We start from the raw sequence: 55,381 nt of genomic DNA, 5'->3' as shown, positions 1-55,381 counted from the left end.
GCCGGGTGCCGCGCTGACGGCTGCGTCGTCGGGGCCGGGTGCCACCGAGCGCGCTTAACCTGCATCCCAGATCCTAGCGCGCCACTGGTTTCGCCAAGGCCCGGCGCTCGATCTGGATTGACGCCTCGATGCGGGCCATCTCCAGAAAATACGACAGCGCTTCCAGGTCCGCCGCCTTCGCCATCAGTCGCAATTCGGAGCTGATGTTCTCGATGTAAAGCGCTACCTCCAGTTGTAGCTCCGAGAGCATCGTTGGGTCAGGTGGGACGGTTTCTATAGCGCCAGGGCCGTCATCGTCGTGGCGCGCGTCGTCGTTCGGAATGGTCCAGGACCCGTGGCTACGCCCTAAAATTCGTGGTCCTCGCGATGCCATGAGCGCCGAACTCCCGGAGCCGTGCGCGAAAGTCGCGCTTCAATCGATCCGTGTTCATAATCTCGCAATCCAGATAAAATGCAACCAGTGCGAGCATAACTTTCGTCGAGTATGATCGTTGACGTAGCGGAATTCCGTCGCAAACCTTCAGGTCAGCAGCAACACGGCGACCGGTAGGGTGCCGAGTGCCAGCAAGGTCTGCATCGTGGTGATCTCTGCCATCAGTGGCGCGTCACCGCCGAGGTCCCTTGCGAGGAAATACGCAGCCGTGGCGGTGGGCACGGCGGCTGCGACGACGGTCATGGTCATTGCCGAACCGGAGATGCCGAACTGCCTCGCGATCGTCCAGGCGAGCAGCGGCATGACAACGAGCTTCAACCCGATGGCGAGCGCGTGAGGGAGCCTCGGCCTCGCGAGGCGATGCAGGTCGAGCCCGGCTCCGACCACGAGCAGCCCGGTCCCGAGCGCGGCCCGGCTCAGAATGTCGGCATAGGAGATCAACGCGCCGGGCAAGATCCACTGCACCTGGTTGAGGACCAGGCCCAGGGCCGACGACCAGATGAAGGGGTTGAACGCGATCGAGCGGATGGTAGCGGCCGCACTCATCGGCTTGCCCGTCGCATAGCGGGCGAGCACGAGGACGCACAGCACGTTCAGCAGCGGGATCATCGAGGCGATCGCGATCGCCATCATCGTCGCGCCGTTGCGGCCCAGCAGGCCCGATGCGAGCGCCAATGCGACGAAGGTGTTCCAGCGCACCGCGCCCTGGAAGATCGAGGTGAAGGCGGGACCGGCGATGCCAAGACGCAGCAGCAGCGGCCGTGACAGCAGAAGCAAGGCTGCGACGATCAGGATCGTCAGCACCAGGCTCAGCCCCATCGCAAGGACGGGCAGGCTGCCGAGATCTGCGGTCGCCAGCGTGTGGACCACCACCGCGGGAAACAGGACCTGATAGGTCAGCCGCTCGACGCCCTGCCACTGGGCTGGCGAGACCAGCCCGCGAGCTTTCAATCCCCAGCCCGTCGCGAGCACGAGGAAAACGGCAATCAGGCTGTTGATCATCGCTGCTGACTTAATCCTTGGGGCCGAGCCCCGAGCTCTCCGCCGGAACTGTGGCGGAACAAGCCGTTCCGGCTGCGGTTGATAAGGTGGAGAACGAGGGGATCTGCGAGCCAGGCAAGTCCGCTCTCACGACACAAGTCCGCTCTCACGACGCAAGTCCTCTCTCACGACGCAAGTCCTCTCTCACGACGGTTCGGACTCGACAAGAGGTGTTGCCACGAACCCGCCTGCATCCGCCGCAATGCCGACATGATCGGTTCAGGCCCCATTCAAGCGCCTCGCATCAATGTTGAGGCCAAGGGGTGCACAGACCTCAGGAGATATCATCATGACGACCAAGAGGACCTTTGTTGCTGCAAGCATCCTGGCGGTTGGCCTTGCCGGGGCCGGGATGTCGCCTGCGTTTGCTGGCGACCGCACCGTCAAGCTCGACAGCCAGCGACTGGACCGCAGCGCGGCCGAGTTCACCCAGTATCGCGGCTATGGCCGAGGCTGGCATGGCGGCCGCGGCTGGAATGGCGGTCGCAATGCGGCAATCGCGGGAGCCGTCGGACTCGGCGTTCTCGGTGCCGCCGCGATCGCTGCCAACGGCGCTTACGCCGCGCCCGGATATTACGAGTCCCCGGCCTATGGCTACGGCTACGAGGCCTACCCGGTCTATGACGAGCCCGTCCAGGTCTACCGTCCGCAGCGCTACTACCGCAGCGATTACTATTATGGCCGCGGGCCCTATGCCGGCACTTATCGCGGCGCGCCGGATCCGGCGCGTGGCGGCCGCTGACCGCTGAGGTCAGGCAAGGGCACAGGAGCGCGAGCGCAGGAGAATGACGATGAGGATCCTCAGCAAGTCCATGCTGGTCGGCGTCGGCATCGCAGCGTCTGCGCTCGTGTTGCTCGCCCCGGCTTCGGCGCAGTATAACGGCCGTGGCTATGAGCGTGACGATCGTTATCGGCCCGGCAATATCGAGGCGCAGAAGCGCGCCATCCGGGCACAGCGCGAGCAGCAGCGCCATGCGATGCGGGGCGGGTATTACGGGCCCCGTCCCGGCTACTATCCGGGTACGCGGGCCATTCCGAGCGGCAACGCTGCAACGGGTGGCAATGGCGGCCCCGGCGGAAACATCATCCAGCAAGGGCCGTACGGGAATTTTGCCGTTCCGGTCCAGCCGGGCAACAATAACGGCAACAACTGACGCTCCACTGGGAGGTCAGCGAAAGTCTCGGAAATGGCCCCCGCTACGAAGCGGCGAGCCATTTTTGATTCAGGCCTCGGCTGAAGGTTCGTTGGTCCGCTCCATCCGCATCAGGCGATCGAGGGCGCCCTGCAGGATGTAGGCTGCGGCCATCTTGTCGACCACGGCGGCTCGCTTGGCGCGCGAGGCATCTGCGTCCAGCAATGTGCGCGTGACCGCCATCGTCGACATGCGCTCGTCCCAGAATACGATCGGCAGCGTCGTCAACGGCACCAGGTTGCGTACAAAGGCGCGGGTCGACTGCACGCGCGGACCCTCGGTGCCGTCCATGTTCAGTGGAAGGCCGACGACAAGGCCTGCGACCTGATGCTTGTCGGCCACTTTCAGCAGCGCGACGACGTCTAGGCCGAACTTGACCCGGCGGATGGTCTCGAGCGGCGATGCGATCTGCCGTTCGAGATCCGACAGTGCCAGCCCGATCGTCTTGGTGCCGAGATCGAGCCCCAGCAACCTCGCGTGATCGGGGAGGTCCAGGAAGCTTTCCAGGGGCACGACATTGCTTGACATGACGCGCCCGGTAGCACGCGCCGCCGCTTCATGCGAGCGGCGCGTGCGGTCGCCCAGCTCGCGGTCGGGGTCAGTTCGCGGTCTGCGGGGTGATGCCGGCGGCTTTCATCGAGGCCGCCCATTTCTCGATCTCGGCGCTGAACCTCTTGGCATGTGCCTCGCGGGTCCATTCGGATTCCGGGAAGGCGCTGGTCCCGACCGACTTGAACCGGTCGAGAACGGTCGCGTCCTTGAGCGCTGCGCGCAGGGCGGCGTTCAGCTTGTCGAGCGCCGCCGCCGGCGTACCCTTCGGCGCGTAGAACCCGTGCCAGATCGTCATTTCGAGGTTGGAGCCAACCTCCTTGGCCGTCGGTGTGTTGGGGAGCACGCCCAGCCGCTCGGGCGAGGTCACCGCATAGGCGCGGATCTTATCACCCTGGATCTGCGGGACTGCGGTGGTCGACTGGTCGCAAAGCATGTCGACCTGGCCGGAGACGAGATCGTTCATCGCCGGCCCGGTGCCACGATAGGCCACCTGCGTAAACTTGACCGCCAGCGATTGGGACAGCAGCACGGCGCAGAGATGCGCGTTGGAACCGACACCGGCGTGGGCGATGGTCAGCTTCTCGGCCTGCGCCTTCGCATAGGGGAAGAAGGCCTTGGCGTCGGTCGGCGGCAGGGCGAGCTTGCCGGCGATCACCATTGGCCCCGTATTGACGAGCCCGATGGGCGCAAAGGCCGTCTGGGAGTCGTAGCCGAGATTGGAATAGAGCGAAGGCGCGGCGGCCAGAGCGAGGTGATGGATCAGGATGGTGTGCCCGTCGGCTTCGCTTGCGACCAGCCGCTTGGCTCCTGCCGTGCCACCGGCGCCGGCGATGTTCTCGATGATGACCTGCTGGCCGAGCGTGCGGCCCATGTGGTCGCCGAGCAGTCGGGCGATGACGTCGCTAGGTCCCCCGGCGGCGAAGGGCACAATCAGAGTGATCGGTTTCGACGGGAAGGTCTGGGCCGAGGCGGCAGGCGCCAGCCCCAGCGCCAGGAGAGCAGCAATCGCAATACGTCGTGTAATCCCAGGCATGCGTATCCTCCGCTTGTGATGAACCGCTCTGCGGCGGCTTGGTGGGGAAACTGGGCCGACAGGACCCGCGCTTCAGCGCAGGTCGGACAGGTAGTGAGCCTCCTCTGTCAGGCAGAGGCTGACGCGCAGCTCGACAGGCGAGCCGTCCAGCGACAGCGCGACACGGTCGATCCTCAGGGCGGGGGTGCCCGCTGCCGCGCCGAGCAGGGCGGCCTCGTCGTCGCGCAGCGCCACGGCCTTCAGCCGCTCGCGCGCATGGGCGATGGTCACGCCATAGCGGGCGGCATAGAGGCTGTAGAGGTTGTTGGGGACGGGGTGGTCCGCCAGGCCCGGAAAGAGCTGATGCGGCAGGCTCAGTGTCTCCAGGATGATGGGTTTGGTCTCGAAGGCGCGCAGCCGCCGGATGCGGATCACAGTAGCGCCATCTGCCAGGTCCAGCGCCGTGCGCTCGGCCTCGGCGGCCGTCCCGGTCTCGACGCCCAGAACCGTGCTTTCGGGGAAGCGCCGCTCGCCATCGTCGTGAACGAGCTTGAAGAACTGGAACAGGATGCGCCGTTCGTCATGCTCCGCGACGAAAGTGCCGCGCCCCTGGCGACGCACCAGCAGATTCTCGGCAGCGAGTTCGTCCAGCGCCTTGCGCACGGTGCCCTGGCTGACGCCGATCTCGGCCGCGAGTTGGCCCTCGCTGGGCAGGCTCGCCCCGGGCGCCCAGACGCCATCGACCAGCCGACGAATGAAGATGGCCTTCACCTGGCGATAGAGCGGCCGGAAACCCAGCGGCTCGGCGGCGCCATGCGTCGAAAGTCGATCGGAAATTTCGAGCTTGTGCACACTCATATGTCTTATATAAGACTTGTCTTCAGCTAGGTCGAGCCCCGATCTTGATGGGGTGGCGGATCGGTCATCACGCTTGCGAGGAGGCTGACTATGAGCAAACCCCATCTCCTGGTTCACGAGAAGAAGGACACCGTCGGCGTCGTCGTCGTCGAAGGCCTGAAGGCTGGCACGGACATGCTCGGCGTTGTCACGCACGACAATTCGGATTTCCGCCTGACCGCCAAGATGGACATCCCGATCGGCCACAAGGTCGCGCTCAAGGACATCAAGAAGGGCGAGACGCTTTGGAAGTACGGCCAGGACATCGGCATCGCGAAGGCGGATGTGAAGCAGGGCGAGCACCTGCATGTCCACAACGCCAAGACGAAGCGCTGGTGACCGCCGCGATCCGCGCCTGATCCGATCTCAAGACAGAAACAGGGTTCCCCTCGAGGTCGAGCCCGCCAAGTGGAGAGGACATCCCATGTCGATCGTTGCCAATTTCGATCTCGTGAAGGGCAAGCTCGCCCGCATCAAGGGCCGCAAGATCGAGGCGCCCGAGTTCAAGGCGCCCATGGTCAAGCGCCCCACCGGCCGCAGCCTTGACGCCTTCCATGGGTGGCGGCGCGAGAACGGTCGTGTCGGCGTGCGCAACCATGTCCTGCTGCTGCCGCTGGATGATCTTTCCAACGCCGCCTGCGAGGCCGTCGCCAACAACATCAAGGGCACGCTGGCGATCCCGCATGCCTATGGCCGGCTCCAGTTCGGCGAGGATCTCGACATCCATTTCCGTACGCTGATCGGCACCGGCGCCAACCCCAACGTCGCCGCCGTCGTCGTCATCGGCATCGAGGATGGCTGGACCAAGCGCGTCGTCGACGGCATTGCCGCGACCGGCAAGCCGGTGGTCGGCTTCGGCATCGAGGGCCATGGCGACATCGCCACCATCGCCAAGGCCTCCTATGTCGCGAAGGAATTCGTGCAGTGGGCAAGCGAGTTGCAACGCGAGAAATGCGGCATCGAGGAGCTCTGGGTCTCGACCAAATGCGGCGAGTCCGACACCACCACGGGCCTGTCCTCCTGCCCGACGGTGGGCAACATGTACGACAAGTGGATCCCGCGCGGCGTCTATGGCGTCTTCGGCGAGACCTCCGAGATCACCGGTGCTGAGCATCTCTGCAAGGCGCGCGCTGCGACACCTGAGGTTGGCGAGCGCTGGTACAAGATGTGGAAGGCCTATCAGGACGACGTCATCGAGGCCCACAAGACCGACGATCTCTCGGACTCGCAGCCGACCAAGGGCAACATCGCAGGTGGCCTGACGACCATCGAGGAGAAGGCGCTCGGCAACCTCGAGAAGATTGGCCGCGAGTGCAAGTTCATCGACATCCTGCAGCCGGCCGAAGCGCCGACCAAGGGGCCAGGGCTCTACTACATGGACACCTCCTCGGCAGCGGCCGAATGCGTGACGCTGATGGCGGCGGGCGGTTATGTCGTGCACACCTTCCCGACCGGGCAGGGCAACGTCATCGGCAACCCGATCGTCCCCGTGATCAAGATCACCGGCAATCCCAAGACGATGCGCACGATGCCCGAGCATATCGACGTCGACGTATCCGGCATCCTACGCCGCGACCTGACGATTCCGGAGGCCGGCGACGCGCTGATCCAGAACATCGTGCGCACCGCCAATGGCCGCCTGACCGCGTCCGAGGCGCTCGGCCACCGCGAGTTCTCTATGACAAAACTCTATCGCTCGGCCTGATCTCACGCCATCACCGGAGCCGCGACAGATGCGCGGCTCCGGTCCTATGAATCGGCTGAGAGCCCAACCAAGCCGGCAGGACTGACATGACCGATATCGTCATCACCGAATTCATGGACGAGGCGGCGGTCGCCTCGCTCAAGGCCCGATATACCGTCCATCACGACCCCGAGCTTTTCGGCAAGCCCAATGAGCTTGCCGAGCTGCTCGCCGATTGCCCGGCGCTGATCGTGCGAAACCAAACGCAGGTGAGGGGGCCAGTGCTCGACGCCGCCAAGACGCTCAGGGTGGTGGGCCGGCTCGGCGTCGGCCTCGACAATATCGACATGGAGACGTGCGAGGCGCGCGGCATCAAGGTCTTCCCGGCGACGGGCGCCAACAGTCTCTCGGTGGTGGAATACGTCATCGGCACCGCCATGACCCTGCTGCGCGGCGCCTATTTCGCCAATGCCGCGATGCTGGCCGGCGAATTCCCGAAGACAAAGCTGATCGGCCGCGAGATCGCCGGCAAGCGCATGGGCCTTGTCGGCTTCGGCGCAATCGCGCGCGATGTCGCCGGCCATGCCCGCGCACTCGGCATGGAGGTGGTCGCCTACGACCCCTATGTCGCAGCCGACCATCCTGCGTGGCAGTCGACCCAGCGTCTTGATCTCGACGCGGTGCTGTCGAGCGCCGACGTGATCAGCATTCACCTGCCGCTGACGCCTGAGACACGCGGACTGATCGGCGGCGATGCGTTCGCCAGCATGAAGCCCGACGCCATCCTGATCAATGCGGCGCGCGGTGGCGTCATGGACGAGACGGCCCTGGTTTCTGCTCTGAAAGGCGGCAGGCTCGGCGGGGCCGCGCTCGACGTGTTCGAGGAAGAACCCCTTAGAGGCGGCGCCAGAATTTTTGCCGGGACGCCGAACCTGATCCTGACGCCGCATATCGCGGGCAACACGGTCGAGTCGAACGGGCGGGTCTCGGGTCTCGTCGCCGAGCGGGTGATCGCGGCTTTGGAGGGGCGTGCATGAGCCGATTGCCGCTGGAGCAGGCGCAGGCGCGACTGGTCGAGCTCTTCGTCGCAGCGGGAGCCTCTTCGGCCAATGCGGCCTCCGTCGCCTGGGCGCTGGTCATGGCGGAAGCCGATGGCCTCAAGGGCCACGGCCTGTCGCGCGTGCCGACCTATCTTGCAATGCTGCGTTCCGGCAAGATCGACGGGCAGGCGGTGCCGACCGCATCGCGGCCGAAACCGGGCGTGCTCGCGATCGACGCCTGCCACGGCTTTGCCTATCCAGCGATCGATCTCGCGATCGGCGAGCTTCCCCAACTCGCGCGAGAGCAGGGCGTGATCGCCGCCCCGATCCGCCGCTCGAACCATTGCGGCGCAGCGGGCCTACATGTCGAGCGGCTTGCCCAGCAGGGGCTGGTCGCGCTGCTCTTCGCCAATACGCCGGCCGCAATCGCGCCCTGGGGTGGGGCCAAGCCGGTCTTTGGCACGAATCCGATCGCCTTTGCGGCGCCGCTGGCCGGCCGCGAGCCCGTGGTCATCGACATGGCGCTGTCCAAGGTCGCGCGCGGCCCCATCGTTGCGGCCAAGCAGAAGGGCGAGGCCATTCCCGAGGGCTGGGCGCTCGATGCCGCGGGACGGCCGACCACCGATGCCGGCGCCGCACTTGCCGGCACGATGGTGCCGCTCGGCGACGCCAAGGGCGCGACGCTCGCCATGATGGTCGAGATTCTGGCTGCGGCCCTCGTCGGCACGCATTTCGCGTTCCAGTCCTCGTCTTTCCTAGACGACAAGGGCGGCCCGCCCGACACCGGCCAGCTTATCCTGGCGATCGACCCCCACGCCATGGGCGGCCATTGGTTCGACGAACGCATGCGCATGCTCGCCCACGCCATCGAGGATCAGGACGGCACGCGCCTGCCCGGTGCGCGACGCTTGAATCTGCGTGCGAAGGCTAGGGCGGAAGGGATTCTAATCCCTCAGGAATTGCTTGAGGGATAGCGCCCTTTCCGTCATTGCGAGCGCAGCGAAGCAATCCAGCATTCGTAGAGCGCTACGCCCCTGGATTGCTTCGCTGCGCTCGCAATGACGGTTTGGGCCTTCACACGAAGTCGAAGGCGTCGACGTCGACCAGCCCCTTGTCGGTGATCTTGAGATGCGGGATCACCGGCAGCGTCAGGAACGCCACCTGCAGAAAAGGCTCGGCCAGCACGACGCCGAGCGCTTTCGCGGCGCTGCGCAAATCCACGAGCGCCAGATGCACGGCCTCGAAGGGCTGATCGCTCATGAGGCCGGCGACCGGTAGCGCGAGCTCCGCCGTCACCACACCGCCATCGGCCACCGCAAAGCCGCCGCCGATCGCGATCAGCCTGTTGGCAGCCGCCGCCATCGAGGCCTCGTCGACGCCGACGACGCAAAGGTTATGGCTGTCGTGTCCGACCGACGAGGCGATCGCGCCCTGCTTCATGCCAAAGCCGTGGACGAAACCCGTCGCGATGCCGCCGGTCTTGCCATGGCGCTCGATCACGGTGACCTTGACCGCGTCCTGCGCGATATCGACCAGCGCCTCGCTGTCGCGCGAGGGCAGGCGCATCGCCAGCCGCTCGGTGATGATCCGGCCGGGCACCACGCCGATCACAGGCGTTTCTCCATCGCGCGCTGTCGCCATGAAATCGTTTGCCGAAAGCGTGCGGCTCTTGACGCTGGCAAGCCCGACGGGCGCGATCTCGACGCGGTCGCTGAACAGCCCATCCTCGACCAGCCGGCCGCCCGTGAAGACATTGCGCACGGAGCACGCGGCAAGGTCCTCGACCAGTACGATGTCGGCCCGCTTGCCCGGTCCGATGAAACCGCGGTCGAACAGCCCGAAATTGCGTGCGGCCGACAACGTCGCGACGCGGTAGGTCGCGAGAATGTCGGCGCCGGCCGCGATCGCGGTGCGGATCATGTAGTCGAGATGCCCTTCCTCGGCGATATCCAGCGGGTTGCGGTCGTCGGTGCAGAAGGCGAGGAAGGGAGAGGCGTCCCGTGTGATCAGCGGGATCAGCGCGTGCAGATCCTTCGAGACCGAGCCCTCGCGGATCAGGATCGCCATGCCTTTGGCGAGTTTTTCGCGGGCCTCGTCGGCGGTTGTCGTCTCATGGTCGGTGCGGATGCCGGCGGCGATATAGGCGTTGAGGTCCAGGCCTCGCACCAGCGGTGCGTGCCCGTCGATATGGCGATGCGAAAACGCTTCCAGCTTGGCGAGGCAGACGGGGTCGCGATGGAGCACGCCGGGAAAATTCATGAACTCCGCCAGTCCGATCACCTTGGGGTGGTTCATCAGGGGCGTGAGATGTGCCGCGTCGAGCCGCGCGCCGGCTGTTTCGAGATGGGTCGCAGGCACACAGCTCGAGAGCTGCACGCGCAGATCCATCCGCATCGCCTCGGCGCAGGCGAGGAAATAGCGGATGCCCTCGACCCCCAGCACGTTGGCGATCTCGTGGGGGTCGCAAATCGCGGTCGTCACGCCGTGGGGCAGCACGCAGCGCTCAAATTCGAGCGGCGTCACCAGCGAGGATTCGACGTGGAGATGGGTGTCGATGAAGCCTGGAACTGCGATCAGCCCGCCGGCGTCGAACTCCGCCTTGCCCCGATAGCGTCCATGCGTGCCGACGATGGTGTCGCCGCAGAGCGCGATGTCGCTCTCGGCCACAGTCCCTGTGACGAGATCCAGCAGTTTTGCGCCGCGGATGACCAGATCGGCGGGCTCGTCGCCGCGTCCCTGGGCGATCCGGCGAGCAAGCGTGGCGGCATCGGTCATGGCGCTGATTCCGTAACGAGGCGGGAGGTGGAAAGCCTGCACCTCCCTCCCGCGATTGTCGACTTGGAGGCAGGGGGCTCCAGGCTTAGAACGTCGAACGTCCATCCCTTCGCCTGGAGCCCACGATGAAACTGACATGGTTCGGCCATTCCGCCTTCCGCATCGACCTTGCCGGGGCGTCTCTCCTGATCGACCCATTCTTCACCGGTAATCCGGCCTTTGAGGGCGATGTCGCCGAGATCTCCAGGGGTGTCAGCCATATCGTCGTCACCCATGGTCATGGCGACCATATCGGCGATACCCTCGCCATCGCGGAGGCAACCGGCGCCGTGGTCGTCACGAATTTCGACCTGTGCATGTACCTGGCTTCCAAGGGCCTCAAGGCCTTCGAGCCGATGAACACCGGCGGCACTGTCGATCTCGGGGCGTTCAGCGTGAGCCTCGTGCGGGCCGACCACTCGGCCGGGCTCGTCGAGGGCGGCGTGACGTTCCCGCTCGGAAACCCCAACGGCGCGATCATCAAGGCCAAGGGCGAGAAGACGCTCTGGCATATGGGCGATACCGACATCTTCTCCGACATGGCGCTGATCAGCGAGGTCCATGGGGTCGAGGCCTGCATCTGCCCGGTCGGCGACCGCTTCACCATGGGCGGCCGGACAGCCGCGCTTGCGATGACCCGCTTCGTCAAGCCGAAGGTGGCGATCCCCTGTCATTACGGCTCGTTCCCGATGATCGACGCCAACGCCGACGCCTTCGTCGAAGGGCTCGCCGGCAGCGACATCAAGGCTCTGCTCCCCAGGAAGGGCGAGGCGACCGAGCTCTGAGACGGGCCGGACAACCACGTCCCGCCGGCAAGCCGGCGGGTCCAGTTGGCGGCTGATCGTCTTGCGGGCGACTGCCAGCCCGCTTATAGCCCTGACAACATCTGGCGCTCGGCGCCGCAGCATTTCAGGAGCCCGCCATGTCGGTCGACCTCGCCACCGTCAAGCGCGTCGCGCATCTCGCGCGCATCGCCGTGCCCGATGCTGACCTGCCCAAGCTTCAGGGCGAGCTGAACGCCATGCTCGGTTTCGTCGAGCAGCTAAACGAGGTCGATGTCGAGGGCGTGGAGCCGCTGACCTCGGTGATGCCGATGGCCATGAGGCTGCGAGAGGACAAGGTGACCGATGGAGAGATCGCCGATCGCATCGTTGCCAATGCGCCGGTCTCCGAGGACAACTATTTCATGGTGCCGAAGGTGATCGAATAAGCGCTTACTGCGCCTCGTCATTGCGAGCGCAGCGAAGCAACCACGGGACGTAGAGCTCTGCTGCTCCTGGATTGCTTCGCCGTTACGCTCCCAGCAGTGACGGTTTTCGATCCGCTTGCCCTGTACGACGACTGGATAGTTCCGTGACCGACCTGACCCGCCTGACGCTGACCGAAGCCCGCGACGGCCTCAAGGCCAAAACCTTTTCCGCGACCGAGATCGCCAAGGCGCATATCGCCGCGATCGAGCAGGCGCGCAGCCTCAACGCCTATGTGCTGGAGACCCCCGAGCACGCGCTGAAGCAGGCTGCCGTCTCCGACGCGAAGCTGGCGAAGGGCGAGGCGGGGCCGCTCGAAGGCCTGCCCCTGGGCATCAAGGACCTGTTTGCGACCAATGGCGTCCGCACCACGGCCTGCTCGAAGATCCTCGGTGGCTTCGTGCCGTCCTATGAATCGACGGTATCGAGCCAGCTCTGGCGCGACGGCGCCGTCATGCTCGGCAAGCTGAACAACGACGAGTTCGCGATGGGCTCCTCGAACGAGACCAGCGCCTTCGGCGCGGTGGTCAACCCGTGGCGGCGCAACGGCGACGACACCAAGCTGGTCCCGGGCGGCTCCTCGGGTGGTTCGGCCTCGGCCGTTGCCGCCGATCTCTGCCTCGCCGCGACCGCGACCGACACGGGTGGCTCGATCCGCCAGCCGGCCGCCTTCACCGGCACCGTCGGCATCAAGCCAACCTATGGCCGCTGCTCGCGCTGGGGTGTGGTGGCCTTTGCCTCCTCGCTCGACCAGGCCGGGCCGATCGGCAAGAGTGTGCGCGACTGCGCCGTGATGTTGCGCTCGATGGCCGGCCATGATCCCAAGGACACGACCTCAGTGGACGCGCCGGTGCCCGACTACGAGAAGGCCGTCGGCCGCTCGGTCAAGGGCATGAAGATCGGCATACCGAAGGAGTACAGGATCGACGGCATGTCGCCGGAGATCGAGGCGCTCTGGCAGCAGGGCATCGCCTGGCTGAAGACGGCCGGTGCCGAAATCGTCGAGATTTCGCTGCCGCACACGAAATATGCGCTGCCGGCCTATTACATCGTCGCGCCCGCCGAGGCCTCGTCGAACCTCGCGCGCTATGACGGCGTGCGCTATGGCATTCGCCATCAGGGTCGCGACATCGTCGAGATGTATGAGAAGACCCGCGCCGACGGATTTGGCGCCGAGGTCAAGCGCCGCATCATGATCGGCACCTATGTGCTTTCCGCCGGCTACTACGATGCGTATTACCTCCGCGCCCAGAAGGTCCGCACGCTGATCAAGCGCGACTTCGACGAGGCCTATGCGGCCGGTATCGACGCCGTCCTGACGCCGGCAACGCCCTCGGCGGCCTTCGGCATCGGCGAGAAGGGCTCTGCCGATCCCGTCGAGATGTACCTCAACGACATCTTCACGGTGACGGTGAACATGGCCGGGCTGCCCGGCATCGCGGTTCCCGCGGGTCTCGACAGCCAGGGCCTGCCGCTCGGCCTGCAGCTCATCGGCCGCCCCTTCGACGAGGAGACGCTGTTCTCGCTCGGGCAGGTGATCGAGGACGCCGCCGGCCGCTTCCCGGTCGGGCAGCGCTGGTGGGGCTGAGCCCCGCTCGCATTCCACCCGCAAGCTGGCTAGGCTGATGGCATGATCATCAGCCGCGCCTTCGCCTGGGCCTGCCTCAGCATCCTGGGGTGGGCGCTGCTGTTCGTCGCCGCGCTGCTCGCGCTGCTGATCGTCGTCCAGTACCTGCGCGCCGATGTGCAGGCGCAACCGATGACCCATTTCGCCGCGGCCCTCGTATCCGCCGGTCTCGCCTTGATCTGCAGGCTCATCGCGCGCCGCCTGATCTGAAGGCCGGGACAGCGTTCAGCCGTTTGCGCCGGCGGTACCGGCAATCGCTTCAACATTCCGGCAATCGCTTCAACAAAAGGGGCGCTCGCGATATGCGCGAGCGCCCCTTTTGTTGCCGTGCCCTGATTGGCTGCCGCCGGCCTCCGTCAGAAGGCCGGCGCGTTCCGGTTCACGCGTGTGGAGCGTGCACCTCTTGCGGCGCGGCCGGAGGCGTGGCCGGCTTCTTCTTCTCGAAGAACCCGGCGAACCAGCGCACCATGACGTAGAATACCGGCGTGAACAGCAGGCCGAACAGCGTCACGCCGATCATGCCCGAGAACACCGCGACGCCCAGGACCTGACGCATCTCCGCGCCGGCGCCGACCGAGATCGTCAACGGCAGCACGCCCAGGATGAAGGCGAGCGAGGTCATCAGGATCGGCCGAAGCCGGGTCTTGGCAGCCGCGATCGCGGCCTCGCGACGGCTCATGCCTTCGTCCTCCGCCTGCCTTGCGAATTCGACGATCAGGATCGCGTTCTTCGCGGCCAGGCCGACAAGCACGACGAGTCCGATATCCACGAGGACGTTGCGGTCGAAGCCCTGGTACCCGACACCGATCATAGCCGCGAGGATACACATCGGGACGATCAGGATGACGGCGATCGGCAGGGTCCAGCTCTCGTACAGCGCGGCGAGCAACAGGAACACGAAGACCACTGCCAAGCCGAACGCGACGATCGCTGTATTGCCGGCGAGCTTCTCCTGGAGAGCGATCTCGGTCCATTCGAAGCCGAAGCCGGTCGGGAGCACCTGGCTCGCGATCTTTTCCACGGCCTCGATGCCCTGGCCCGTCGAGAAGCCGCGCGCCATCGAGAGCTGCACTTCCGCTGCCGGATAGAGGTTGTAGCGCGGCACGCGGTAGGGCCCGGTGGTGTTCGAGAACGTCGCGACCGAGCCGATCGGCACCATCTCGCCATCGGTATTGCGCGTCTTGAGAGCAGCGACGTCACGGATGTCGAGGCGGTAGGGGTTGTCGGCCTGCGCGGTGACCCGGAAGGTCCGGCCCAGGATGTTGAAGTCGTTCACATAGGCCGAGCCCATATAGATCGACAGCGTCTCGAACACGCGCGTCACGGGCACGCCGAGCATTTCTGCCTTGGTGCGGTCGATGTCGGCGAAGATCTGCGGGGTCTTGGTCGAGAACAGCGTGAAGGGCTGCTGGATACCAGGCACCTGCGACGCGGTTCCCGCTACAGCCCAGGTTGCAGCCTCGAGTGCTGGTAGCCCACGCCCACTGCGATCCTGAACATAACCCTTGAGGCCGCCGCCGGTACCGATGCCGGGCACGGCGGGCGGCTCGATCACCAGTGAGAAGGCCTCGTTGATCTGGAACAGCTCCTTGCGCAGATCGGCGAGGATACCCTGCGTCGTCAGCCCCGCCTTGGCACGTTCGCGGAAGTCCGAGAGCGTGACGAAGGCGACGCCGGCATTGGGGGCAAGGGTGAAGGTCGCGCCGTCCAGGCCAGCAAAGGCGACGATGTGCGAGACGCCCGGACGGGCCAGCAACCGGTCGGTCGCCTTGCGGACGACCTCGTCGGTGCGGGGCAGGGAGGAGCCGGCCGGAAGCTGGAAGACGGCGATGAAATACCCGCGGTCGAGCTGGGGCACGAGGCCTGTCGGGATCGCGGCAAGGCGCTGGCCGGCAACCGCGATCAGGGCGGCATAGACCAGCAGCATCAGCACGCCGATGCGGATCAGGCGCGAGGTCACGGCGCCATAGCTGTGCGAGAGCCAGTCGAAGCCCTTGTTGAAGTACTTGAAGAACCAGCGCAGAGGCGCGCCGAGCGCTGCGAAGAAGCCCTTCGGCGGTTCGTGGCTGTGCGGCTTGAGCAGGATCGCCGACAGGGCAGGCGACAGCGTCAGCGAGACGAAGCACGAGATCGCGGTCGAGGCAGCGATGGTCACCGCGAACTGCTGGTAGAACGTGCCCTGGAGCCCGGTGATGAAGGCTGTCGGGATGAACACTGCGCACAGCACCAATGCGATCGCCAGCAACGCGCCGCCGACCTCGTCCATGGTCTTGTGGGCGGCGTCCTTGGCGCTCATGCCTTGCGCCAGGTAGCGCTCGACGTTCTCGACGACGACGATCGCGTCGTCGACGACGATGCCGATCGCCAAAACGAGCGCCAGCAGCGAGATCGTGTTGAACGAGATGCCGACGGCGCTCATCACCAGGAAGGTGCCGACCAGCGACACCGGGATCGCGATGATCGGGATGATCGCGGCGCGCCAGGTCTGCAGGAACAGGATCACCACGATGACGACGAGCAGGATCGCTTCGAGCAGCGTCTGCACGACGGCGGAAACGGATTCGCCGATGAACTCCGTCGGATTGTAGACGATCTTGTATTCAAGCCCGGCCGGGAAGTCCTTCGAGAGGCTGTCCATCGTCTTGATCAGCGATTCGGAAGCCGCGAGGGCGTTCGAGCCCGGGCGCTGGAACACGCCGATCGCGACTGCATCCTTGTTGTCGAGATAGGAGTTGGACAGGTAGTCCTGCGCGCCGAGCTCGACGCGGGCGATGTCGCGAACGCGGATCGTGCCGGCATCGGCATCCGAGCGCACGACGATGTTGTAGAACTCGTCGATGGTGGTCAGGCGGCCGAGCGTGTTGACCGACAACTGGAAAGCGCCGTCGGACTTGGCCGGCGGCTGGTTGATCGCGCCTGCCGCGACCTGGATGTTGGCGGCGCGAATCGCGGCCACGACATCGCCTGCCGTGAGGTTGCGGGCCGCGACCTTGGCGGGGTCGAGCCAGACGCGCATCGAGTAGTCGCGGGCGCCGAAGACCTGGACGTCTCCGACGCCGTCGACGCGGGTCAGCACGTCCTTCACGTTCAGCGTCGTGTAGTTGGAGACGTATTGCTGGTCGCGCATGCCGCTGGGCGACAGCATGTGGATGACCATCAGGAAGTCCGGCGAGGCCTTGCGGACCTGGAGGCCAAGCAAGCGCACATCCTGCGGCAGGCGCGGCTCGGCCGCCGAGACGCGGTTCTGGACCAGCACCTGGGCCTGGTCGACGTCCGTGCCGGCCTTGAACACCACGCTGATCGTGACGCGCCCGTCACCCGTCGACTGCGACGAGATGTAGAGCATGTCGTCGACGCCGTTGACCTCCTGCTCGATCGGCGCGGCCACCGTCGCGGCGACGACCTCGGCCGAGGCGCCCGGATAGGTCGCGGTGATCGTGACGGTCGGCGGCGCGATCTCGGGATATTCCGCGATCGGCAGGCTGCGCTGGGCAATCGCCCCCGCGATCGTCAGCAGGACGGACAGCACCGTGGCGAAAATCGGCCTGTCGATGAAGAAGTGCGCGAAGCGGAACATGTGGATGTCCTGGCCTTAAAACGGGGGTGGACGCCCGGTGGGCGTCGCAAGGCGTTATCGGATCGAGGCGAGGTCGATCAGTTCGACGCGGCAGTCTTGATCTCGCCCGGCTGCGGCGTGACCGTGCCGCCGGGGCGCACCATGGGATTGGCAAAGCCGCCGATGATCACCTTGTCCTCGGGCGTCAGGCCCTTGGTGATGATCCGCAGTCCATCGCTGATCGCGCCGAGGACGACCGGCTTGGGCACGACCTTGTTCTCGGGGCCGACGGTCAGCACGATCTTGTCGGCCTGGTCGGAGACGATGACCGCATCGGGAACCAGCAGCGCATCGACCTGCCCGGAGAAGACGCGCAGCCGCCCAAAGGTTCCCGGCGTCAGGAACTGGTCCTTGTTCTCGAATACGGCGCGGCCGCGAATTGTACCCGAGCGCGCGTTGAGGCTGTTGTCGACGAAGTCGATCTTGCCCTTGCGGTTGAATACCGGCTCGTCGGCGAGGCGGACCTCGGCGGGCGTGCCTTCCTCGCGCGTCGTGACGTTGCGCAGGTCGGTGAGGCGGGAAGAGCGGATGAAGTCGGCCTCCGAGGCGTCGAACACGAAGTTGATCGGGTCAACCGAGACGATCGTCGTCAGCAGCGTGGCGCCCGTCTGTCCGCCGGCGATCAGGTTGCCGGGGTCGACGCGGCGGTTCGAGATGCGGCCGGCGATCGGCGCGACGACCTGCGTCCATTCGAGGTTGAGCTCGGCCGTCTTGACGTTGGCTTCGGCGCCCTGCAAGCCACCAATGGCGCTGTTCAGGTTGGCGCGGCGCTGGTCGACGTCACGGGCGGTGATGGTGCGGTTCTGCGTCAGGCCCTCGGCGCGCTCGACTTCGTTCTGCGCAAGCTGGACCTGGGCCTGGGCACGGACGACCTCGGCGCGGGCGACATCGGCGGCCAGCTTGTAGGGCCGCTGGTCGATCGTGAAGAGGAGATCACCCTTCTTGACCACGGCGCCATCGCGGAAATGCAGGGAGTCGAGGAAACCGGAAACGCGCGCACGCACCTCGACCTGTTCCTTCGCCTCGAAGCGGCCGGTGTATTCGTCCCAGTTGGTTACACGCTTGGCCAGCGGTGCCGAAACCTGCACCGGAGGAGCAGGAGGTGCACCCTGCGCGAGGGCTGACTCTGCGGCGAGAATGATCGCGGCCGAGGCAGCGACGAGCGCGAGACCCGTTGCACGGCGTATTGGCATGGGAAAACTCCGGATTGCGGGACCGGCGCAACCAAGTCGGGTTTCCGGTCTGCGGCGCAAGAAGGGGTGGCGACTGACGATTGTCAAGATCCATCACTCAACAGTGTGGCGTGGGCTGGGCAAACTAGCAAGATTGCGGCCGCGGGGTGGCAGGATCGCAACAGCCGCGGGCCCTGGGAGCGAGATGAGCGACATCGGCCGTTGCAACAAAGCTTGCCGCTCGCGCGCCGAAATCGTAACCGATAAACCAGCAATCCGAGCCGGAAGACCAACACGATGAATGCGCATGTCCGCCCCGCCGACCCCAAGAAGCTCCTCAAGGGCGCTACGGGTGACTGGGAAGTGGTGATCGGCATGGAAATCCATGCCCAGGTGACCTCCAACGCTAAGCTCTTCTCCGGCGCCTCCACGGCGTTCGGCGGCGAGCCGAACGCTCATGTCAGCCTCGTCGATGCGGCGATGCCCGGCATGCTGCCGGTCATCAATGCCGAATGCGTTCGCCAGGCGGTTCGCACGGGGCTGGGCCTCAACGCCCAGATCAACAACCGCTCGGTTTTCGACCGCAAGAATTACTTCTACCCCGATCTGCCCCAAGGTTACCAGATCAGCCAGTACAAAAGCCCGATCGTGGGCGAGGGCGAGATCGAGATCGATCTCTCGCCGACCGAGCAGATCACGGTCGGCATCGAGCGCCTGCATCTCGAGCAGGATGCGGGCAAGTCGATGCACGACCAGCATCCGACCATGAGCTTCGTCGACCTCAACCGCTCCGGCGTGGCGCTGATGGAGATCGTCTCCAAGCCCGACCTGCGCTCGGCCGAGGAAGCACGCGCCTATGTCACCAAGCTGCGCACCATCCTGCGCTATCTCGGTACCTGCGACGGCGACATGGAAAAGGGCAACCTGCGCGCTGACGTGAACGTCTCCGTGCGCAAGCCCGGCGCTGAGCTCGGCACGCGCTGCGAGATCAAGAACGTCAACTCGATCCGCTTCATCGGCCAGGCGGTCGACGTCGAGGCCCGTCGCCAGATCGGAATCATCGAGGATGGCGGCAAGATCGACCAGGAGACGCGGCTCTACGATCCCGGCAAGGGCGAAACCCGCTCGATGCGCTCCAAGGAAGAGGCGCATGATTATCGCTACTTCCCGGATCCTGACCTGCTGCCGCTCGAATTCGACGATGCCTTCGTCGCGTCGCTGAAGGCTGACCTGCCGGAGCTGCCCGACGCCAAGAAGGCGCGCTTCATCGCTGATTACGGGCTTTCGCCCTATGACGCCTCGGTGCTGGTCGCCGAGCGCGAGCAGGCCGATTATTTCGAGGCCGTGGCCAAGGGGCGCGACGGCAAGGCCGCTGCCAACTGGGTCATCAACGAGCTCTTCGGCCGCCTGAACAAGGAAGGCAAGGACGTCACCACCTCGCCGATCGCAGCCGCCCAACTCGGCGGCCTCGTGGATCTCATCGGCGAGAACGTGATCTCGGGCCGCATCGCCAAGGATCTCTTCGAGATCCTGTGGTCGGAGGGCGGCGACCCCCGCGAGATCGTCGAGACACGCGGCATGAAGCAGGTCACTGACACCGGCGCCATCGAGAAGGCCGTGGACGAGTTGATCGCCGCCAATCCCGACAAGGTCGAGCAGGTCAAGGCTAAGCCGACCATGCTGGGTTGGTTTGTCGGCCAGGCCATGAAGGCCTCGGGCGGCAAGGCAAACCCGCAGGCGCTGAATGAGATCCTGAAAGCGAAGCTGGGCATCGAGTGACCCCCGAAGGTCTCACCATCCGCGACGCCGCGGCCGCCGATCTTCCGGCGGTGCGCGCGTTGCTGGTGGAGACCTGGCACGCGACCTATGACGGCATCTATGGCTGGCAGCGGGTTGCGGAGATCACCAACGCCTGGCATTCGCTCGACAGCCTCACGGCCCAGCTCGGGCGCGACAATAGCGCCTTTCTCATAGCGCAGGTCGGCGACGAGATCATCGCCACCGCTTCTGCCCGAATGGAGACTGACCGCTCGGTCCTGCTTACACGGCTCTATGTCCTGCCGACCTATCAGGGCGTGGGTGTCGGTCGTACGCTTCTCCAGGTGATCCTGGCCTGCTTTCCTCTGGCCCCCGTCGCGCGGCTCGAAGTCGAAAGCCAGAACGAGCCGGCAATCACCTTCTACGAGCGCATGGGCTTCTTCCTGCAGAGGCAGGCCCGCTTCGACGGGCGCGAGGACACGCCAAACACATTGATGATGGCCAAACGGCTTTTCGCGGCCTGAGCCGCCGCCGCGCCGCGACCGAGCGATGCAGAGACAGGACGGACGATGAAGACGCTGAACTCCCGCGCCTCCGAGATCACGCTCCGGCCCGCCGCCCGCGCAGACCTTGAGCGCGTCGCAACGCTGATCATGCTGGGAGCGGCGACACAGGCACTGACACCCGACGAGATCGCAGCCGAGGCCAGGCACCCCGCCTATGCAAAGGCCTTTGCCGAGCTGGAGGCCAGCCCCTACAGCACGGTCTTCGTGGCAGAGCAGGCCGGCACGGTGGTTGGGACCTACCAGCTCACGCTGACGCCCGGGCTCGCCGCGCGGGGGCGCAAGCGCGCCAAGGTGGAGAGCGTCCATGTCGCGCCGGAGTGTCGCGGACAGGGCATCGGCGCGGTGATGATGGACCATGCCGTCGGCTTCGCGAAGGAGCAGGGCGCTGGCCTGGTCGAGCTGACATCCCACAACAGCCGCCTCGATGCGCATCGCTTCTACGCCAGGCTCGGCTTCGACCAGAGCCATGCGGGCTTCAAGAAGACGATCGAGACGTGAGCGCCGTCTAACTCCGCTGCCCAATCAAGACATGCGCAATCAAGACATGGCGAGGCCGCGCGCCAAGCACGATCAGCCCCTTTCTCATGCATGGAGAGGGGCCTACAACTCGCGACCGCATCGTCATCAGTTACGGAAAGCCGCACCATGCCCGCGAGCCAGACCAAGCCGATAGATCTCTACTACTGGCCGACCCCCAATGGCTGGAAGATCTCGATCATGCTCGAGGAGTGCGGGCTGCCCTACACCGTCGTCCCGGTGAATATCGGCAAGGGCGACCAGTTCAAGCCGGAGTTCCTGGCGATCTCGCCCAATAACCGCATGCCGGCGATCGTCGATCCCGAGGGACCGGACGGCAAGCCGATCTCGGTCTTCGAATCCGGCGCGATCCTGCAATATCTCGGCCGCAAGACCGGGCAGTTCTACCCGACGGACGAGCGCGCCCGTGTCGCCGTTGACGAGTGGCTGTTCTGGCAGATGGGCGGCTTCGGGCCGATGCTGGGCCAGACGCATCATTTCCGGCTCTATGCGCCCGAGAAGGTTCCCTACGCCATCGAACGCTACACCAACGAGACCAACCGCCTCTACGGCGTGCTGAACAAGCGCCTTGAAGGGCGCGACTACATCTGCGGCGACTATTCGGTTGCGGACATGGCCTGCATCGGTTGGGCCAAGGGCTGGGAAAAGCAAGGCCAGGACCTCAAGCAGTTCCCGCACGTCGCGCGCTGGCTCGAGACCATGCAGGCGCGTCCCGGCGTACAGCGCGGGCTTGCCGTCGCCTCCGAACTGCGCAAGCCCCCCGAGCAACGCACGCCCGAGGAGCACGCGATGCTCTTCAACCAGAAGGCGCGCTGAGGGCGGCACCGTCTCACGGCGTCGTCGCGGCAAGCGTCCTTGCAAGCACAGCGAAGCAATCCATTTGGGCGTAGAGCGCGTCACCCCTGGATTGCTTCGTCGCTTACGCTCCTCGCAATGACGGTGCCGGTCGGCCCGCTCTTGGGAGAGCCGTCAGTTGGCCCGCGACCACTTCACCGAGCGGCAGATCAACCCGCCCATGACGCAGCCCGAGGTCGTGAGCGCGTCGCCCGCCAGCGTCATCGTGCCCGAATAGGTCTTGCCGTCTTCGGGGTTGAAGGCGCTCCCGCTCCATTTGCCGGCGCCGCTGGGCTTCATGTCGTAGAAGATGCGCTGGCCGACCTTGGCGGGACCGTTGGCGTCCTTGAGCCAGGCCAGCGTGCCGCACATGGCCTCGCCGCATTTGGCGAAGCGCACCCGCGATGCGCCGGTCTCCCGCTGCCAGATGCCACTCACGTCCTGCGCAGAGGCAGGCATTGCCGAGAAGGTCAGCGCCAGGCCAGCGCCTGCCAGCATCAGCTTCGATCGAATCCGCATATCATCCTCCCTGGGTCAGACCAGCTATGCTGCATGGTTCAGATATGAACCATATCGGAGATCGCGGCGGCTTCCAAGCGAGTGAAATTGCCCGGTCCTGCCTGCCTCCCCGTGCGGCAGGGTGAACGCATCGTCAACGTCAAGGTTCAGATACGGTTCAAATGATACTGATAAATATGCGCTTTTCGCCTTGAGAGCCTGAACGGATTCTTGATTTAACCCGGTGATTACGTTTCGTAGACCTTCGATTCATCTCGAATTTTAGCGCGCTTTTTAAGGAGGCGAGCCAAAGCTCAACCTCACAAGCCGGGACCTCGAAAGAGCTGTTCCGGCGCCAAAAAAAGAGGGTGGATGTCATGGCACGCATGGAAATGAGCGCGATCCCCGCTTCCCTGGTGATCCCGGCGCAGGCTTCGGCCGAGGCCTATTACGAACTCGGCCTGATGTACGCAGCCGGCCGCAGCGCGCCGGTCGATCTGGTCGCCGCGCAGAAGTGGTTCAACATCGCCTTCGCTCGTGGATGCAGCCGCGCTGCCGCGTCGCGCCAGGAACTGGCGATGGAGATGAGCCAGGACGAGATCGCGAAGGCCCTGCGTGAAGCCCGCAGCTTCCTGACGCGCCACTGAGCCGCGTCTCGCTCGTTAGCAACGCAGGAACACGCCGCCGAGCCTTGTAGGGCGGGGAGGTGGTCGCTATAAGCGCGCCACAAATCCCCGATTTTCCAAGGACCGACCGATGGCTGTTCAGCGCACCTTCTCCATTCTCAAGCCCGACGCGACCAAGCGCAACCTCACTGGCGCGGTCAACGCTGTCATCGAGAAGGCCGGCCTTCGCATCGTCGCGCAGAAGCGCATCCAGATGACCAAGGGCCAGGCCGAGACCTTCTACGCCGTCCATTCGGCGCGTCCGTTCTTCGGCGAACTCGTCGAGTTCATGATCTCGGCTCCGGTTGTCGTGCAGGTTCTCGAGGCCGAGAACGCCATCGCCACCTATCGCGACGTGATGGGCGCCACCAACCCGGCCAACGCCGCCGAGGGCACGATCCGCAAGCTCTTCGCCGAGTCCGTCGGCGAGAACACCGTCCATGGTTCAGATGCCCCGGAGACCGCAGCGATCGAGATCGCCCAGTTCTTCTCCGGCAACGAGATCGTTGGCTGATCCCAGCCGCACCCCGGATATGCGAAAGGGCAGGTCGGAAACGACCTGCCCTTTTTTGTTGCTGATCTGCTCGACCATCCCGGACGGATTGCGGCTTTCGCCGTTGTCCGGGATGGCGCGACAGGATTTCCTGGACGATCAGAAGCCCAGGTCGAAGGCGTAGCTCGCCGAGATGCCGAGCGTGATCGAGTTGCGCGAGCCGTAGGTCTTTACAATCGGCGACTTCGCTGCATCGCCCGTTAGGTGCTTGAACTCGACATAGGCCGTAGTCTCGAACTTCTCGGTCCAGTTGTAGGTCGCCTGCGCGATCGCGCCGACCGAATGCAGGCCAGCATTGTAGCGCTGCAGGAACCCGCCCGATCCCGGCCATCCACCATAGGTGCCGAAATAGGTCCTGACGTAGTCGGCTCCGACGATCCGCATGCGGGGGCCGACGCCGAGTGACCAGGGGCCGACGCGGGTGAAGGCATCGAGCTTGAAGTCGGCCACGAGCGCATCATGGGCGAAGAAGCCGCGCCGCAGGTCGGCTCGGGCACGCAGCCAGGAGGTTGGGTAGAACTCGACGAAGGCGCCGGCCTCGGCGCCGAACTTCGCCTCGGGAATGCCGTACAGCGCCCTGTTCGTGCCGGAGCTGCGCTTCCAGAGCAGGTCGCCCGAGAAGCCGACTCGCCAGCCCTGGCCCGTGAACACGCCGATGCTGATGGCGTCGTCCTCCGCCGCCCACCAGGTGCTCTTGACGCCGCGCCCGAGCGAAATGATCGGACGCGCCGAGAAGATGAAGTCGTTAGAGCCCATGTAGTCGGGCTGGTAGCGCAGGCCGGCGCCCAGCCGGAGGTGCCAGTTCTGGGCTGATTCGGGTGAGGTGAGGGTGCTGTAGTCGCTGGACTGGGCATAGCCCGCAGCCGGGAGCATGAGACAGGCCGACAGGGCCGAAACGAACGCAACGCTACGCATAGGCAGAACTCCGGCGCGACGGCGCCTTCTGAAACACAAGTTCATTCAATCTGCCTCGTTAGCGTTAAGCGGTCGTTGACGACGGTGATTCTGTGATGAGATCGGCTGAAAAGCCGGCGAGACATCGCGCCGCAGGCACAAAGGCCTAGCTGGAACGGCTGTTAGCGATGGTACGTGAAGGCGAGCCTTCTGGATTTCTCTCTTACGCGACTTCGTCTAGGAATGCAGCATGACCGCGCTTCCCCGCATCAGGCACATGCCTTCCGTCTGCCCGCATGACTGCCCTTCCGCCTGTTCTCTGGAGGTGGAGGTCATCGATGACAGGACCATCGGGCGGGTGAGGGGCTCGAAGCGCCAGACCTACACCGACGGTGTGATCTGCGCCAAGGTCGCCCGCTATGCCGAGCGCATCCACCACCCCGATCGCCTGTTGCAGCCGATGCGGCGCACGGGGCCCAAGGGGTCACGCCAGTTCGAGCCGATCTCCTGGGGCGAGGCTCTGGACGAGATCGCCGACCGCTTCCTCGCGATCGAGGCCGAGCACGGGCCCGAGGCGATCTGGCCCTATTACTATGCCGGCACGATGGGGCTGGTGATGCGCGACGGCATCAACCGCCTGCGCCACGCCAAGCGCTACTCCGGGCAATACTCGACGATCTGCACCACCATGGCCTGGACCGGCTTCATCGCTGGGACGGGCAGGCTCGCCGGACCGGACCCGCGCGAGATGGCCAAGTCCGATTGCGTCGTGATCTGGGGCACGAATGCTGTGCACACCCAGGTCAACGTGATGAATCACGCGGTCAAGGCGCGCAAGGAGCGCGGTGCCAAGATCGTGGCGATCGACATCTACCACAACGCGACGCTCGCGCAGGCCGACCTCGCTCTGGTGCTGCGTCCCGGCACCGACGCCGCGCTCGCCTGCGCCGTGATGCACGTGCTGTTCCGCGACGGCCATGCCGACCGCGACTATCTCGAAGCCCATACCGACGCGCCGGCCGAGTTGGAGGCACACCTGGCGTCCCGCACGCCGGAGTGGGCGGCGGCCATCACCGGGCTCGAGGTCGCGCAGATCGAGGAATTCGCGATGCTCGTCGGCACGCGCAAGAAGAGCTTCTTCCGGCTCGGCTACGGGTTCGCACGCCAGCGCAACGGCGCGGTCTCGATGCATGCGGCGCTCTGCGTGCCGACCGTGACGGGTGCCTGGCAATATGAGGGCGGCGGCGCCTTCCACAACAATGGCGGCATCTACAACTGGCGAAAGAGCCTGATCGAGGGGCTCGACGTCGCCGATCGCAGCGTGCGCCAGCTCGACCAGTCGCAGATTGGCCGGGTCCTGACGGGTGATGCAGATGCGCTGCGCCAGGGCGGGCCGGTCAAGGCGCTCTTCATCCAGAACACCAATCCCGTCTCGGTCGCGCCCGAACAGGAACTGGTCAAGCAGGGCTTTGCCCGCGACGACCTGTTCACTGTGGTCCATGAGCAGTTCATGACCGAGACGGCCGCCATGGCCGACATAGTGCTGCCGGCGACACAGTTCATGGAGCACGACGACCTCTACCAGGGCGGCGGCCACCAGCACATCATGTGGGGCGGCAAGCTGATCGACCCGCCCGGCGAGTGCCGCTCGAACCATGACGTGATCTGCGCGCTCGCCGAACGCATCGGCGCCGAGCATCGCGGCTTCGCGATGACGTCGCGCGAGATCGTGGACTGGACGCTGCAGGAGAGCGGCCGCGGCACGCTCGACGCGTTGATCGCCAATGATTTCATCGACATCCAGCCTGATTTTCGTAAGGCTCATTATCTTGACGGTTTCGGCTATCGCGACGGCAAGTTCCGCTTCAAGCCGGATTGGCCGAAGGTGCCCAACGCCAATGCCGGGCCGGTCGGGCCCTATCAACAGATGCCGGCTCTGCCCGACTACTGGGCTGTCATCGAGAAGGCCGACGAGACGCATCCCTTCCGGCTCGCGACGAGCCCGGCGCGCAGCTTCCTGAACTCGACCTTCACCGAGACGCCGGGCTCCCTGAAAAAGGAAGGCCGGCCGACGCTGATGCTGCATCCCGACGATGCGGCGCAACTCGCCATCGCAGCCGGGGACGAGGTGGTGATCGGTAACGGGCGGGGCAGCGTTCATCTGCACGCCGTCCTGTTTGCGGGTGTGGTGCGGGGCGTGGCCATCGCCGAGTCGATCTGGCCTAATTCCGCTCATCGTCACGGCCGCGGCATCAACACGATCACCGGCGCCGATGCGGTCGCTCCGTTCGGTGGCGCCGCCTTCCACGATGTGAAAGTCTGGATCAGGCCTGCCTGAGGACGCAGACACCCCGCGCTAGGCATCGCAAGTCCGTTACTATTGCGAATTGGCGCCTGCGTGGCATCGGGGAGTCTTGACCTTTCAAACCCGCTGTGGACCATCCCTTTCGCACATGCGAGCCGCAAGCGGGCGGTGGCGTGACGGTTTCACAGAAATGAGTTCGACGATGATGATGCGGCGTATGGGTGCGGCCTTGCTGGCTGGTGGTTTGTTTGCGCTGGGCGCCACGGTCGCGCTCGCGGCGAGCGGCTCGGCGCCGTTGCCCCCGCCTGACCCCACTGCGAAGAACCTGACCCCCTACATGATCCAGCTTCGCGCTTTCGACGCCTGCCTGCACACGCAGTCGCAGCTGTTGGCGACGACGCGCGAGGCCGTGCATACGCCGTGCAGCTGCTACGCCAAGGGCACGGTCAATGCGATGACCAAGGATGAAATCCAGGCCTTCCGCGACACCGGCTATTTCAATGACACCGCCCGTGCCAAGGGGCTGGATTTCATCGACCGGTGCAAGCTGAAGCGCCCGATCTGAGGATCGCCTGACCGGCGCGTACAGACGCCCCCCGCTTTGCGGAGCGATGCCGCTACTGCCATGCTGCTGACAGGTTTCGGTAGCATGCTGTTGCAGTGTCGCTCGACGCACAGCGGATGGGGACAGACAAGTCATGCAGCGCGCCGAACGATTGCTCGACCTGATCCAGAGCCTGCGCCGCCGGCGCAGGCCCGTCACAGCAGATACGCTGGCGTCCGAACTCAACGTGTCTGTGCGGACCGTCTATCGTGACATCGCGGCGCTGATGCGCCAGGGCGTGCCGGTGCGAGGCGAGGCCGGTATCGGTTATGTCCTCGACGCCGGCTTCGACCTGCCGCCGCTGATGCTGTCGCCCGACGAGATCGAGGCGGTCCTGGTCGGCATGCGCTGGCTCGCCGAGCGGGCCGATCCCGTGCTTGCGCGAGCCGCCGAGGACGTAGTGAGCAAGGTCGCTGCCGTGCTGCCTGCCCATCTCAAGCCGATCCTGCTCGACGGCGCGCTGTTCGCGCCCGCCTATGGCGCCGACCATCCGGTCGATGTCGTCGATATCGCCGGCGTTCGCGCCGCAATACGGCAGGGCCGCAAGCTCCAGATCCAGTATTGCGACGAAGCGGGCCGCGAGTCGCAGCGGATGGTCTGGCCGATCGGTATGACGTTCTACGAGCGTGTGCGCATCGTCATCGCATGGTGCGAACTGCGCCAGGACTTCCGTCACTTCCGCACCGACCGAATCACCGATCTCGTCCTGCGCGAAGAGCGCTATCCGGCGCGCCGGGCCGATCTGTTCCGGCGCTGGCAGAAGGAAGAGGAGGCGAGGGCTGCCGAGAGCAGTTGCGTCTACGAGCCCGAGGCCTCGCCGCGCACCAATGCGCCGCCGACCAAGGCCGTTCGGCCCGAGGCAACCTCGGCGAGCGCGCGCGGATAGAGCGTGTGTTCCTGCGCCAGCACGCGCTGGTTCAGGCTGTCCTCGTCGTCGCCCGCGAGCACCGGGACCCGGGCCTGGTCGATGACCGGCCCGGCGTCGAGCTCGGGCACCACGAAATGCACGCTGCAGCCATGCTCCGAAACGCCTGCGGCCAGCGCCTGGGCATGGGTATGCGTGCCCTTGAACAAGGGCAGCAGCGAGGGGTGGATGTTGATCAGCCGACCTTCCCAGCGCCTGACGAACCAGGGCGTCATGATCCGCATGAAGCCGGCGAGAGCAATCAGCTCGATCTGGTTGATCCGCAGGACATCGTCCATCGCCCGCTCGAAGGCCTCGCGGTCCCCGCTATAGGCGCGGTGGTCGACGATGGCGGTCGCGATGCCGAAGCCTTTGGCGCGTTCGATGCCGCCGGCATCGGGCCGATTGGACAGGACAAGCGCGATCTCGGCCGGGTAGCTCTCGGCCTGCGCCGCCTCGATCAGCGACAGCATGTTGGAGCCGCGACCCGAGATCAGGATCGCGGTGCGCTTGCGGGCGGGCAGGGTGGTCACAGGGCGAGCTTGCCGCGATAGGTCACGGGCTCGGCGCCCTCGCTCAACGCCACGACCTCGCCCAGCCGCACCGGCGCTTCGCCGGCGGCCTTCAGGGCAGCTTCGGCCTCGTCGGCGCGGGCTGCGTCGGTGGCGACGATCATGCCGATGCCGCAGTTGAAGGTGCGCAGCATCTCGCGCTCGGCAACGCCGCCGGTCCGGGCCAGCCAGCCGAAGACGGGCGGAACCGGGATCGCAGCGAGATCCAGCGTCACGCCGAGGCCCTCGGGCAGCACGCGCGGAATGTTGTCGGGGAAGCCGCCGCCCGTGATATGCGCCAGCGCCTTGATGCTGTTCGTCGCCTTGAGCGCCGCCAGCAGAGGCTTCACATAGAGGCGGGTCGGAACCAGAAGCGCCTCGGCCAGGCTCGAGCCCGGCGCGAAGGGCGCGGGTGCATCCCAGGCCAGGCCCGACAGGGCGACGATGCGCCGGACGAGCGAGAAGCCGTTGGAGTGCACGCCCGAGGAGGGCAGGCCGAAGACGACGTCGCCGGCGGTGAGGTCGGCACGCGGCAGCAGCGAACCGCGCTCGGCGGCGCCGACCGCGAAGCCCGCGAGGTCGTAATCCTTCTCGGCATACATGCCGGGCATCTCGGCCGTCTCGCCGCCGATCAGCGCGCAGCCGGACTCGCGGCAGCCCTGCGCGATGCCGCGCACGATCTCGATGCCGACCTTCGGGTCGAGCTTGCCGGTGGCGTAGTAGTCGAGGAAGAGCAGCGGCTCGGCGCCCTGGACGATGAGGTCGTTGACACACATCGCGACGAGGTCGATGCCGATGGTCGAGTGCAGGCCGCTCTCGATCGCGATCTTCACCTTGGTGCCGACGCCATCATTGGCCGCGACCAGGATCGGGTCGCTGAAACCGGCCGCCTTCAGGTCGAACAGGCCGCCGAAGCCGCCGATCTCCGCATCGGCGCCCGGCCGGCGCGTGGCGCGCACGAGGGGCTTGATGGCATCGACCATCGCATTGCCCGCGTCGATGTCGACGCCGGCTTGAGCATAGGTCAGTCCGTTCTCGGCCGGCTTGGTCATGATGGGGGCCTTCATTTCTGTTCGCGCGAGCGATAGGCAAGCGCGCCCCTCCTTGCAAGCCGATAGGCCATTTTCGCGTTACCGATCCACCGTTGCGAATGCTAGCCTGACGCCCCGGACTCGTGCGGACGGCCTCATGACGCTGCCCAATTTGATCACAATCGGTCGGCTCGTGCTGGTTCCCCTGGTCATCGTGATGATCATCGACGCGCGCTGGCTCGCCGCCTTCATCATCTTCGTGGCAGCCGGCATATCGGACGCGATCGACGGTTTCATAGCAAAGCGCTTCGACATGCGCAGCGAACTCGGCGCCTATCTCGACCCCATGGCCGACAAGGCGCTGATCGTTTCGATCTACATCACCCTGGCGGTCGTTGGCGCCATCCCGGCCTGGCTGGTGATCCTCGTCGTTGCCCGGGACCTGATGATCGTCTCGGCCGTAATTCTGTCCTGGATCATGGATAGACCGGTCGAGATAGCTCCTTTTACGGTCAGCAAGTTGAATACGGCGGCGCAGCTTGGGCTGGCGGCGCTGATCCTGTGCAGCAGGGCCTTCGGCCTCGATGCCGGGCACGCCACGGAACTCGGCCAGCTTTTGGTTGCGCTGTTGACGGTCGGCTCGATGACCGCCTATCTCGCCTTCTGGCTGCGCCATATGGCGACCTGAACGAGGGCGGTTCTCGCCGGGGATCGAGACCGAAGCGCGGCCGATCCTTGGAACCGGTCGTTCTGCCGCCCATGTGTGACGCGCCTGCCAGCCGCTAGCGAAAGAGCCGGAACCGATGACACTGCAACGCCAAATCGGCTTCTGGCTGATCTCGCTGGTCGCCTTCGTGCTCGTTCTCGTCGTGTTGCGCGACGTGCTGTTGCCCTTCGTCGCGGCGCTGGCGCTGGCCTATCTTCTCGATCCGCTGGCCGACAGGCTCGAGCGGCTGGGCATGAGCCGCCTTGCGGCGACCATCGCCATCCTCGTCGTCTTCCTCTTGATCTTCGTGCTCGGGCTGGTGCTGCTGGCGCCGCTGCTCGGGCAGCAGCTTGCGGGCCTCGTCGCGCGCCTGCCCGCCGATGCCGCGAAGCTGCAGGCGCTGGTGCTCGAGCGGGGCGGCCCCTGGCTCGAACGGTTCGGCGGCGCGCAGCTCACCGAGGATGCCCGCAATTCGCTCGGCAACCTCGTCGGCGAGGCCACCAAATGGGTCGGCAGCGTTCTGCAGTCGCTCTGGACCGGCGGAACCGCCATCATCGGCGTCTTTTCCCTGCTGGTCCTGACGCCTGTCATCGCCTTTTATCTGCTGGTCGACTGGGACCGCATGGTCGCCACCGTCGATGGCTGGCTGCCGCTGGAGCATCGAGAGACGATCCGCGGCCTGCTCAAGGAGATGGATGTCTCGATTGCAGGCTTCCTGCGGGGGCAGGCGCTTGTCTGCCTGCTGCTCGGCCTGTTCTATGCCGTGGGCCTGAGCCTGCTGGGCGTGAATTTCGGCGCGTTGATCGGCATCATCAGCGGCTTCCTCTCCTTCATCCCCTATGTCGGCTCGCTGACCGGGCTGGTGCTCTCGGTCGGCGTCGCGATCGTGCAGTTCTGGCCCGACTGGACCTGGCCTCTGGCGACGCTCGGCGTCTTCGCGGCTGGGCAATTCCTCGAGGGGAACATCTTTCAGCCCAAATTGGTCGGCAACTCCATCGGCGTGCATCCGGTCTGGCTGATGTTCGCGCTGCTCGCTTTCGGCACGCTGTTCGGCTTCGTCGGCCTGCTGCTCGCCGTCCCGCTTGCTGCCGTGATCGGCGTGCTCTGCCGCTTCGCGCTGCGCCAATACCTCGCCAGCAACATCTATCACGGCGGCAACGCCGCAAAGGCCGCCGAAGTTCGCGCCCGCGCCCAATCCGAAAGCTGATATGAGCGCCGGAACCATGATCGATACAACCAGCCGCCCGCGCCAACTCGCCTTCGACCTCCCGGTCGACAGCCGCCACGGCGTCGAGGATTTCCTGATCGGCCCATCGAACGACAGCGCCTATGGCTTGGTCGAGGCATGGCCGCAATGGCCCGATGCGTGGCTGCGTCTGATAGGTCCCGAAGGCGCCGGCAAGACCCATCTCGCCGCGATCTGGGCGAAGGTCTCCCATGCCTGGACGGTGCCGGCGGCCGAGGTCACGGCTGCCAGCGTCCCGCATCTGGTGAGCGGCGGCGCGCTCGTGGTCGAGGATTGCGACCGTGGCATCGCCGACGAGGCCGCCCTGTTCCACCTGATGAACGCGATCAAGGCACGGGGCGGCTACCTGCTGCTGACCGCACGGACCGCGCCCGATCAGTGGGGGCTCAAGGTGCCTGACCTGCTCTCGCGCCTCAGGCTGGCTCCGCATGCGACGATCGAGCCGCCCGACGACGCCCTGCTGCGCGCCGTGCTGGTGAAGCTCTTCATCGACCGCCAGCTGATCGTCGATGCCGGGATCATCGAGATGCTGGCCCAGCGCATGGAGCGGTCCTTCGCAGCCGCCCGCAGTCTGGTCGACCGGCTCGACAGGCTTTCGCTGGAGCGAGGCCGCCGCGTCACGCGGCAACTCGCCACAGAGGCGCTGGCAGCGCTGTTCCCCGAGGACTGAATCCGGGCGGCTCAGCCGCGAGGCCGTCGGTGATCCCGCAGGCTACGCAATGGCGCAGCGGCGGAATGGCAGCGCTCGCCACCCCGGTCGCCTGACTCAGCTCGCTTGCGGCTCGCTTGCTACCAGCCGGGCGTGCATCGCTTCGGTCAGCAGGTCCTGCGCACGCGAGACGATCGCGTCGAGCGAGGGCGTCTTGACGAACATCGCGGCGGCTTTTTCGTTGAGCTCTTCCCGGCTCGGCAGGACGGGCAGGTGCCAGTGCGCGACCGCGTCCTGCGCCTGTTGCTGCATCTGGGCCAGCCGATCGCCTGCGCGATGTTGGAGCTCGGCCAGCGCGATCTTGAGCTCGGCCAGCGTCATCGTCGGCAGGTGCAACTCCGGCAAGGACGGCGTCGACGCATAGGCCTCCTGGAAGGCTGCGACGATGCGATCGACCGGAACGGTTGCGGCAAGCCGGGCAGCCGAATGCTCGATCACGCGCGGCGGCAACGCCTGCGAGCGCTCGATGACCGCCTGTGGAGGCTCCCTGACGTCCCAGACCAGCCGCAGCTTCGCCAGGCCCAGGATGATGTAGTAGGTCGGATCCCACTGCCACCAGCGAAAGCCCTGGCGCACGCTGTACTGGTAGGCATGGTGGTTGTTGTGCCAGCCCTCGCCCATCGTGATGATGGCCAGCCACCAGTTGTTACGGCTCTCGTCGCCGGTGACGTAGTGCTTGTCGCCATGCACATGCGCCAGCGAATTGATGCAGAAGGTGGCGTGGTAGCAGGCGACAGTCGACCAGAAGAAGCCGACGAACAGGCCGGCCCAGCCGTCGACGGCAAAGCAGGCCAGCGCGAGCAGGATCGCCGGCGCGGTCTCGAAGCGGTGCAGCCAGCGCAGTTCCGGGAATTTCGTGAGGTCCGCGATCGTGCTCTCGTCGAAGGTGTGGTGATCGCGCGAGAAGATCCAGCCGACATGGGAGTAGAAGAAGGAGCTCTGGACCGGCGAGTGCACGTCATGCTCGGTGTCTGCGAACCGATGGTGGTGGCGGTGCTTGGAGGCCCACCAGAGCACGCTTTTCTGCGCCGTCGATTGCGCCAGTGCCGCCAGGACGAACTGCCCGAGGCGGCTGGTCTTGTAGGTCCGGTGCGAGAAATAGCGGTGATAGCCGCCCGTCACCGCGAACATGCGCAGCCAGTACAGCCCGATGGCGAGCCAGATGGATGTCCAGGTCACGCCGCTCCAGAGCGCGCCGAGGCAGGCCAGATGCGCGAGTACGAAGGGGACGGCGGACGGGTACACGATGTCGCCATCGTCGTGGGTATTGCTGTTCGTCAAGAAGGCCTCTGTCTCGTGAGTACGAGCCTCACGATCCGTCGGATGGGGCTCTTCTCGCACGAAACAGGAACGCCGAGCGCTCTGCAAGTGCGCCCCTCGACGCAGGCCGGCCGGGACAAACAGTGTCGCAGCGGCAGTTCTGGCTCGCACGTCATCGAAGCGTCACGCTAAGGTGGCTTCAAGGCTCGAAGGAGACAGATGTGGCCAGACAAGCGACCGGAACGAAAGCCAAGCGCATGACCATCGAGCCTATGGATGTGGCGGTCGTGGAGGCCGTGCCGGCCTATGCGGCAACGGATCTCAGGAATTCACCGGCACGGTTCGTGAATCGCGAGCTGTCGTGGCTGCAGTTCAATCGCCGCGTCATGGAGGAAGCCTCGAATCGCAGCCATCCTCTGCTTGAGCAACTGCGCTTCCTCTCGATCTCGGCGGCGAACCTCGACGAGTTCTTCATGGTCCGCGTCTCGGGCCTGCGCGAGCAGCACAAGGCCGGCGTCGTCACCCCAAGCCAGGATGGCCTGACCCCGGCGGAGCAACTTGCCGAACTCGGCAAGGCCGTCACGGCCTTGACCGGCGATCAGCAGGCGCGCTGGAGCGAACTCAAGCTTGATCTGCGCGACAACCGCCTGCATCTGCTGGGGCCCGGCGATATCGGTCCGCAGGAGCGGGTCTGGCTGGAAGATTATTTCCTGAACTACGTCTTCCCGGTGCTGACGCCGCTGGCGATCGACCCCGCCCACCCGTTTCCGTTCATCCCCAATCTCGGCTTCACCCTGGCTCTGGCTCTGGAGCGCACCACCGACGGCCGCCAGCTCGACGCACTGATTCGCGTGCCGATCAAGATGGACCGCTTCATCGAGCTGCCGGATCTGGCGCGCGAGGGACTGCATCGCTTCATCATGCTGGAGGATGCGGTCTCGCTGTTCATCGGCAAGCTGTTCCCCGGCTACGACGTCAAGGGCACCGGTTCCTTCCGGGTCATCCGCGACACCGATCTCGACATCGAGGAGGAAGCCGAGGATCTGGTCCGGGTCTTCGAGACGATGCTCAAGCTGCGCCGCCGCGGCGTTGTGATCCGGCTCGAACTCAGCGTCGGCATGCCAGCGCATCTGCGTCGGATGATCGTGCGCGAGCTCAAGGTCGAGCACGACGAGATCGTCGAGGTCGCGGGCATGATCGGCCTGAACGAATTGTCGCAGCTGGTCGGCGTCGATCGGTCGGACCTGAAGTTCAAGCCCTACAATGCACGCTTCCCCGAGCGCATCCGCGAGCATGGCGGGGATTGCTTTGCCGCGATCCGGCAGAAGGACATCCTCGTCCACCATCCTTATGAGAGCTTCGACGTCGTCGTGCAGTTCCTGCAACAGGCGGCGCGCGACCCCAGCGTGGTGGCAATCAAGCAGACGCTCTACCGGACCTCTTCCAATTCCCCGATCGTCCAGGCGCTCGCCGAGGCGGCCGAAGCCGGCAAATCGGTGACGGCGCTTGTCGAACTCAAGGCGCGCTTCGACGAAGAGGCCAATATCCGCTGGGCCAAGGACCTCGAGCGCGCCGGCGTTCAGGTCGTCTACGGCTTCATCGAACTCAAGACGCACGCTAAGCTGTCGATGGTGGTACGCCGCGAGGCGGGCCAGCTCGTGAGCTATTGCCACATCGCCACGGGCAATTATCACCCGATCACGGCGCGCATCTATACCGACGTCTCCTTCTTCACCGCCGATCCCGTGATGTCGCAGGACGTCGCCCGAGTCTTCAATTTCATCACCGGTTACGCCGAGCCGGCGGAACTGGAGAAAATGTCGGTCTCGCCCGTGGGACTGAAGCAGCGCCTGCTCGACGATATCGCCGAGGAGGTCGCGCATGTGAGGGCGGGTCGCAAGGGCGCGATCTGGGGCAAGTGCAACTCCCTGGTCGATCCCGTGATCATCGACGCGCTCTATGACGCCAGCCGGGCTGGCGTCGAGGTCGACTTCGTGGTGCGCGGCATCTGCTGCCTGCGACCGGGCATTCCGGGCCTGTCCGAGAATATCCGGGTCAAGTCGATCGTCGGGCGCTTCCTCGAGCACACCCGCATCTATGCTTTCGGCGCCGGCAGCGGCCTGCCTTCGGCCAAGGCCAAGGTCTACATCTCCTCGGCCGATCTGATGCCACGCAATCTCGACCGTCGGGTCGAGGCCCTGACGCCGATTTTGAACGCGACGGTGCATCAGCAACTGCTCGATCAGATCATGCAGGCGAACTTTCTCGACAACGAACAGAGCTGGACGATCTTGCCGGATGGCGGTTCGCGACGCATTGTCCCGGCGCCGGGTGACGAGTCGTTCAACGCCCATAAGTATTTCATGACCAATCCGAGTTTGTCCGGACGTGGAAAATCCCTCTCCAATTCCAGCCCCCGCAGCCTTCCCAAGCGGGCCGGCAAGAAGGGCTGAGACGGGCGCTGACACGATGGTCGCCGGGCGCCTGAGCCTTGGCCAGACCATCGCGATCATCGATATCGGCTCCAACTCCGTGCGCCTCGTCGTCTACGAGATGCTCGCCCGCGCGCCCGCGCAGGTCTTCAACGAGAAGGAGATGGCGGGGCTCGGCCGGCAGGTCGCGACGACTGGCCGGCTTGCCGACGACGCGATGGCGAGGGCGCTGGAAGCGCTCGTGCGCTTCCGCATCCTGTGCGAGGCGATGAAGGTCGGCTCGCTGCGCGTGATCGCGACCGCCGCGGCCCGCGAGGCAGCCAACGGCCCCGATTTCCTGTCCCGGGCCGAGGATGCAATCGGCCAGCCCATCGAGCTGATCTCGGGCGGCCGCGAGGCGTATCTTTCGGGGTTGGGCGTGATCTCGGGCTTCGGTGAGCCCCACGGCGTGGTCGGCGATCTCGGCGGCGGCTCGCTCGAACTGATTGCCGTAGATGGCGACCGTGTGGGGCAGGGCATCAGCCTGCCGATCGGCGGCCTGGCGCTGATGGACAAGTCGAAGGGCCAAATCAAGATCGCCGAACGGATCGTTCGCGAGCAGCTCGACGATCACCCGCAGATCGCGGCGATGCGCGGCAAGGACTTCTTCGCCGTCGGCGGCACATGGCGTGCGCTTGCGACGCTGCACCAGCGCCAGTCCGGCTATCCGCTGAGCGTGATGCACGGCTACAGCGTGCCGGCGCGCGATGTCGCGGATTTCGCCCGGCTGGTCGAGCGCGCCGACACCTCGATGCTGGAGGCGATCGACGCCGTGTCTTCGGCACGACGGCCGCTCCTGGCCTATGGCGCCCTCGTGCTCGATGCGCTGATCAAGCGCGGCAGGCCGCGTGCTGTCGTGATCTCGGCCAGCGGCGTCCGCGAGGGCATGCTGCACGACATGCTGCCCGAGGCAGAGCGCCAGGTCGACCCGCTGTTGCGCGGCGCGCAGGACTATAACCAGCTCAGGTCGCGCGAGCCCCGCCACGGTGCCGACCTCATCGAATGGGTCCAGAAGCTGGTGACCAGCGCGGGGCTGCCCGAGGATGCGGCGAGCCGGCGCCTGCAGGACGCCGCCTGTCTGCTGTCGGATATCGGCTGGCGCGCGCATCCAGACTATCGCGGCGAGCAGAGCCTCAACGTCATCGCGCATGCCGCCTTCAGCGGCGTCGACCATCCTGGCCGCGCCTTCCTGGCGCTGGCGGTCTATCATCGCTATGCCGGGCTGAAGAGTTCGTCGCTGGCCTCGGACGGCCTGCGGAGGCTGCTGACGCCGGTCCAGCTCGAGCGCTCCCAGATCCTCGCCAGCGCGTTCCGGGTGGCCTACCTGCTCTCGGCCGGCATGCCCGGGATCCTGCCGCGCGCGAGCCTGATCTGCGTCGAGAAGCGGCTTGTCCTCCGCCTCGCGGGTGATCTTCATGCCCTGTCGAGCGAGCGCGTCACGGGCCGCCTCAAGCAACTCGCGAAGTTGCTCGGCCGCGATCTCAAGATCAGCCTGGGCTGACGGCGCCTGGTTAGCCTGAACCGGGCCCAGGCATGCTGCCTGCGCCCGGCATGCAGCTCGGTTTAGCCGACGACGACGCGTCCCTTGGCGATCCGCAGGCTCAGCGCGCCGGTCTTGAGCGCGATGGCCTTGGCGCCGAACACTTCGCGGCGCCAGCCCTGGAGAGCGGGAACCTCGGCCTCGTCGTCACTGGCGATGGCCTCGAGATCGTCGCTCGACGCGATGATCTTGGGCGCGACGCGCTCGGCCTCGGCGACCGCCTTGAGCAGCACCTTGAGCAGGTCGAGCACCGCGCCATTGGTGGCGCGTCCGCGCTCGCGCTCCAGACGGGGCAGGCCCTTGGGGTCGAGCGCCAGCCCGCGTTCGATCGCAGCCAGAACCTCGCCACCGGCGCGCGAGCGCTCGAAGCCGTTGGGCACGGAGCGCAGCTCCGCCAGGGCCTCGACGGAACGCGGCCCCCGCTGGACGATGTCCATCATCGCGTCGTCCTTGAGCACGCGCTGGCGAGGCACGTCGCGCGTCTGCGCCTCGCGCTCGCGCCAGGCGGCGAGTTCCATCAGAAGCGCCAGCTCGCGGGGCTTGCGGAGGCGGCCCTTGAGCCGCTGCCAGGCGTTCTCCGGCTTGACCTCATAGGTCGCCGGCGAGTTGAGTACCGCCATCTCTTCGGCGACCCAGGCCTCGCGGCCGCTCGCCTTGAGGTCGGCATCGAGCGCCAGGTAGATGTCGCGCAGATGCGTTACATCGGACTCGGCATAGACCAGTTGCGCCTCGCTCAGCGGGCGGCGCGACCAGTCGGTGAAGCGCGAGGACTTGTCGATGCGCGCCTTGGCGAGGTCGTTGGCGAGCTGCTCGTAGCCGACCGAGTCGCCGTAGCCGCAGACCATGGCCGCGACCTGCGTGTCGAACAGCGGCGTCGGCAGCACCCGGCCCAGCATCCAGACGATCTCGAGGTCTTGCCGCGCGGCGTGGAACACCTTGACGACGGCCTCGTTGACCATGAGCCCGAAGAACGGGGCGAGATCCAGTTCGGGCGCCAGCGGATCGACCATCACGGCCTCGTCGGGCGAGGCGAGCTGGATCAGGCACAGCTTGGGATAATAGGTCGTCTCCCGCAGGAATTCGGTGTCGACCGTGACGAAGGGATGCATGGCCAGGCGCGCGCAGGCGTCGGCAAGATCCTGGGTGGTTGTGATGAGGCTCATGAAGGCGGCTCATAGCAGACAGACACGCCTCATGTCGCGGGCGTTCTTGACATTCCGCTCTGCTGCGTGTGCTTACGGCGAAAACCGCCCCAGCACGGCCCGCTTGCGGTCGCGCCTTGCGAAGAGACCAGTCCCGTGACCCTGCATCGCTATCGTTCCCACACCTGCGGCGCCCTTCGCGAAAGCGATATCGGCAACCAGGTCCGCATCTCCGGCTGGTGCCACCGCATCCGCGACCATGGCGGCGTGCTCTTCATCGACCTTCGCGACCATTACGGCATGACGCAGGTCGTGATCGATCCTGATTCCCCGGCCTTCGCCGATGCCGAGATCCTGCGCGCCGAATGGGTCGTGCGCATCGAGGGTAAGGTCAAGCCACGCTTTGCCGGTACCGAGAACGCCAACCTGCCGACCGGCGCGGTCGAGGTCTTCGCGACCGGCATCGAGGTCCTGGGTCCGTCCGGCGAGCTGCCGCTGCCTGTCTTCGGCGATCTCGAATATCCCGAGGATACGCGGCTGAAATACCGCTTCCTCGATCTGCGCCGTGAAAAGCTGCACAACAACATCATGCTGCGCGCGAAGGTCATCGACTCCTTGCGCAACCGCATGAAGACCAGCGGCTTCAACGAATTCCAGACGCCGATCCTGACGGCGTCGTCGCCGGAAGGCGCGCGGGACTTCCTCGTGCCCAGCCGCCTGCATCCCGGCAAGTTCTACGCGCTGCCGCAGGCCCCGCAGCAGTACAAGCAGCTCCTGATGATGGCGGGCTTTGATCGCTATTTCCAGATCGCGCCCTGCTTCCGCGACGAGGATCCGCGCGCCGACCGCCTGCCGGGCGAATTCTACCAGCTCGACGTCGAGATGAGCTTCATCGAGCAGGAAGACGTCTTCACTACGATGGAGCCGGTCATCTCCGGCATCTTCGAGGAGTTCGGCAACGGCAAGTCTGTGACCAAGAACTGGCCGCGCATTCCTTACGCCGAGTCGATCCGCAAATACGGCTCCGACAAGCCGGACCTGCGCAACCCGCTCGAGATGCAGGACGTCTCCGAGCATTTCCGCAGCTCGGGCTTCAAGGTCTTCTCGCGCATTCTCGAGGATGAGAAGAACCGCGTCTGGGCCATTCCCGGACCGAAGGGCGGCAGCCGCGCCTTCTGCGACCGCATGAACTCCTGGGCGCAGGGCGAGGGCCAGCCGGGCCTCGGTTATCTCATGATCAAGGAAGATGGCGAAGGGCAGGGCCCGATCGCCAACAACATCGGGCCCGAGCGCGTCGCCGCGATCGTCGCCCAGATGGGCCTGAACCCGGGCGATGCCTGCTTCTTCGCTGCCGGCAACCCCGACAAGTTCTACAAGTTCGCCGGCGCGGCCCGTAACAAGGTCGGCCAGGAACTCGGCCTGATCGACGAGAACGCCTTTGCCTTCGCCTGGATCGTCGACTTCCCGATGTACGAGTACAACGAGGACGACAAGCGGGTCGATTTCTCGCACAACCCGTTCTCTATGCCCCAGGGAGGGCTCGAGTCGCTCAAGAACGACGATCCGCTGACGATCAAGGCGTTCCAGTACGACATCGCCTGCAACGGCTATGAGCTGGCGTCGGGCGGCATCCGCAACTACCGCCCCGAGGCGATGGTGAAGGCCTTCGAGATCGCCGGCTACGGCGAGGACACGGTGATCGAGCGCTTCGGCGGCATGTATCGCGCCTTCCAGTACGGCGCGCCGCCCCATGGCGGCATGGCGGCGGGCATCGACCGCATCATCATGCTGCTTGCAGGCGCCACCAACCTGCGCGAGGTCGCGCTGTTCCCGATGAACCAGCAAGCGGTCGACCTGCTGATGGGAGCACCGTCCGAGGCCTCGCCGAAGCAGCTGCGCGAAGCGCATCTGCGCATCAACGCGCCCGAGAAGAACGGCTGATCCACCATGACTTGCCTGATCCTGGCGCGGCCGCTGGCGCTTGCCTGCGTGCTCGCGCTGCCGCTGGGCGCCTGCGTCTCGCAGCACGCCAATCCCAGCGCCGGCCGTGCTGCGGAGCTTGCCAGCCTGGTGTCTCGCTCGGTTGCCTGCCATTCGGGCTACCCCCGCACCAGCACGCTCGACCGCTTCATCGCGGCCGAGAAGGTGCGCGGCGCGACGCCGGAGCAACTCGCCGGCGCGCGCTCGACCTATGTCACGGTCTCCGAGGCCGAGACGGTCAACCAGGACATCCAGCCCCGGGCCTGCGCGCCTGAGGAGCGGGCAGACGTCAAGGCACGGATGGGCCGCATCCGCGCCGGGCAGTTCGACGCACTCTGATCCGGCCTGCTTGCGATGAACCTGTCGAGACCATCCCTGCTATTGCCGATGCTGCTCGGGCTTGGCGCCTGCAACAGCACCGTCGGCCCGCTTCCGGGAACCCCGGAATATCTCGCGGCTCGCGTCTCGCGCGCCTATGATTGCGGCGTGCGGATCGACCGCAATGGCGTGATCGCGCGGCTTCCCCGGGAGGATCGTCCACGCTTCCTTGCGGCAAACGCGAGCTTCGCCGTGACGTCCTACAAGGCGCCGCGATCCTGCGACGCGGCCGAGCGCGCCAGCGTTCAGCGTGAGGCGAGCGGGCTCGGCCGCCGCTGATTTTGCTTGCGTCGCGGGCGTAGTCGCGACCACAACGCGCCGATGTCGCTCGCGCAATCCACCACCGCCCAAGCCGTCACCGCCCAGGCCATTACTGCCATCGTCGTCACCTATGACAGCGCGCAGGTTCTGCCGGCCTGCCTGGACGCGTTGGCCGGGGAGGGGGTGCCCGCACTCGTCGTCGACAATGCGAGCGCCGACGACAGCCGGCAGGTTGCAGCGTCGCGCGGCGCGCAGGTCATCGCGAACGCCAGCAACGAAGGCTATGGCCGCGCCAATACCATCGGCGCCAGCGCAGCGACGACGCCCTATATCCTGATCGTCAATCCCGATCTCGAGATCCAGAGCGGTGCGGCCTCGGCCCTGCTGGCCGCAGCCGAGCGCTATCCCGATGCCGGCATGCTCGCGCCCCGCATTGTCGAGCCGTCCGGGCGGGTGTTCCTGCAGCCGCGGTCGCTGCTGTCGCCGCCGCACCTCAACCGGAACGGCGAGATGCCGATCCCCACGGGCGACGCCTGCCTGCCGTTCCTGTCCGGCGCCTGCCTGCTGGTTCGCCGCGAGGTTTTTCTGGCGCTGGGCGGTTTCGACCAGAACATCTTCCTGTTCTACGAGGACGACGATCTGTGCCGGCGCATGCGGGATGCCGGCCACAGTCTCGTCCATGTCGATGCGGCCGAGGCCCGTCACGCGCGCGGTGGTTCCAGCCCGCCATCGCCACGGCGCCGCTTCACGGCGCGCTGGCACCTCGCCTGGTCCGAGCGCTATGTCGCGCGAAAATACGGGCTGGTGGGGCCAAACCTGATCAGGATGATAGAAAATGGCTTGAAGGCAGTGGCTTACGGGCTAATCTTGAATCAAACCAAGATGTTTGCCCATGCAGGCTCCTTTGCCGGCGCGTGGGCTTTCGCCCGGGGCGCGACCGCGCTCGGGCGCCAGGGGCTAGAGGGGCCGGAATGACCGACGCATCTTCGCCGATCCCGGGATCCGGCGGCTTTGCGGCCAGGAACAATTTCGGATTGATGCGGCTTCTGCTCGCGGTGGCCGTGGTGTTCTCACACGCCTTCAGCGTCGCGACGGGACGCGTCGACGACGAGCCTCTGGCTGCATCGACCGGACTGACCCTGGGCGAGCACGCGGTGAACGCGTTCTTCGCGATCTCCGGCTATCTGGTCGTGATGAGCTATGAGTGTCGCGGCTGGCGCGACTATGTGCTCGCCAGGGCGCTGCGCATCATCCCAGGTTTCGTCGCGGCAACCTGCCTCGTATCGCTCGTCCTGGGTGCCGCGATGACCCGGCTCGACATTCACGCCTATCTGGCAAGCCCTGAGCTCTGGCGTTTCATCACCCGCACCCTGACGAGCTTCAAGAGCGCAGCGTCGCTCCCGGGCGTTTTCGAGACGAACCCGCTGAGCTTCCCGCTTGGCACGGTCTGGACGCTCAAATACGAGGTGCTGTGCTATATCGGCGTGCTGGCTGCGGGCTTGGCGGGACTGCTGCGCCGACGCGGACTCGCGCTTGCCATCTGGGCCTGCCTCGTGGTCGCGGTCGTGGCGCTGTCGGTGAGCGCGCCGGACGGTCCCAAAGGCATCGAGACCGCTTTGCGGCTGCCGCTGATCTTCATGACCGGAGGCCTCGTCTATCTCTGGCGCGATCGCGTGCCGCTGTCGCTGCCGGGGCTGATCGCCGCCGTGGCTGTGGTCGCACTGCTGTCGCCGACGCCGCTCTACAAGGCGGCTCTCTATCTCGCGACGGCCTGGGGGACGCTGGTGCTCGCCATGGCTCCAGCGCTGACGCGGCGCGACACCGAACCGTCCGCAGACCTGTCCTATGGCATCTATCTCTATGGCTGGCCGGTGCAGCAGGCCTTCTTCGCGCTGTTTCCCGGTGTTGCGATGGCGCTGGCTTTCTGGCCCGCTCTGGCCGTGACCGCGTTGGTCGCTTGGCTCTCCTGGCACATGGTCGAGAAGCCGGCGATGAACCTCAAGCGTCGCCTGATGCAGGCAGGCCAAGCGACTCTGTCAATTCGCGAATCCGCTCCGACATCAGCAGGGGCAACAGTTCCGTGACGCGCGCCTCGCTGGCGTCCCACCAGCGCGTCGCCAGAAGTGCCGCGATCTCGGCCTCGCCGAAGCGCCGCCTGACGATCCTTGCCGGGTTGCCCGCGACAATCGCATAGGGCGGGACATCGCGGGTCACCACCGCACGGGCGGCGACCACCGCGCCATGGCCGATGGTCACGCCAGACAGCACCATGCATTGCGAGCCCAGCCAGACGTCGTGGCCGATGATGACGTCACCGCGCGTGGTGTCGCTGCCGGGCACGCCGCCCGCCGCCGGCCACAACCTCGCCATGGCCGGGAAGGGGTAGGTCGTCGCCCACTCCAGTCGATGATTGCCGCCGAGCAGGATCTCGACGCCATCGGCGATCGAGCCATAGCGACCGATGCGCAGCTTGGCCCCACTTTCGGGAAATCGGATCTTCGGCCTGCCATAGGTGGAAGCCCCGATTGCGATCTGGCCCGGTCGTCTCGCGACGAGATGGGCCAGATGCAGGCGCGTTTCATTGGCGGGGTTGACGCGTCGCCGCAGCCAGCCGCGCGCGGTCGGCGGGAGACCCGCCCACCACGCCGCAAGCCGACCGGGACGCCAGTCCAGGTCGGCTGCGAGCAGCGGTTCGTTGGGCGGAAACGGCCCTGTCGTCACTCGGCACTCGCCTTGATGTCGAGCTTGTCGAAGATCTCGGTGGGGTCGCCCAGCGTGATGACGTCGGCGAGGCCGAGTCCGCCGCTCGATTTCGCATTGGCCTGAACAGTCAGCGTGCCGGGCTTTGCGACGAAACGCGAGATAGCGGCCGTCAACGTCTTGGCGGCCTCGGAGGGCCCGAGGATCGCCGACAGGCCTAGGCTCGCCATCATCGCATACTGCTGGCGGATCTCGTCGGGCTTGCGCTTGGCCTTGCGGGCCTCGTTCTCGATCAGCTTTTCGAAGATTCCGAGGTTCTGCAGCTTGGCCTCGACGCTGCGGGCCGTGGCGCCCAGCGCCGCGACCTGCGCGAGGGCGAGATCGCTCGAGAACAGATCCTTGGTGACATTGCCCAGCGTGCCCTTGGCGTCGAGCTTGGCCATGCCGGCGCCACCGAACGAGATCGACCGGATGGCGAGTTCGCTGCGTGCTGCCTCCCAGGCGAGGTCGATCCGTGCCGACAGGTCGAGCAGCTTGTAGCCCATCGCGATCAGGTCGGCCGCTGCCGGGTTGTTGGGGCCTTCAACCACGGGCGCGCGCAGATTGTCGAGCGTCAGGCTGACATTGGTCGGCACGCCGTTGAGCGGCTCACCGGCCTTGAACTCGAAGGCGCCGATTCCGACCTTGACGGGCGGCAGCGCCGGCTGTCCGCGCTTGGCTGCCTGCGGCGCCTCGACTGACAGGCCAGCGAACCGCATGGTGCCCAGCGTCGGGATGAACTTGCGGAAGTCGAGCGTGTCCAGGTCGACATCCGGCGTGGCCAGCAGCGCCTTCAACTCACTGATCACCGGGCCGATCGAGAAGCCCGAATGGCTGATCGAGTCGACGGCGCCCGATGCACCGCCTCCGGAAAACTGAAGGCCTTCCAGCGCGAAGCCGGATTTGTCGGGAGTGTCCTCGCCGAAAGCGATCCGCGCCATCTTCATGGTGACGGTTTCGGATTTCGGCCCGGTCTTGGCGTCGTACGTGGCCGGCGGGGTGATGGTCATCGCGAGATCGCGCGCTTCGCCGCTGCCATAGGACAGCGTGTCGTACAGCGAGAGCAGGGAGATGCCCAGGCGTCGCTCCTCCTCGGTCTTCAGGCCCGGCGGCTTGGCGTCGGGTTCGCGCGAGGCTTTCTCGGCCGCTTCCGAGAGGGTGACGAGGCGCGCAATCACATCGGCCAGCGGCTCGTCACCGACCTTCGCCGCAAATCCGCGGCCCGACATCCGGCCCATCGACATCTTGCCGGCAGAGCCCATGTCGAGCGAGTAGCCCTCCTGCTCGAACCGTCCGAAGATCGGCTGCATCGTCTCGTTGACGCCAGGCTGTGCCCGCTCGGTCAGTACCCGCGCGACATGCTTGATGTCGAAGCCCTCGAAGCTCGTGCGCTTGAGGTCGCCTTTCATCGCTCCGGAGGGAGCGCCGGTGACCGTGATTGCGCCGCTGGCTGCGTCCCCGCGTTCGATCCTGCCGTCCCGGACATTGCTGAAGCGCACGTCGCGATAGGTGGTCACCTGCTTTTGCGGGCCGATCGTCTGCTCGAAGCGCAATTCGGGCGCGCTGATCTCGCCGGCATTGAGCTTGCCCATCCGCGAGACGGCGCTTTCGCCCGTCTTGCCGTCGAAGAGCGAGACAAAGGCCTCGCGCTCGAGGCTCGAGCCCTTGACGTCGATCTTTGGCACCACGATCGCCATCGAGCCGAAATCGAGCTTCAGTCCATCGATCTGGAAGTCGGCGGCGCAGACCGGGCCTGCGAAGGCAAACACACTCGCCATGAGCGCGGTGCGGAATGGCGTGAGCCGTCGAAGGGGCGTGGCGGTCATGCTGGTCTCCTGTTTGGTCGCGACCCTGCCGGAAGCTTGCGGCGAAGGGAAGACGGCCGGTCGGGTAGCGCGGATGAAATACTTGACCAAACCGCCCGCGTCGCCGGTATCTGTCTGAAATCCGCCATCTCTCATGTGGAGAGATGGCGACCTTCGCCTGTCGCCAATGGAGCACCCCGTCATGCGGGCCGCCTTGTCTGCCTTCTCCGCCTGCCTCGTCTGGATGCTGGTCGCGCTCGCGCCATCGGCCGCGCTTGCCCAGGCCGCTGCGCCCGGCGCGCCCGAGCAGTTGACCATCGTCAGCGGCGACAAGCGCCACGTCTTCCAGGTCGAGGTCATGCGCACGCCCGACCAGCGCGCGCGGGGCCTGATGCACCGCAACTACATGCCCGCCGACCGCGGCATGCTGTTCGATTTCGCCCGCAACGAGCCGGTCGCGATGTGGATGCAGAACACCTACATCACGCTCGATATGCTGTTCATCCGGGCTGACGGGACGATCGCGCGAATCGCCGAGCGTACCGAGCCACTCTCGACGCGCACGATTCCCTCCGGCGAGCCGGTGCTCTCGGTGCTGGAGATCAATGGCGGCATCAGCGACAAGCTCGGCATCAAGCCAGGCGACCGGATCGAGCACGCTTTGTTCAAGCGCTGAGCGCGTCGAAGCGATTTGCCCCGTAAATCGTCGCGTGTTCCCGGGCTTTCGCTTGCGGCGCAAGCCCACGCCGTGATAGCGAACCGCTGAGCGAGGAATGACCAAGTCGGGGTATAGCGCAGCCCGGTAGCGCATCTGCTTTGGGAGCAGAGGGTCCCAGGTTCGAATCCTGGTGCCCCGACCATTCCGCCGCCTCCGACGCCCCGCATCTTGGCGGGGCGATGAAACACCAGGTGACGGCCGAGCCAGACCATGACCGCACGCATCTACCGCCCGGCCCGCACGGCCATGCAGTCCGGCACCGCCAAGACGGAGCGCTGGCTGCTCGAATACGAGCCCGAGCGTCCGCGCGAGATCGAGCCGCTGATGGGCTGGACGTCGTCCGGTGACATGAAGAGCCAGCTGAAGCTCTGGTTCGACAGCGAGGCGGAAGCCGTGGCCTATGCCACGCGCAACGGCATTCCCTTCCGCGTCGAGCAGCCAAACGAGGCCAAGCGCCGGTCGATGGCCTATGCCGACAACTTCAAGTTCAGCCGCGTCGGGCAGTGGACGCACTGACGACTGGGGCGCCGTCTCCACCGGCGCCGATGATTTCCCGATAGGTGAGGGCGCTTCGCCCCTCGCTCGGGCGCGTAGCTCAGTTGGATAGAGCAGCGGACTTCTAATCCGCAGGTCGCAGGTTCGAATCCTGCCGCGCTCGCCACCATCCCCCAAAATGGGTGTGCGTTGCGCAAGGCCTGCGCCCGCAATGCGACACTCGCCATCCCGTTTGCAGTCGCCCGAGCGTCTGACTGACTACGCCTGTAGCAGGAGAAACCGCGGTCTCCACGGGACGGGACGGCTATCCGTCGATCACACGCAGGCGTGCGCCTGGCGCCCTCGCGGGCAGGGCGAAGGCGTCGATGACGTCAGCTAGCTCGTCAGAACCGTCTACGTCCTGTGCGCCTGGGCCGCCGTCTGGTTTGGAGCGATTTCGTCAGGCGGAGTCTCCATGTAGTTGAGAGTACCCATTTTTAGTCGATCGCCCCTCCCGAATGGGCGCTAATCTTAATGGTTAGCTAATTTGACTTGGATTTGCAAAGAATAGGCTCAGTATATCTCTCACTCCACCCGTTTTGGACTGGATAGCGAGAGGGCGATGAACATGGCTATCGAGACAACCGCCGGTCTATCCGCGAGCCAGGATGCGACGACCACGATCCCCGCGCTGATCGTTGCCAATTTTTTCGAAGGGGTGACGCCGTCGCTTGAGAGGCTTGCCGATCTCAGCGCATTTGCGCAGTTGCAGTTCGATTACTACTCCCTCATGGGCGTGGGGCAGCCTTTGCTGGGGCCCTACGAGGCGCTCGGACGGGGGTTCGGCGAGACTGAAGGGTTTCGCGCGAAGTATGGCGCACTGACCGATGATTTCGTCGCGACGGCTTATGCCGAGGTGTTCGGCCGGGCGCCGAACGCAGCTCAGGTTCAGCACTTCAATGCCCAGGTGGAGTATTTCGTCTCGATATACGTCCCGGCCGGCATTCCCGCCGAGACTGCCAGCCTGCTGGCCAAGGGCGCGGCCATCGGCCAGATGCTGGGCGAGGCGGCTTTGCACGGGTCGGCGGCCTTCGACTATTCCGGCGCGGCCATGTTGTTCATCGACAGGATGGACGATGCCGGCTTCGTCCCTGGCCAGCCCCTGTCGAACTTCGACCCCAACCCTCCCGTCGAGCCGGAGCCGATCGGCGCAACGCTGACGGACCACGTCCTGACGCTTTCGGCGGCGGACACCTACAAGCTGACGGTCAATGCATCCGGTGATCTCGTCGTCACCCGGGCAGGAACATCCATCGCTACGGTGATACCGGCGGGAGAGATCGACGCCCTCACCGGCGTCGTCATCGAGAGCGCGAGCGGTACTGCCGAGGTCAAGGGCTCGGATATCGCGTCCTTGCAGGTTTTGTCGATCTCGGGAGCGGGCAAGTTCAACGTAACCAACGTCGCGCTCGACACGCCCCCCTTCGTCGATGCGCCGAACCTGTCGAAGCTGACCTTCGACAGCGCGGACCCGACCGGCGTCCTCCCGGCCAACCTGCTCGTCAACGGCAGCTTCACCGACGCGTTCGTCGCGATGTGGGCGGGCATCAACTACGGCTACTATCCCGCATTGCCCGCTGGATCGGCTGTCCGGGACATGGTGTTGGTCGGATTGAGCAACGACTACGTCCAGTATCTGAAGGACCATGACCCGATTGATCTCGTGGTCCAGGTCGACGGGGCTGGGCAGCCCCGCGCCCAGACCTTGCATGACAGCCTGCTCGGCTACATCAACGACGCTGTCGTCAGCGCGCGTGTCGCGCAGCCGGACAACTACGACGACGTTCGCACTGCCGAATCGCTGACCTACGGCCCTCGGCCACATGCCGAGGGCTACACGAACGACCCTTCGGACGAGCGAGCGGCCCTCGCCTGGGACTTCACGAAGGGCCTGAAGCACGATGCCTATGAGAGCCATGCCGCCTCGGCATCGGTGGATTCGGCGGGCCTGCATAGCTCGGGCAATCTCTGGTTCGCCTTTGATGCGGGCACGGGACTTGTCAGCGGAAACGCTCCGACCGGTTTCAATCTCGGCCGTCATGAAGGGGCTGGTATCGAACTGGGACTGAAAGCCAGCCTGCATGATGGCGCCGACATCGCGCCGGCCAGCACCGCTGCGGACGGGACGACGCATTACACCGTCCCAGCCGGTGGCCTTGCGGGAGGCGGTGGCTTCACTGCAGCTCAGTGGGATCTCGACTTTTCGGCTTTGACAGGGCTGAACGGGCGATCGGCCGAAAATCTCTCCAGCTACGCCTTCGTCCTGCGTATCGATACCGATCCATCCGCGGGCGTGGTCTATCGCGACTTCCTGCTGGAAGGAGACGCCAGCACCGGCGTCTTCAACTGGGTGGACTCGACCGGGGCTCCAGCGGCGGTGGTCGCGGATGCCGATGGTGTCAATCCAAGCCTGTCGCAGAACTCGGTCAATTTCGGCGTCGAGTTCCTCCGGGACATGATCGACACGAGCCCCGCTCCTGGCGTCCAGCCCTATGCCCTCGCCGCCGGTCAGTTCGACGTCGAACTCACCGCGAGCCAGGGTGGGGTGCAACTTGTCGGCACTCACATCGTGATCGACGTCGTGTAAGCGCGAAGTCGGCGACGCCATGCGACCATCGAGCAAGCGGGCTTCTGGCCCGCTTGCTTTTTGACGACCTCGCCATCGTTCGCCTCATAGACTCCGGTACCTTTTCGCCTGGCCGCCCAGGCTCATGGCGTGTGCTGCGGCACGCCGCTTGCGGTGATAGGGCTGCCGGCGTAAACCGCGCCGGCGGTGTTTGGGGCCATCTCGCCTTGATCGCGCCCGAAAGGCTCGCCATTCCCCCGGCGAACGCGCCGCCACCGTGGCCTCCCGGCACGGGGTGGCGCTCGCCCTGCCGTTTCGGCACTCACTTGCGCGGTCCCCGGCGGGCCGCGAGGATGGACCATGGTTTCGCTCAGGCCCGCGATCGAACGTCTCGCCGCCATGGCCAGCGCCAGCCATGCCCGCGCCTGCGCATTCCTTGTGCTGTTGTCGCTAGCTGCGTTCCTGCCGGGATTCGTCACGTTGCAGCCGCTCGACCGTGACGAGCCGCGCTTCGCCCAGGCCTCCAAGCAGATGCTGGAGACCGGGGATTTCGTCGATATCCGCTTCCAGCAGGAGGCCCGGCACAAGAAGCCGGTCGGCATCTACTGGCTGCAGAGCGCCGCGGTTTCGGCCGGCGAGGCGCTTGGCGTGCCGCAGGCGCGCACCCAGATCTGGCTCTATCGCCTGCCATCGCTGCTCGGCGCGATAGCGACCGTGCTGCTCAGCTATTGGGCGCTGCTCGCCTTCCTGAGCCGACCCCTGGCATTGCTCGGCGCCGCCCTGATCGCGAGCTGCGTGCTGCTGGGCGTCGAGGCGCGGATCGCCAAGACCGATGCGGTGCTGGCGGCCTGCGCGGTCGCGTCGATGGGCGCGCTCGCCCGCGCCTGGCTCGACTGGACGCGTTCGCTCGCCTTCGTGCCACCACGCTGGAACTGGCTGGTCTTCTGGGGTGCCACTGCGCTCGGCCTGCTGATCAAGGGGCCGATCGTCCCGATGATCTGGGGCCTCGCCATCATCGTGCTGAGCCTGAGCCAGCGCAGCATCCGCTGGCTGAAGCCGCTGCGCTTCGGCCCGGGGCTGCTCATCTGCCTGATCGTGGTCCTGCCCTGGTTCGTGGCCATCGCCTGGAAGACGGGCGGCTCCTTCTTCGCCGAGAGCGTCGGAAACGACATGCTCGGCAAGGTCGCCGAGGGCCAGGAGAAGCACTGGGGGCCACCCGGGCTCTATCTGCTGATCTTCTTCGGCACCTATTGGCCGGCGGCCGCGTTTGCGGCGATGGCTGTGCCCTTCGCCTGGGTGCGTCGCCGCGAACCGCAGATCCTGTTCCTCCTGGCCTGGATCATCCCCTCCTGGATCGTCTTCGAGGCCGTCCCGACCAAGCTGCCACACTATGTGCTGCCGCTGTATCCGGCGATCACGGCGCTGCTGCTGCTGGCCGTCATCAACGGCGGCATCAACCGGTTCCGTACCGGCGCGGTCTCGACGGCGGCGCTCGTCTTCGTTGTGCCGCTCGCCCTGATAGGCGTCATTCTCTACGGCAACTGGACGCTCGATCACGCCCTGCCTTATGCCGCGCTGCCGGCGCTGCTCCTGGCGCTGGTCGTGGCCTGGCGCGTGGTCAGCGCCTTCCGTCGCGAGGATTTCGTCGGCGCTCTCTGGCGTTGCGTGCTGGCGAGCCTGCTGCTGGGCCTCGGAGTCTACGGCTTCTCCGTGGAGAGCCTGCAGTCGCTGCGGCTGTCGCCCCGTCTGGCCGCGGCAGTCCAGGCGGCCGGCTGCCCGGATCCCAAGGTCATCACAGTTGGCTACCGCGAGCCCAGCCTCGTCTTCCTGACCGGGACGGATCTGGCGATGGCGCCCGACGGCGCTGCAGCCGCTGCTTTCCTGGCGCAGCCGGGTTGCCGCATCGCCTTCGTCGAGAAGCGCTTCGAGGCCGGTTTCCAGGCCGGGCTCGCGCAGGCTTCTCTGACGCCGCGCCTGCTGACCACCTTGAGCGGCTTCAATCTCAATGGCGGGCGCAAGCTCGAAATCGCTGTCTTCGTGCGGCCCTGAAGCCGCGCGGTTCGTTTAATCTATCTTGCCCTGCAGACCGGTCTGACGCAGTTTGCGCGCCGCTTTCCCGGATGATGTTCAGTTGACCGAAACACCCACGCTATCGCCGCCGATGCTCAGCGTCGTCGTGCCTGTCCGCAACGAGGTCGGCAATGTCGCGCCGCTTCTGGCCGACATCGAGACCGCCTGCGCCGCGCTTGGCAGCTTCGAGGTCGTGTTCGTCGATGACGGCTCGAGCGACGGCACGCCTTCGGCCTTGCGCAATCTCGCCGCGACGCGTCCCTGGCTGCGGATCGTGACGCATGCGCAGTCCTGCGGCCAGAGCGCGGCCGTGCGCAGCGGCGTGCGCCATGCCCGCGCGGCGGTCGTTGCGACGCTGGATGGCGACGGCCAGAACGACCCGGCGTTCCTGCCGGCCATGTTCGAGGCGCTGCAGCAGGCGGGGATGCAGGCCGGCCTCGTCCAGGGCCAGCGCGTCGGGCGCAGGGATACCGGCTTCAAGAAGCTCCAGTCGCGCATCGCCAACGGTGTCCGCGGCGGGCTGCTCAAGGACGGCACCCGCGATGCCGGCTGCGGCCTCAAATGCTTCCGCCGGGAGGCCTATCTCGCCTTGCCCTATTTTGACGCGCTGCACCGCTTCATGCCCGCGTTGATGGTCCGCGAGGGCTACAAGGTCGTGCATCACGACGTGCGTGACCGGCCGCGCCTGACCGGTGTCTCGAATTATGGCTTCTTCGATCGGCTCTGGGTCGGTATCCTCGACCTCGTCGGCGTCTGGTGGCTGATCCGCCGCCGCAAGCGCGTGCCGCAGATCGTATCGGAGGCGACCCGATGATCATCTCGATCGGCCATGCCGTTTCCGACTACATCTACGACGTCTTCATCCTGAAGTTCGACTTTTGGCTCGCCTTCGGCATCATCGCGCAATTGCTCTTTACGGCGCGATTCCTGGTGCAATGGCTCGCCAGCGAGAAGGAGGGGCGCTCGGTCATGCCGCTGTCCTTCTGGTACTTTTCGCTGGGCGGCGGGCTGATGACGCTGATTTACGGCATCGTGCGTCGCGAGCCGATCATCATTATGGGCCAGGCTCTGGCCATGATCATCTACACCCGCAACATGGTCCTGATCTTTCGCGAGAAGCGCGCGAACCGGGCCCTGGCGCGCGGGAAGGTCTGAGGCCGGGCGCAAGTCCGCGACGCCTCCCTGCGCGCGCCGCGCCCGAGCGCTGCACCAGTTTGAGCATATCGGGTCCGGGTTCGCCCCTTTTCGAAGGCGCCCCGGAGCGATAATGGCGTGTGCAAGCCGTCGGCGGCGTCAGGACGCCGCGCGCAGCCTGTCGAAACCGGCGGCCAGGTCGGCCTTGAGGTCCTCGATATCCTCCAGCCCGATGTGGAGGCGGATGGTGGGCCCCTTGAAGTCGGGCGTCGTTGCCGTGCGGTATGGCTTGCAGTCGAAAGGCAGGGCGAGGCTCTCATAGCCGCCCCACGAAGCGCCCATCCCGAACAAGGTCAGCCCGTCCAGCATCGAGCCGACCGCCTTCAGATCGACCGGCTTGAGTTCGATCGCAAACAGCGAGGAGGCTCCGGTGAAGTCGCGCTTCCAGATGGCATGGCCGGGATCGCTCGGCAGGGCAGGGTGCAGCACGCGGGCGACTTCGGGCCGCTCGCTCAGCCACTGCGCCATGGCGAGGCCGGCCGGCATCTGCTCCTTCAGGCGCACGGACATGGTGCGAATGCCGCGCAGCGTCAGGAAGGCGTCTTCGGGCGCGATGATCACGCCGAGCAGGTCCCAGGCTTCACGAACCTGTTTGTAGAGTTCAGGCGTACGCATCGAGACGGTGCCGATCAGCACGTCAGAGTGGCCGGCATAATACTTCGTCCCGGCCTGCACCGAGATGTCGACGCCGTGCTTGTGGCTGTCGAAGTACAGCGGCGTCGCCCAGGTGTTGTCCATGATCACGAGGATGTCGCGCTCATGCGCCGCGGCGACGATCGCCGGGATGTCCTGCATCTCGAAGGTCTGGGAGCCAGGGGCCTCGGTCCACACCACTTTGGTATTAGGCTTGAACAGCTTGGCGATGTCGCCGCCAACTGCCGGATCGTAATAGCTGACCTCGATCCCCAGGCGCGGCAGCATCTTGTCGCAGAAATTGCGTTGCGGACGGTAGACGCTGTCGGTCACCAGAAGGTGATCCCCGGCAGACAGCGTGGCCAGCAGCGGCAGAGTGCAGGCGAGCAGGCCCGACGAGCAGACCACAACGCCGGCGCCGCCTTCAATGGTGTTCAGGGCCGCGATCAATGCGTCAATCGTGGGATTTCCCTGGGTTCCATAGGTGTAGCGCGCCTTGCGCGCGAGGAAGTCCTCCATGTTCGGATAGATCACGGTCGACCCGCGCACGATGGCGGGATTGACGAAGCCGTAGCTGTCGGCGGGGTCGCGGCCGGCCAGAACGAGACGGGTTTTCTCGCGCAGGCGAGCGAAATCAGGCGGGGACAGCTTTTTCATGGATCCGGGGCTGCGAGTGAGGTCAAGTGATGAAGGTCAGGCTTGACCCCCTCTTGAAACTCGCATGTGATGTTGAGGGTGAAAAGGGCGCCGTTGCATCGAAGCGTCATGCGCTTGACGCTCCTCGGAGGCTCTGGCAATCGACGTAGTGGGGCACGTCGCTTAAAATCTGTGCATCAAAATCGGCTGGAAAGCAGGGTGCAAACCGCCGAATGCCTGATCTGGTCGATGAGCCGTTTAACGGGGAGATATCCATTATGAAGAAGTTTTTGGCAGCCGCGATCGCAGGCCTCGGCCTTGCGGTCACCGCCACGGCGGTATCGGCTCAGGCGCCTGCGACCCTTGCCCAGATCAAGTCGCGTAACATCCTGAACTGCGGTTCGAACACCGGCCTCGCCGGCTTCGGCCTGCCTGACGCCCAGGGCAACTGGGTCGGCCTCGACGTCGATGTCTGCCGCGCCATTGCCGCTGCGATCTTCAATGATCCGGCCAAGGTCAAGTTCATCCCGCTCTCGGCGAAGGACCGCTTCACGGCGCTGCAGTCGGGTGAAACCGACGTTCTGGTCCGTAACTCGACCTGGACGATGACCCGCGACACGTCGCTCGGCCTGCTGTTCACCGGCGTGAACTACTATGACGGCCAGGGCTTCATGGTCCGCAAGAAGCTCGGCGTCACCTCCGCGCTGCAGCTGTCGGGCGCCTCGGTCTGCACCCAGCAGGGCACGACCACCGAGCTCAACCTCG

The 55,381-nt window shown here is 65.8% G+C and carries 54 protein-coding genes and 2 tRNA genes (2 of these 56 running past the window's edge); 39 read left to right on the top strand and 17 right to left on the bottom strand.

Features of this window, described 5'->3' with window-relative positions; translation table 11 throughout:
- Positions 1–17, top strand: partial view of a DNA-processing protein DprA gene (gene dprA / locus AC1D2L_RS00855; protein ID WP_476844645.1) — the final stretch only. 1,183 nt of this gene lie to the left of the window's left edge; the window shows 17 of its 1,200 coding nt (coding positions 1,184–1,200); the start codon falls outside the window, past its left edge; the stop codon is at positions 15–17.
- A 56-nt stretch (positions 18–73) separates the two neighbouring features.
- Here the strand turns inward: dprA and AC1D2L_RS00850 are convergent, their stop codons facing one another.
- Both AC1D2L_RS00850 and AC1D2L_RS00845 read right to left on the bottom strand, forming a co-directional pair.
- Positions 74–250, bottom strand: coding sequence for a hypothetical protein (locus tag AC1D2L_RS00850; RefSeq protein ID WP_476843922.1), 177 nt, complete (start codon positions 248–250; stop codon positions 74–76).
- A gap of 270 nt (positions 251–520) precedes the next feature.
- Positions 521–1,435, bottom strand: a complete 915-nt coding sequence (locus AC1D2L_RS00845; protein ID WP_476843921.1) for an AEC family transporter — start codon at positions 1,433–1,435, stop codon at positions 521–523.
- A 328-nt stretch (positions 1,436–1,763) separates the two neighbouring features.
- Between AC1D2L_RS00845 and AC1D2L_RS00840 the strand changes: the two genes are divergently transcribed.
- Together AC1D2L_RS00840 and AC1D2L_RS00835 are read left to right on the top strand one after the other, a co-directional pair.
- Complete coding sequence (locus tag AC1D2L_RS00840) at positions 1,764–2,216, top strand: hypothetical protein (protein WP_476843920.1); 453 nt, start codon at positions 1,764–1,766, stop codon at positions 2,214–2,216.
- Positions 2,217–2,265: 49 nt separating this feature from the next.
- Positions 2,266–2,628, top strand: coding sequence for a hypothetical protein (locus AC1D2L_RS00835; protein WP_476843919.1), 363 nt, complete (start codon positions 2,266–2,268; stop codon positions 2,626–2,628).
- A 69-nt stretch (positions 2,629–2,697) separates the two neighbouring features.
- On the opposite strand, the gene ruvX is transcribed toward AC1D2L_RS00835, so the two are convergent.
- The 3 genes from ruvX to AC1D2L_RS00820 all read right to left on the bottom strand — a co-directional run bounded on the left by ruvX (position 2,698) and on the right by AC1D2L_RS00820 (position 5,083).
- Positions 2,698–3,195, bottom strand: a complete 498-nt coding sequence (gene ruvX / locus AC1D2L_RS00830) for a Holliday junction resolvase RuvX (protein WP_476843918.1) — start codon at positions 3,193–3,195, stop codon at positions 2,698–2,700.
- Between the two features lie 70 nt (positions 3,196–3,265).
- On the bottom strand, positions 3,266–4,252 hold the full coding sequence (locus AC1D2L_RS00825; protein WP_476843917.1) for a tripartite tricarboxylate transporter substrate-binding protein: 987 nt from the start codon (positions 4,250–4,252) through the stop codon (positions 3,266–3,268).
- A gap of 72 nt (positions 4,253–4,324) precedes the next feature.
- Complete coding sequence (locus tag AC1D2L_RS00820) at positions 4,325–5,083, bottom strand: GntR family transcriptional regulator (RefSeq protein WP_476843916.1); 759 nt, start codon at positions 5,081–5,083, stop codon at positions 4,325–4,327.
- A gap of 96 nt (positions 5,084–5,179) precedes the next feature.
- Between AC1D2L_RS00820 and AC1D2L_RS00815 the strand changes: the two genes are divergently transcribed.
- From AC1D2L_RS00815 to AC1D2L_RS00800, 4 genes are all read left to right on the top strand, one after another.
- Positions 5,180–5,467 (top strand): UxaA family hydrolase, encoded by a 288-nt coding sequence (locus AC1D2L_RS00815; RefSeq protein ID WP_476843915.1) that lies wholly within the window; start codon positions 5,180–5,182, stop codon positions 5,465–5,467.
- Between the two features lie 175 nt (positions 5,468–5,642).
- Positions 5,643–6,833 (top strand): UxaA family hydrolase, encoded by a 1,191-nt coding sequence (locus AC1D2L_RS00810; protein WP_476844644.1) that lies wholly within the window; start codon positions 5,643–5,645, stop codon positions 6,831–6,833.
- Positions 6,834–6,919: 86 nt separating this feature from the next.
- Positions 6,920–7,849 (top strand): hydroxyacid dehydrogenase, encoded by a 930-nt coding sequence (locus tag AC1D2L_RS00805; RefSeq protein ID WP_476843914.1) that lies wholly within the window; start codon positions 6,920–6,922, stop codon positions 7,847–7,849.
- The gene (locus tag AC1D2L_RS00800) at positions 7,846–8,826 is read left to right on the top strand and encodes an Ldh family oxidoreductase (protein ID WP_476843913.1); all 981 of its coding nucleotides are present in this window, start codon (positions 7,846–7,848) and stop codon (positions 8,824–8,826) included. The genes AC1D2L_RS00805 and AC1D2L_RS00800 overlap by 4 nt, the downstream gene beginning before the upstream one ends.
- Before the next feature lie 100 nt (positions 8,827–8,926).
- Here AC1D2L_RS00800 and ade read toward each other — a convergent pair whose 3' ends face one another.
- On the bottom strand, positions 8,927–10,627 hold the full coding sequence (ade, locus tag AC1D2L_RS00795; RefSeq protein ID WP_476843912.1) for an adenine deaminase: 1,701 nt from the start codon (positions 10,625–10,627) through the stop codon (positions 8,927–8,929).
- A gap of 125 nt (positions 10,628–10,752) precedes the next feature.
- On the opposite strand from ade, the gene AC1D2L_RS00790 reads away from it, so the two are divergent.
- From AC1D2L_RS00790 to AC1D2L_RS00775, 4 genes are all read left to right on the top strand, one after another.
- Entirely contained in the window at positions 10,753–11,451 is a 699-nt protein-coding gene (locus AC1D2L_RS00790) for a metal-dependent hydrolase (RefSeq protein ID WP_476843911.1), read from the top strand.
- 137 nt (positions 11,452–11,588) lie between these two features.
- Complete coding sequence (gene gatC, locus AC1D2L_RS00785; RefSeq protein WP_476843910.1) at positions 11,589–11,876, top strand: Asp-tRNA(Asn)/Glu-tRNA(Gln) amidotransferase subunit GatC; 288 nt, start codon at positions 11,589–11,591, stop codon at positions 11,874–11,876.
- 143 nt (positions 11,877–12,019) lie between these two features.
- Entirely contained in the window at positions 12,020–13,501 is a 1,482-nt protein-coding gene (gene gatA, locus AC1D2L_RS00780; protein WP_476843909.1) for an Asp-tRNA(Asn)/Glu-tRNA(Gln) amidotransferase subunit GatA, read from the top strand.
- Positions 13,502–13,543: 42 nt separating this feature from the next.
- Positions 13,544–13,750: a hypothetical protein gene (locus AC1D2L_RS00775; protein WP_476843908.1), complete on the top strand. Its 207-nt coding sequence runs from the start codon at positions 13,544–13,546 to the stop codon at positions 13,748–13,750.
- A gap of 169 nt (positions 13,751–13,919) precedes the next feature.
- On the opposite strand, the gene AC1D2L_RS00770 is transcribed toward AC1D2L_RS00775, so the two are convergent.
- On the bottom strand, positions 13,920–17,117 hold the full coding sequence (locus AC1D2L_RS00770; protein WP_476843907.1) for an efflux RND transporter permease subunit: 3,198 nt from the start codon (positions 17,115–17,117) through the stop codon (positions 13,920–13,922).
- Positions 17,118–17,194: 77 nt separating this feature from the next.
- Positions 17,195–18,349, bottom strand: coding sequence for an efflux RND transporter periplasmic adaptor subunit (locus AC1D2L_RS00765; protein ID WP_476843906.1), 1,155 nt, complete (start codon positions 18,347–18,349; stop codon positions 17,195–17,197).
- Between the two features lie 276 nt (positions 18,350–18,625).
- Here AC1D2L_RS00765 and gatB point away from each other — a divergent pair, with 276 nt between their 5' ends.
- The 4 genes from gatB to AC1D2L_RS00745 all read left to right on the top strand — a co-directional run bounded on the left by gatB (position 18,626) and on the right by AC1D2L_RS00745 (position 22,005).
- Positions 18,626–20,107: an Asp-tRNA(Asn)/Glu-tRNA(Gln) amidotransferase subunit GatB gene (gene gatB / locus AC1D2L_RS00760; RefSeq protein ID WP_476843905.1), complete on the top strand. Its 1,482-nt coding sequence runs from the start codon at positions 18,626–18,628 to the stop codon at positions 20,105–20,107.
- Positions 20,104–20,610, top strand: a complete 507-nt coding sequence (locus AC1D2L_RS00755) for an N-acetyltransferase family protein (RefSeq protein WP_476843904.1) — start codon at positions 20,104–20,106, stop codon at positions 20,608–20,610. The genes gatB and AC1D2L_RS00755 overlap by 4 nt, the downstream gene beginning before the upstream one ends.
- Before the next feature lie 45 nt (positions 20,611–20,655).
- Positions 20,656–21,150, top strand: coding sequence for a GNAT family N-acetyltransferase (locus tag AC1D2L_RS00750; protein ID WP_476843903.1), 495 nt, complete (start codon positions 20,656–20,658; stop codon positions 21,148–21,150).
- Positions 21,151–21,297: 147 nt separating this feature from the next.
- The gene (locus AC1D2L_RS00745; protein ID WP_476843902.1) at positions 21,298–22,005 is read left to right on the top strand and encodes a glutathione S-transferase N-terminal domain-containing protein; all 708 of its coding nucleotides are present in this window, start codon (positions 21,298–21,300) and stop codon (positions 22,003–22,005) included.
- 153 nt (positions 22,006–22,158) lie between these two features.
- Here the strand turns inward: AC1D2L_RS00745 and AC1D2L_RS00740 are convergent, their stop codons facing one another.
- Complete coding sequence (locus AC1D2L_RS00740; RefSeq protein ID WP_476843901.1) at positions 22,159–22,542, bottom strand: DUF2147 domain-containing protein; 384 nt, start codon at positions 22,540–22,542, stop codon at positions 22,159–22,161.
- A gap of 356 nt (positions 22,543–22,898) precedes the next feature.
- Between AC1D2L_RS00740 and AC1D2L_RS00735 the strand changes: the two genes are divergently transcribed.
- Positions 22,899–23,168 (top strand): SEL1-like repeat protein, encoded by a 270-nt coding sequence (locus AC1D2L_RS00735; protein ID WP_476843900.1) that lies wholly within the window; start codon positions 22,899–22,901, stop codon positions 23,166–23,168.
- A 109-nt stretch (positions 23,169–23,277) separates the two neighbouring features.
- The gene (ndk, locus tag AC1D2L_RS00730) at positions 23,278–23,700 is read left to right on the top strand and encodes a nucleoside-diphosphate kinase (protein ID WP_476843899.1); all 423 of its coding nucleotides are present in this window, start codon (positions 23,278–23,280) and stop codon (positions 23,698–23,700) included.
- A gap of 138 nt (positions 23,701–23,838) precedes the next feature.
- Here ndk and AC1D2L_RS00725 read toward each other — a convergent pair whose 3' ends face one another.
- On the bottom strand, positions 23,839–24,654 hold the full coding sequence (locus tag AC1D2L_RS00725; protein WP_476843898.1) for a MipA/OmpV family protein: 816 nt from the start codon (positions 24,652–24,654) through the stop codon (positions 23,839–23,841).
- 229 nt (positions 24,655–24,883) lie between these two features.
- On the opposite strand from AC1D2L_RS00725, the gene AC1D2L_RS00720 reads away from it, so the two are divergent.
- From AC1D2L_RS00720 to AC1D2L_RS00710, 3 genes are all read left to right on the top strand, one after another.
- The gene (locus tag AC1D2L_RS00720; protein ID WP_476843897.1) at positions 24,884–26,971 is read left to right on the top strand and encodes a molybdopterin-containing oxidoreductase family protein; all 2,088 of its coding nucleotides are present in this window, start codon (positions 24,884–24,886) and stop codon (positions 26,969–26,971) included.
- A 169-nt stretch (positions 26,972–27,140) separates the two neighbouring features.
- Positions 27,141–27,503, top strand: a complete 363-nt coding sequence (locus tag AC1D2L_RS00715) for a hypothetical protein (protein WP_476843896.1) — start codon at positions 27,141–27,143, stop codon at positions 27,501–27,503.
- A 133-nt stretch (positions 27,504–27,636) separates the two neighbouring features.
- Positions 27,637–28,428, top strand: coding sequence for a helix-turn-helix transcriptional regulator (locus AC1D2L_RS00710; protein ID WP_476843895.1), 792 nt, complete (start codon positions 27,637–27,639; stop codon positions 28,426–28,428).
- Here AC1D2L_RS00710 and purN read toward each other — a convergent pair.
- Both purN and purM read right to left on the bottom strand, forming a co-directional pair.
- Positions 28,341–28,979 (bottom strand): phosphoribosylglycinamide formyltransferase, encoded by a 639-nt coding sequence (gene purN / locus AC1D2L_RS00705; protein WP_476843894.1) that lies wholly within the window; start codon positions 28,977–28,979, stop codon positions 28,341–28,343. The two genes, AC1D2L_RS00710 and purN, sit on opposite strands and share 88 nt — an antisense overlap.
- Positions 28,976–30,049 carry a phosphoribosylformylglycinamidine cyclo-ligase gene (gene purM / locus AC1D2L_RS00700; RefSeq protein ID WP_476843893.1) on the bottom strand — a complete coding sequence of 358 codons (1,074 nt, stop codon included), beginning with the start codon at positions 30,047–30,049 and terminating at the stop codon, positions 28,976–28,978. Before purM ends, purN begins: the two co-directional genes overlap by 4 nt.
- A 136-nt stretch (positions 30,050–30,185) precedes the next feature.
- On the opposite strand from purM, the gene AC1D2L_RS00695 reads away from it, so the two are divergent.
- The 3 genes from AC1D2L_RS00695 to AC1D2L_RS00685 all read left to right on the top strand — a co-directional run bounded on the left by AC1D2L_RS00695 (position 30,186) and on the right by AC1D2L_RS00685 (position 32,650).
- Positions 30,186–30,716 carry a CDP-alcohol phosphatidyltransferase family protein gene (locus AC1D2L_RS00695; protein ID WP_476843892.1) on the top strand — a complete coding sequence of 177 codons (531 nt, stop codon included), beginning with the start codon at positions 30,186–30,188 and terminating at the stop codon, positions 30,714–30,716.
- Positions 30,717–30,831: 115 nt separating this feature from the next.
- Positions 30,832–31,941: an AI-2E family transporter gene (locus AC1D2L_RS00690; protein WP_476843891.1), complete on the top strand. Its 1,110-nt coding sequence runs from the start codon at positions 30,832–30,834 to the stop codon at positions 31,939–31,941.
- Between the two features lie 16 nt (positions 31,942–31,957).
- Positions 31,958–32,650 carry a P-loop NTPase family protein gene (locus AC1D2L_RS00685; protein WP_476843890.1) on the top strand — a complete coding sequence of 231 codons (693 nt, stop codon included), beginning with the start codon at positions 31,958–31,960 and terminating at the stop codon, positions 32,648–32,650.
- 96 nt (positions 32,651–32,746) lie between these two features.
- Here AC1D2L_RS00685 and AC1D2L_RS00680 read toward each other — a convergent pair whose 3' ends face one another.
- Positions 32,747–33,970 (bottom strand): acyl-CoA desaturase, encoded by a 1,224-nt coding sequence (locus AC1D2L_RS00680; protein ID WP_476843889.1) that lies wholly within the window; start codon positions 33,968–33,970, stop codon positions 32,747–32,749.
- Between the two features lie 236 nt (positions 33,971–34,206).
- Here AC1D2L_RS00680 and AC1D2L_RS00675 point away from each other — a divergent pair, with 236 nt between their 5' ends.
- Together AC1D2L_RS00675 and ppx are read left to right on the top strand one after the other, a co-directional pair.
- A complete protein-coding gene (locus tag AC1D2L_RS00675; RefSeq protein ID WP_476843888.1) occupies positions 34,207–36,402 on the top strand; it encodes an RNA degradosome polyphosphate kinase in 2,196 nt (731 codons plus the stop codon).
- 16 nt (positions 36,403–36,418) lie between these two features.
- On the top strand, positions 36,419–37,921 hold the full coding sequence (gene ppx, locus AC1D2L_RS00670) for an exopolyphosphatase (RefSeq protein ID WP_476843887.1): 1,503 nt from the start codon (positions 36,419–36,421) through the stop codon (positions 37,919–37,921).
- Positions 37,922–37,983: 62 nt separating this feature from the next.
- Here ppx and rnd read toward each other — a convergent pair whose 3' ends face one another.
- The gene (gene rnd, locus AC1D2L_RS00665; RefSeq protein ID WP_476843886.1) at positions 37,984–39,123 is read right to left on the bottom strand and encodes a ribonuclease D; all 1,140 of its coding nucleotides are present in this window, start codon (positions 39,121–39,123) and stop codon (positions 37,984–37,986) included.
- A 141-nt stretch (positions 39,124–39,264) separates the two neighbouring features.
- On the opposite strand from rnd, the gene aspS reads away from it, so the two are divergent.
- Genes aspS through AC1D2L_RS00640 form a run of 5 tightly spaced genes read left to right on the top strand, consistent with a single transcriptional unit; the run spans position 39,265 to position 43,805 of the window.
- Complete coding sequence (gene aspS / locus AC1D2L_RS00660; RefSeq protein WP_476844643.1) at positions 39,265–41,043, top strand: aspartate--tRNA ligase; 1,779 nt, start codon at positions 39,265–39,267, stop codon at positions 41,041–41,043.
- Positions 41,044–41,049: 6 nt separating this feature from the next.
- Entirely contained in the window at positions 41,050–41,421 is a 372-nt protein-coding gene (locus AC1D2L_RS00655; RefSeq protein WP_476843885.1) for a hypothetical protein, read from the top strand.
- Positions 41,422–41,436: 15 nt separating this feature from the next.
- Positions 41,437–41,739 (top strand): hypothetical protein, encoded by a 303-nt coding sequence (locus AC1D2L_RS00650; protein WP_476843884.1) that lies wholly within the window; start codon positions 41,437–41,439, stop codon positions 41,737–41,739.
- 42 nt (positions 41,740–41,781) lie between these two features.
- On the top strand, positions 41,782–42,696 hold the full coding sequence (locus AC1D2L_RS00645) for a glycosyltransferase family 2 protein (protein ID WP_476843883.1): 915 nt from the start codon (positions 41,782–41,784) through the stop codon (positions 42,694–42,696).
- Positions 42,693–43,805: an acyltransferase family protein gene (locus AC1D2L_RS00640; RefSeq protein ID WP_476843882.1), complete on the top strand. Its 1,113-nt coding sequence runs from the start codon at positions 42,693–42,695 to the stop codon at positions 43,803–43,805. The genes AC1D2L_RS00645 and AC1D2L_RS00640 overlap by 4 nt, the downstream gene beginning before the upstream one ends.
- Here AC1D2L_RS00640 and AC1D2L_RS00635 read toward each other — a convergent pair.
- Both AC1D2L_RS00635 and AC1D2L_RS00630 read right to left on the bottom strand, forming a co-directional pair.
- Entirely contained in the window at positions 43,720–44,328 is a 609-nt protein-coding gene (locus AC1D2L_RS00635; RefSeq protein ID WP_476844642.1) for a CatB-related O-acetyltransferase, read from the bottom strand. The two genes, AC1D2L_RS00640 and AC1D2L_RS00635, sit on opposite strands and share 86 nt — an antisense overlap.
- A 110-nt stretch (positions 44,329–44,438) precedes the next feature.
- On the bottom strand, positions 44,439–46,286 hold the full coding sequence (locus tag AC1D2L_RS00630) for a hypothetical protein (protein WP_476843881.1): 1,848 nt from the start codon (positions 46,284–46,286) through the stop codon (positions 44,439–44,441).
- A gap of 181 nt (positions 46,287–46,467) precedes the next feature.
- Between AC1D2L_RS00630 and AC1D2L_RS00625 the strand changes: the two genes are divergently transcribed.
- The 8 genes from AC1D2L_RS00625 to AC1D2L_RS00590 all read left to right on the top strand — a co-directional run bounded on the left by AC1D2L_RS00625 (position 46,468) and on the right by AC1D2L_RS00590 (position 53,308).
- Entirely contained in the window at positions 46,468–46,941 is a 474-nt protein-coding gene (locus AC1D2L_RS00625) for a DUF192 domain-containing protein (protein WP_476843880.1), read from the top strand.
- 107 nt (positions 46,942–47,048) lie between these two features.
- Positions 47,049–47,125: transfer RNA gene (locus tag AC1D2L_RS00620), tRNA-Pro, on the top strand.
- A gap of 68 nt (positions 47,126–47,193) precedes the next feature.
- Entirely contained in the window at positions 47,194–47,499 is a 306-nt protein-coding gene (locus tag AC1D2L_RS00615; RefSeq protein ID WP_476843879.1) for an ETC complex I subunit, read from the top strand.
- A gap of 68 nt (positions 47,500–47,567) precedes the next feature.
- Positions 47,568–47,644 (top strand) — tRNA-Arg (locus tag AC1D2L_RS00610).
- Positions 47,645–48,085: 441 nt separating this feature from the next.
- Positions 48,086–50,104 (top strand): hypothetical protein, encoded by a 2,019-nt coding sequence (locus AC1D2L_RS00605; protein ID WP_476843878.1) that lies wholly within the window; start codon positions 48,086–48,088, stop codon positions 50,102–50,104.
- 339 nt (positions 50,105–50,443) lie between these two features.
- Positions 50,444–52,132 (top strand): ArnT family glycosyltransferase, encoded by a 1,689-nt coding sequence (locus tag AC1D2L_RS00600; RefSeq protein WP_476843877.1) that lies wholly within the window; start codon positions 50,444–50,446, stop codon positions 52,130–52,132.
- Between the two features lie 112 nt (positions 52,133–52,244).
- Positions 52,245–52,967 (top strand): glycosyltransferase family 2 protein, encoded by a 723-nt coding sequence (locus AC1D2L_RS00595; protein ID WP_476844641.1) that lies wholly within the window; start codon positions 52,245–52,247, stop codon positions 52,965–52,967.
- Positions 52,964–53,308, top strand: coding sequence for a lipid-A-disaccharide synthase N-terminal domain-containing protein (locus AC1D2L_RS00590; protein ID WP_476843876.1), 345 nt, complete (start codon positions 52,964–52,966; stop codon positions 53,306–53,308). The genes AC1D2L_RS00595 and AC1D2L_RS00590 overlap by 4 nt, the downstream gene beginning before the upstream one ends.
- 138 nt (positions 53,309–53,446) lie before the next feature.
- Here AC1D2L_RS00590 and metC read toward each other — a convergent pair whose 3' ends face one another.
- A complete protein-coding gene (metC, locus tag AC1D2L_RS00585) occupies positions 53,447–54,637 on the bottom strand; it encodes a cystathionine beta-lyase (RefSeq protein WP_476843875.1) in 1,191 nt (396 codons plus the stop codon).
- 257 nt (positions 54,638–54,894) lie between these two features.
- On the opposite strand from metC, the gene AC1D2L_RS00580 reads away from it, so the two are divergent.
- On the top strand, positions 54,895–55,381 hold the 5' end (the start) of the coding sequence (locus AC1D2L_RS00580; RefSeq protein ID WP_476843874.1) for an amino acid ABC transporter substrate-binding protein. It continues 539 nt past the right edge of the window; 487 of the gene's 1,026 nt are visible here — the first part of the coding sequence; it begins with the start codon at positions 54,895–54,897; its stop codon lies off the right edge, out of view.

It is taken from the genome of Allobosea sp. P1_B10 (assembly GCF_056406735.1).
Note: the sequence above shows the minus strand (reverse complement) of the source record. Positions and strands in the feature narration are given on the sequence as shown.

Excerpts from the sequence above, each read along its gene's own strand:
- AC1D2L_RS00850 (WP_476843922.1), bottom strand. The coding sequence starts at position 250 with ATGCTCTCGGAGCTACAACTGGAGGTAGCGCTTTACATCGAGAACATC.
- AC1D2L_RS00845 (WP_476843921.1), bottom strand. The coding sequence starts at position 1,435 with ATGATCAACAGCCTGATTGCCGTTTTCCTCGTGCTCGCGACGGGCTGG.
- AC1D2L_RS00840 (WP_476843920.1), top strand. The coding sequence starts at position 1,764 with ATGACGACCAAGAGGACCTTTGTTGCTGCAAGCATCCTGGCGGTTGGC.
- AC1D2L_RS00835 (WP_476843919.1), top strand. The coding sequence starts at position 2,266 with ATGAGGATCCTCAGCAAGTCCATGCTGGTCGGCGTCGGCATCGCAGCG.
- ruvX (WP_476843918.1), bottom strand. The coding sequence starts at position 3,195 with ATGTCAAGCAATGTCGTGCCCCTGGAAAGCTTCCTGGACCTCCCCGAT.
- AC1D2L_RS00825 (WP_476843917.1), bottom strand. The coding sequence starts at position 4,252 with ATGCCTGGGATTACACGACGTATTGCGATTGCTGCTCTCCTGGCGCTG.
- AC1D2L_RS00815 (WP_476843915.1), top strand. The coding sequence starts at position 5,180 with ATGAGCAAACCCCATCTCCTGGTTCACGAGAAGAAGGACACCGTCGGC.
- AC1D2L_RS00810 (WP_476844644.1), top strand. The coding sequence starts at position 5,643 with ATGGTCAAGCGCCCCACCGGCCGCAGCCTTGACGCCTTCCATGGGTGG.
- AC1D2L_RS00805 (WP_476843914.1), top strand. The coding sequence starts at position 6,920 with ATGACCGATATCGTCATCACCGAATTCATGGACGAGGCGGCGGTCGCC.
- AC1D2L_RS00800 (WP_476843913.1), top strand. The coding sequence starts at position 7,846 with ATGAGCCGATTGCCGCTGGAGCAGGCGCAGGCGCGACTGGTCGAGCTC.
- ade (WP_476843912.1), bottom strand. The coding sequence starts at position 10,627 with ATGACCGATGCCGCCACGCTTGCTCGCCGGATCGCCCAGGGACGCGGC.
- AC1D2L_RS00790 (WP_476843911.1), top strand. The coding sequence starts at position 10,753 with ATGAAACTGACATGGTTCGGCCATTCCGCCTTCCGCATCGACCTTGCC.
- gatC (WP_476843910.1), top strand. The coding sequence starts at position 11,589 with ATGTCGGTCGACCTCGCCACCGTCAAGCGCGTCGCGCATCTCGCGCGC.
- AC1D2L_RS00775 (WP_476843908.1), top strand. The coding sequence starts at position 13,544 with ATGATCATCAGCCGCGCCTTCGCCTGGGCCTGCCTCAGCATCCTGGGG.
- AC1D2L_RS00770 (WP_476843907.1), bottom strand. The coding sequence starts at position 17,117 with ATGTTCCGCTTCGCGCACTTCTTCATCGACAGGCCGATTTTCGCCACG.
- AC1D2L_RS00765 (WP_476843906.1), bottom strand. The coding sequence starts at position 18,349 with ATGCCAATACGCCGTGCAACGGGTCTCGCGCTCGTCGCTGCCTCGGCC.
- gatB (WP_476843905.1), top strand. The coding sequence starts at position 18,626 with ATGAATGCGCATGTCCGCCCCGCCGACCCCAAGAAGCTCCTCAAGGGC.
- AC1D2L_RS00750 (WP_476843903.1), top strand. The coding sequence starts at position 20,656 with ATGAAGACGCTGAACTCCCGCGCCTCCGAGATCACGCTCCGGCCCGCC.
- AC1D2L_RS00745 (WP_476843902.1), top strand. The coding sequence starts at position 21,298 with ATGCCCGCGAGCCAGACCAAGCCGATAGATCTCTACTACTGGCCGACC.
- AC1D2L_RS00740 (WP_476843901.1), bottom strand. The coding sequence starts at position 22,542 with ATGCGGATTCGATCGAAGCTGATGCTGGCAGGCGCTGGCCTGGCGCTG.
- AC1D2L_RS00735 (WP_476843900.1), top strand. The coding sequence starts at position 22,899 with ATGGCACGCATGGAAATGAGCGCGATCCCCGCTTCCCTGGTGATCCCG.
- ndk (WP_476843899.1), top strand. The coding sequence starts at position 23,278 with ATGGCTGTTCAGCGCACCTTCTCCATTCTCAAGCCCGACGCGACCAAG.
- AC1D2L_RS00725 (WP_476843898.1), bottom strand. The coding sequence starts at position 24,654 with ATGCGTAGCGTTGCGTTCGTTTCGGCCCTGTCGGCCTGTCTCATGCTC.
- AC1D2L_RS00720 (WP_476843897.1), top strand. The coding sequence starts at position 24,884 with ATGACCGCGCTTCCCCGCATCAGGCACATGCCTTCCGTCTGCCCGCAT.
- AC1D2L_RS00715 (WP_476843896.1), top strand. The coding sequence starts at position 27,141 with ATGATGATGCGGCGTATGGGTGCGGCCTTGCTGGCTGGTGGTTTGTTT.
- AC1D2L_RS00710 (WP_476843895.1), top strand. The coding sequence starts at position 27,637 with ATGCAGCGCGCCGAACGATTGCTCGACCTGATCCAGAGCCTGCGCCGC.
- purM (WP_476843893.1), bottom strand. The coding sequence starts at position 30,049 with ATGACCAAGCCGGCCGAGAACGGACTGACCTATGCTCAAGCCGGCGTC.
- AC1D2L_RS00695 (WP_476843892.1), top strand. The coding sequence starts at position 30,186 with ATGACGCTGCCCAATTTGATCACAATCGGTCGGCTCGTGCTGGTTCCC.
- AC1D2L_RS00690 (WP_476843891.1), top strand. The coding sequence starts at position 30,832 with ATGACACTGCAACGCCAAATCGGCTTCTGGCTGATCTCGCTGGTCGCC.
- AC1D2L_RS00685 (WP_476843890.1), top strand. The coding sequence starts at position 31,958 with ATGATCGATACAACCAGCCGCCCGCGCCAACTCGCCTTCGACCTCCCG.
- AC1D2L_RS00675 (WP_476843888.1), top strand. The coding sequence starts at position 34,207 with ATGACCATCGAGCCTATGGATGTGGCGGTCGTGGAGGCCGTGCCGGCC.
- ppx (WP_476843887.1), top strand. The coding sequence starts at position 36,419 with ATGGTCGCCGGGCGCCTGAGCCTTGGCCAGACCATCGCGATCATCGAT.
- rnd (WP_476843886.1), bottom strand. The coding sequence starts at position 39,123 with ATGAGCCTCATCACAACCACCCAGGATCTTGCCGACGCCTGCGCGCGC.
- AC1D2L_RS00655 (WP_476843885.1), top strand. The coding sequence starts at position 41,050 with ATGACTTGCCTGATCCTGGCGCGGCCGCTGGCGCTTGCCTGCGTGCTC.
- AC1D2L_RS00650 (WP_476843884.1), top strand. The coding sequence starts at position 41,437 with ATGAACCTGTCGAGACCATCCCTGCTATTGCCGATGCTGCTCGGGCTT.
- AC1D2L_RS00645 (WP_476843883.1), top strand. The coding sequence starts at position 41,782 with ATGTCGCTCGCGCAATCCACCACCGCCCAAGCCGTCACCGCCCAGGCC.
- AC1D2L_RS00640 (WP_476843882.1), top strand. The coding sequence starts at position 42,693 with ATGACCGACGCATCTTCGCCGATCCCGGGATCCGGCGGCTTTGCGGCC.
- AC1D2L_RS00630 (WP_476843881.1), bottom strand. The coding sequence starts at position 46,286 with ATGACCGCCACGCCCCTTCGACGGCTCACGCCATTCCGCACCGCGCTC.
- AC1D2L_RS00625 (WP_476843880.1), top strand. The coding sequence starts at position 46,468 with ATGCGGGCCGCCTTGTCTGCCTTCTCCGCCTGCCTCGTCTGGATGCTG.
- AC1D2L_RS00615 (WP_476843879.1), top strand. The coding sequence starts at position 47,194 with ATGACCGCACGCATCTACCGCCCGGCCCGCACGGCCATGCAGTCCGGC.
- AC1D2L_RS00605 (WP_476843878.1), top strand. The coding sequence starts at position 48,086 with ATGGCTATCGAGACAACCGCCGGTCTATCCGCGAGCCAGGATGCGACG.
- AC1D2L_RS00600 (WP_476843877.1), top strand. The coding sequence starts at position 50,444 with ATGGTTTCGCTCAGGCCCGCGATCGAACGTCTCGCCGCCATGGCCAGC.
- AC1D2L_RS00595 (WP_476844641.1), top strand. The coding sequence starts at position 52,245 with ATGCTCAGCGTCGTCGTGCCTGTCCGCAACGAGGTCGGCAATGTCGCG.
- AC1D2L_RS00590 (WP_476843876.1), top strand. The coding sequence starts at position 52,964 with ATGATCATCTCGATCGGCCATGCCGTTTCCGACTACATCTACGACGTC.
- metC (WP_476843875.1), bottom strand. The coding sequence starts at position 54,637 with ATGAAAAAGCTGTCCCCGCCTGATTTCGCTCGCCTGCGCGAGAAAACC.